Below are 57671 nucleotides of genomic sequence, written 5' to 3'. Positions count from 1 at the left end.
CCAGCATTGCTGCCGAAAACCCCAAAAACAAAGCACTGAAAATACTTCCTTCTATTGGTAATTTGAAATTTGAGACCAGTGTTTCTGTACCGCTTTCCACAAAATAAATAAGACAAAAGCTGCAAAGGACGATCAATGATAATAAATGAAAAAGAAAAATGATCATCGCTACTTTTGAAGATTCACCGATTCCCAATATGACCAAGCCCATAAATACCAATAGCAAAGCAATAGTGACTGGAAGTACGGGGATTACCGTCCAAATACTATGTGCGTATTTTACAGCCTCGCTTCCTGAAATCACAGCCGTTGCCATATAGGACAAAACCGTCAACGATGCGGCAAGTGAGGCCGTGGATTTCTTGGTCGTATTCAACAAAGCATTGTAGGCTCCACCATTTAAGGGCAAAGCCCCCACAACCTCACCATATATTTTTCTAAAGAAGAACAATACCGTGGCCACCATTAAAAGTGAGATCCAAGCGTATTGGCCGGCATAAACAATTGCCAAGGCCGACACGTAAAGGCAAGAGGAACTGATGTCATTACCGCAAATAGCAGTAGCTTCCAGTTGATTGAGCTTTTTTGCCATGGGAGATTAGATTTTAGCTTGGGTATTGTTTAGGCTAATAAATGGGGTTCTTTTTTTATCAAACCATAGAGTAAAGTTGCGGCATTTTCATCAAAATTGTATTACAAAGCATTGAAGAAGAGTTACAGCATTCCCACCTTCGTATTGGTGGCGATTTATGCTAAATATCAACGACTTGTAAGCTCTTTTTTTTTACCTTGTGAAAAACTATTCCAAATGTCAACCCTTATCGCACCTTCAATTTTATCCGGAGATTTTGCCCATCTGGCAAAAGACATTGAAATGCTCAACAACAGCGATGCAGACCGCATTCATGTTGATATTATGGATGGTGTTTTTGTTCCCAATATGTCCTTTGGTTTTCCCGTACTCAAGGCTATAAAAAAGTATGCGTCAAAACCGTTGGATGTCCATTTAATGATCATACAACCAGAGCGGTATATCAGTCGGTTTAAAGAGGCTGGTGCTGATACTTTAATCGTTCACTTAGAAGCCTGCACGCATTTACACAACACGCTTCTCGCTATTAAAAAAGCAGAAATGCAAGCAGGCGTCGCTATCAATCCGCATACCGCAATCAACAATCTCGAAGCCATTATTCTGGAGATTGACCAACTGCTTATTATGTCAGTAAATCCTGGTTTTGGTGGACAAAAGCTCATAGAACCTACCTATCGAAAAATTGAACTCGCACGAAATTTGATTGAGAGAAGTGGCGCCAAAACAATCATCGGAATAGACGGTGGTGTGGACTTAACCAATGCTCCAAAGCTTATTGCCGTGGGTGCTGACTTGCTGGTATCAGGTAGTTCAATTTTTAAATCCGAAAATCCAATCCAGACCATTGCGCAGTTAAAAGCCTTATAAACAGGTCTGCTTTAGTTGGCAAAACACTCTCAAATCTTTCCCCTGAATAGATGCATCAAGTGAGAATAATGTAAGTTATACATCAGATTGTATAAACTTTCCTGAGAATTGATTTCTATCTTTAATACGGTGAAATCTAACTCAATATTATGCATACGAAACTTCTAAAAAACACGATCGAGCAATTATTTGCCAACGGGAAAGGCATCCTTGCCATGGATGAAAGCACGCCCACTATTGACAAACGTTTTTCAGCAAATGGAATTCCACAAACCGTTGAGATGCGACGTAAATACAGAGAACTCATCGCCACGACAGCAGGACTGAACGAAAGTATCGGTGGTGCCATTTTGTATGACGAAACTATCAGACAGCAAACAAAAAATGGGGAGCCAATGGCTTCCGTACTGATGAATGCTGGAATTATACCAGGAATAAAAGTAGATATGGGTGCCAAAGCTTTGGCAGGCTTTCCCAACGAAAAGATAACCGAGGGTTTAGATGGGTTGCGAGAACGATTGGTCGACTATAGAAACATGGGTGCCCGTTTTGCCAAATGGCGTGCCGTCATCACAATTGGGGATGGCATCCCTACAAAAACATGTATTGATGCCAATGCACATGCCTTGGCAAGGTATGCCGCTTTATGCCAAGAAGCAGGTTTGGTTCCTATTGTAGAGCCCGAAGTATTGATGGATGGCAATCACTCTTTACAGCGTTGTTATGAAGTCACGGAACACGCATTGAAAGCTCTTTTTGAGGCGTTGTATTACTTTCGTGTTGACCTCCAAGGTATTATTCTAAAACCGAACATGGTACTTCCTGGAAAAGAATGTAGTGATAAAAACAGTATCGATGAAGTCGCTGCAGCCACCGTGAAATGCTTTCTATCTGCGGTTCCTGCGGCCGTTCCCGCCATTGCATTTTTATCGGGCGGACAATCGCCACAACAAGCATCTCAACATTTGCATGCCATCAATAAAGACTATAAAGACCATCTGCCATGGATCGTTGCGTTTTCTTTTGCAAGAGCCATTCAGCAACCCTGTTTAGAGGCTTGGAAAGGAAAAGATGCCAATGTGGAAATAGCACAAAAGTTACTTTATCATCGGGCAAAACTTAGTGCCGCAGCAAGACGTGGCGAATATAAATCATCTATGGAAGAGTGATGACGATTTTAGATTCAAAGATGATCCAAAAATCAACAGTGAGAAAATCATGAATCTGCAGCCTATGAAAACCAATTGTGGGACTTTAGATAATCATTTAAAACAGCAGACTATGAACACTAAAGAATTTAACTCCCTTTTAGGTAGCATGACGACACTTTCAGAAGTGACGAATTTGCTGAATGAAAGAGGATATACCAAACATCTGAATTTAAAACCAACCCATCTTGTTTGTAAGGGTACGGAGACAAAACTATTTCCGGGCGAATTTATCGTAGATAAGCATTACCGCTTTGAAGGACCTTCTGATCCTGGCGATGAAGCTATTGTATTTGCAATTTCGTCATCAAAACATCATCTAAAAGGCGTTTTGATTAATGGCTATGGAGTTTCCAGTGAGACCATTTCCGACGACATGATTAAGGCTTTGGATGAACGAAATAGTGAAAACAGAGCATAAGCCAATAATTCTAAATCATTATCATCACAACTCCTGATCCGTCAATGAACATATCACAAAAAATCAAGAACCGTCGCGGGTTATTAAAACCCAACGGTTAGAATAAATGCATTAAAAGTCCATGAAAACTAAAAATACCATTCAAAAATGTATTGACACTGTTAGAGTACTATCGGCCGATGCCGTTCAGAAAGCAAATTCGGGACATCCCGGCACCCCTATGGCGCTATCGCCATTAGGTCACGTGCTTTGGTCGGAAATCATGCACTATAATCCCAAAAACCCGGAATGGTCAAATCGCGATCGGTTTATCCTTTCGTGCGGACATGCCTGTATGTTACAATACAGTTATTTGTACTTAACCGGCTATAACGTCACCCTTAAGGACCTTAAAAACTTCAGACAACTGCATAGCATTACTGCTGGCCATCCCGAATATGGCCTGATGCCTGGCATTGAAGTCACCACCGGACCTTTGGGTCAGGGATTCGCCAATGGCGTGGGAATGGCTATTGCAGAAAGATATATGGCAGCACGTTACAATCAGCCCGATTTCAACATATTCGATTATAAAATCTATGCCATCTGCAGCGACGGCGATGTGATGGAAGGCGTTTCGTCAGAAGCTGCTTCCCTTGCCGGACACCTCGGATTGGGCAATATGATCTATTTCTACGACAGCAACCATATTACCATTGAAGGTGACACCGACCTCGCATTTGACGAAGATGTGGCCAAACGCTTCGAAGCTTATGGTTGGCATGTTCAAAAAGTTACGGATATCAACGATTTGGATGCCATTACTAAAGCGACAAAAAACGCCCAAAATGAAATCAATCGTCCCTCACTGATCATTGTGAACAGTATTATCGGTTACGGAAGTCCGAATAAACACGGTACTGCGGCAGCACACGGCTCGCCATTGGGCGAAGAGGAAGTTCGCTTGGTCAAAAAAGTCTTCGGATTTGATCCAGACAAAAACTTCATTGTTCCGGAGGAAGTATTGGACTTTTACCACAAAGCGGCTCAGAAATCCGCAGAAAACGAGAAAGATTGGAACACACTTTATAAAGACTACAAAAAACGACACCCCGATCTTGACAAGGAATATGAAACCATCAGCGCTGGAAAATTACCCGACGGATGGGAATCCAAACTTCCTACATTTGCACCGGGTAAGAAAATGGCAACCCGGAAAGCTTCTGGCAAAACCCTGAATGCCATCGCAGAATCTTTGCCGCAATTGATTGGGGGCTCAGCCGATTTAGCACCTTCTACCGATACGAATCTCGATGCTTACCCATCCTTTTCGGCAAAACACCCTGACGGACGCAACTTCCATTTTGGAATTCGCGAACATGCCATGGGTGCCGTACTCAACGGCATGGCCCTCAGCAATTACCTCATCCCCTACGGGGCGACATTTTTGATTTTCTCCGATTATATGCGACCTCCATTACGACTGGCCGCCATTATGAACATCCGTCCGATTATGGTCTTTACCCACGACAGTATTGGTTTAGGCGAAGATGGTACCACTCATCAACCGGTTGAGCAATTGATCGGACTCCGTACGGTGCCAAACATGACCGTCATCCGTCCTGCAGATGCCAACGAAACCGCACAAGCGTGGCGTGTTGCGATACATCACACCGATGGACCCGTAGCCATTGTTTTAACGCGACAAGGCATTCCTATCCTTGACCAGAACAAATATACTAATGCTAAAGAATTAGAAAAAGGCGCCTATATTCTTTCGGATTCCGATGATGACCCCGATATGATCTTGATCGCCACAGGTTCCGAAGTCCATTTGATCTTAGAAGCACAGGAGCAGTTGAAAAAAAGCAACATTCAAGCGCGTGTGGTGAGCATGCCTTGCTGGCGTTTATTTGATAAACAAAGCGCCGCTTACCGCGAAAAGGTTTTGCCTAAAAACATTCGAAAACGACTGGCAGTAGAAGCCGGATCTCCCGTGGGATGGCTGAAATATACCACCGACGATGGCGAAGTGATCGGTATCGACAGATTCGGCGAATCGGCACCTGGAGATGAAGTCATGAAAGACTATGGTTTTTCTGTAGAAAACGTCGTAAAAAGAGCGAAGGATTTGTTTTCTGATAAGAAATAAAATAAATACTGAAATTGATATATAACCTCAAAAGGACAACAGCCTAATTCGTAAAAGTATATTTCTCCAGGTCACACTCGCTTCATAGCGACCTTGGCGCAAACACCTAGCGTCCTACGCGGTTAAAAAGTGAAAAGTTGAAAAACAAAATACAATGCAAAAAAAATCCCATAAAAAAATAGGAATCTGTGCCGATCACGGCGGTTTTGAACTCAAAGAAAAGATAAAACCCTTTCTCATTGAAAACCAATTCATGCCCGTAGATTTTGGCGCAAACGTATTGGACAACACCGACGATTATCCCGACTTCGTCATTCCATTGGCCAAAGCAGTAGCTGCTGGAGAAGTTTTTCGGGGTATCGCCATTTGCGGAAGCGGCGTCGGTGCCTGTATTGCAGCCAACAAAGTTTCGGGCGTGAGAGCTGCATTGATCACAGAGCATTTTTCGGCGCATCAAGGTGTTGAAGATGATGATATGAACCTGATTTGCCTCGGGGGTCGGATTACAGGATATGCCAGTGCAGAAGAATTTGTTTTGGCATTTTTAAAGGCAAATTTCATCGGCGCAGAAAGACATGTTAGGCGATTGCAGAAAATTCAGAAAATGGAGGAGAGGGATTAGGATTTGAGATTGATGATTGATGATTGTTGATTGTTTGATTGTTGATTAACGAATAATGGTCAACTCTATTCTGGCTTTAAAAACAATAAATAGTATATCCGAAATCAATCCTAAAAAATTGAGATTTCTGATTTAAAATCTGAATAGGCCTTGACCCTCCCGATAGCTATCAGGACTAAAAGGTGGCTTATTCTCAAATTAATTAATCATTTGAGATTTTTTGCTCCCTTTAGGGTGGGGCAAACAAAAAATTGGCTTGTATTTAAAGTTTTTCATTCTTATGACTAAAAACGGATAAACAATATATAATAACAATAATAAATATTTCCACAATATGAACCCTTTAAATAAAATACAACAACACGGTCAGAGCATCTGGCTTGATTTACTTGATCGCGAGATTATGAATTCTGGTAAATTGCAAAATTTAATTGATGACGATGACCTGCGCGGATTGACCTCAAACCCTTCCATTTTCGAAAAAGCGATTAGCGGAAGCGCTGACTATGATGATGACATTGCCAAGCTCTCAAAAAATGAAGATAACAATTCTGCCATTTTTTTCGATATGGCCATTGCCGATATTCAAAGAGCAGCAGATATTTTTAAACCCGTGTTCGATAAAACGGAAGGAAAAGATGGCTTCGTAAGTTTAGAAGTATCTCCATATCTCGCTCTGGATACCGACGGCACCATTGAACAGGCTCGTGAGCTATGGAAAAAGGTGAATCGAAAAAACGTCATGATAAAGATTCCGGGGACAAAACAAGGTCTGCCTGCCATCCGAGAATGTTTGCGGGAAGGAATCAACATTAATGTGACGCTTCTTTTTGGGCTTCCACGCTATCGGGAAATCACCGAAGCTTTTATGGGCGGACTTGAAGACAGGCTCAATGAAGGACATTCCATAAAGGACGTCGCTTCTGTAGCGAGTTTCTTTCTGAGCCGAATTGATGTCATGGTCGATCCGATGCTGAAGGAAAAAAACGCCAATCATCTGGTTGGAGAAATCGCTATTGCTTCTGCAAAAAAAGCCTATCAAATCTATCTCGACATGATTGCGAGCGATCGTTATAAAAAACTTGCCGCAAAAGGCGCACAAACCCAACGCGTGCTTTGGGCAAGTACCAGTGCCAAAGACCCTTCGTTCAGTGACGTCAAATATGTAGAGCCATTAATTGGAAAAGATACCATTAACACCCTACCCATGGAAACCATAGATGCTTTTCGCGATCATGGCAAGGTAGCCGATACTATAACCAATGACATCGATAGCGCAAATAAGGCGATGGATGACTTAAAGAATTTAGGCATTGATATCGATACGATTACCCAAAGGTTAGAAAACGAAGGCATAGAAAAATTCAACAAGGCCTACGAACAATTACTCAAAAGTATTGCCGATCAAAACCGAAAAAAAAGCTAAAGCAATGGTCGATTTTGAGGGCTCGAAAATAAGAGTGGTTTTTATGGATATCGGTGGCGTATTGCTTACCAATGGTTGGGGACATGAATCGCGTCAAAAAGCGGCAAAAGTCTTTGGATTTGATTATGAGGAGATGGACATCTTGCACCATTTCATTTACAATGTGTTTGAGATTGGGAGCATCTCTTTAGATGAATATCTCGATACGGTACTCTTTAACCAATCGCACGATTTCACGAAGGATGATTTCAAACAATTCATGTACGAACAATCCGTAGAACTTCCAGAAATGTTATCTTGGGTGAAATCATGGAAAAAACAAACGTCATTGCCCATTTTCGCACTAAATAACGAGAGTATGGAGCTCAATGATTATCGTATAGAAAAATTCAAGCTTCACGACGTCTTTAATGGCTTTTTTTCATCCTGCTATCTTGGATTTCGAAAACCAGATCCTCGTATTTATCAAACAGCTTTGGAAATCACACGGTTAAATCCAAAGGAATGTCTTTACTTTGATGATCGGCCCATGTTGGTCGATGCGGCTAAAAAACAAGGCATCCATGCTATTCTTCATGAGGATTTTGAAAACACAAAACAGATTCTTGAAAATTTAAAAACATGATAATGAACACAGAACATAAAAACGCATTCGGAATGATTGGACTTGGCACCATGGGTTCCAATCTTTTACAAAACATTGCCGATCACGGTTATAAATGCGCAGGTTACGATATCAGCGCTGATAAAGTAGCAGCACTCAATAAATTAAACCCTGACGCCATTCAAGGTTTTACAGATATGAACGATTTTATCGATAGTCTGTCTTCGCCAAAAGTTGTCATGCTGCTCGTTCCCGCAGGTAAAATTGTCGATGGTGTTATTGAAGAACTCCTCGAGGTTCTTGAAAAAGGAGACATCATCATCGATGGTGGCAATTCACATTTCATAGACACTGATCGCCGGTTTAAGGATTTGGAGAAACAAGGCTATCATTTTATCGGAATGGGCGTATCGGGCGGTGAAGAAGGTGCACGTCGAGGCCCGAGTATGATGCCTGGAGGCGATCAAAATGCTTATGAAATTGTAAAACCCATTCTCACTAAGATTGCTGCGCAGGTCAAAGGCGATCCCACCGTTGCCTATATGGGAGAACGATCAGCAGGGCATTTTGTAAAAATGGTGCACAATGGCATTGAATATGCCATCATGCAGTTGATATCTGAAACCTATGAAGTTTTAAAAAACGGCTTGCATATGAAGCCTGAGGCCATATACAGCATCTTTAAAAAATGGAACGAAGGCCGATTACAATCTTACCTCATAGAAATTACCCGCGATATCCTTGCCTTCAAGAAGAAAGGTTCAGACCATCTGTTACTCGATGATATCAAAGATGAGGCGAAGTCAAAAGGTACGGGTAAATGGACATCACAGGCAGCGATGGACCTCAATCTTCCCATCCCCATAATTGATATTGCCGTGTCGATGCGCGATCTTTCTAAGTACAAGGATTTGCGAACCAAAGCCTCTAAAATATATCCGGATTCTGAAGATTTCCAATATGACAACAAAAATGATGACCACGTCATCAAGCTTGAACAAGCCTTTTATTTTGCCATGGTTTCTGCTTACGCACAGGGAATGCATCTCCTCTACCGTGCCAATGAGGAATATGATTACAAGCTCAATCTCGATTTGATTGCAAAAATATGGCGTGGCGGCTGTATTATCCGATCAGAGTTTTTAGAAGATATTTATACAGCCTATCAAAAGAATTCAAAATTGAAGCATTTGTTTATAGACGATGCCATTCATCAAAATCTCGTTGAAAGCATTCCAGGAATTCGAACCGTCGTTTCGGAGGCCGCCCGCAACGGGATTGCCGTACCAGCATTCGCTGCTGCTTTAGGCTATTTTGATAATTTCAGAAGTGAAGAGATGCCTGCGAATCTCATTCAGGCACAACGTGATTATTTCGGATCGCACACCTATGAACTCATAGGAAAAGAAGGCACTTTTCATACCGAATGGGAAGCGGGTAATTAATAAATCTTAAATTAAAAAACATGGCAAAGACAGCAAATAAGAAGGCAGATTCTACAATTTTCATCATTTTTGGTGGTACGGGAGACCTGACCAAACGGAAAATAATGCCCGCATTATACAATCTTTTTCTTGATGGTTGGTTGCCCGAAAATTTTGCGATCGTAGGTAGTTCGTCAACCAAATTGAGCGACGACTCCTATAAAAGCGAACTCTTATCGGCCGTGAATCAATTTTCACGAAACGGCAAAGCCAATAAAGAAGATTGGGATAAATTTTCAACGCATATTAGTTTTTTGACTGCCGATCTCAACGATCATTCAACCTTCAAACCATTCGGAACCATTATTGAAAAATATAAAAAAGAATGGGAACAGACACCTTCCATAATTTACTACTGTGCAGTGGCACCTCATTTTTTCTGTACTATTGCTGAGAATATTGCCAAAAGCAAACTCGAAAATGATCCTGAAACAACGCGTATTATCATAGAAAAACCCTTTGGAAACAATCTTGAATCGGCGAAAGATCTGAACAAAAGATTGCTCGGTATTTTTGATGAGACTCAGATTTACCGTATCGATCATTATTTGGGCAAGGAAGTCGTCCAAAATATCATGGCCTTTCGTTTTGCAAATTCCATTATGGAACCCCTTTGGAATCGAAATCATGTGGAACACGTTCAAATTTCGGTCACAGAACAGCTCGGCGTGGGCAGTCGCGGTAATTATTTTGACCGTGCCGGTGTGTTGCGGGATATGATCCAAAACCACCTGATGCAATTGCTTTGTATTATAGCCATGGAACCACCTATAAATTTTGATGCCGATGAAGTGCGCGATCGAAAAGTGGATGTGCTTAAGGCAATGCGAAAAATTGAACCAGGAAAAATTGAATCTATCTCAGCCCGCGGACAATACAGTTCGGGATGGATAGAAGGAAAAGAGGTACTGGGTTATCGACAGGAGAAAAATGTAGATCCAAAATCCAATACCGATACCTATGCCGCTCTAAAACTTTATGTCGATAACTGGCGCTGGCAAGGCGTTCCTTTTTATTTGCGAACAGGCAAACGTCTCTTTAAAAAATCATCCATCATTACCATCCAATTTAAGGAAATCCCACATAATATCTTTGTTTCTGAAACCTCTGGGGTACCCAAACAAAACCGTTTGGTCATCAGTATCCAACCCGATATGTCCATTCGTTTCCAGTTGCAAAACAAAAAACCAGGTCTTGAAATGACTTTAAATACGGTGGATATTGCTTTTGATTATTCTGGAAGTAAGACATCTGATTCGCCAGAAGCTTATGAGACTCTCCTACTCGATGCCATTACTGGGGATCAAACCCTGTTTATGCGTGCCGATCAAGTAGAAGCTGCTTGGGAACTCATTATGCCCATCCTCAATTATTGGGAGAAGAACACCGATTCGAGTTTCCCTAACTATTCCGCAGATTCATGGGGGCCCGAAAATGCCGAAGCCCTGATTGCAAAAGATGGCTACCATTGGTTTAACCTTCCAGAGAAAAATAAAAAAGACTAATTATGAATATCAAAATTTACGACAACGATAATGATTTAATAAAGGCCTTAGCACAGGCCGTTTGCGATGCTGCTATCGAAGCTATTTCTGCCCGTGGACAATTTAACTTTGTGTTGTCAGGAGGAAGTTCGCCTCGAAAACTGTATAAGTTATTAGCCTCAGACCCCTTTAAAAAGCAAATCGATTGGGAGAAAACCTATTTTTTCTTTGGTGATGAACGCTTTGTTCCACAAGGGGATTCCCAAAGAAATTCGCTCATGGCAAAAAAGGCTCTGTTTGACCCTTTAAAAATTCCGAAATCCCATATTTTCAAAGTGGATACTACAGGATCCCCTGAACAGGCCGCTAAAAAGTATGCAGAATCCATAGCGGCACATTTTCAAAAACCACCCGTAGAATTCGATTTTCTGCTTTTAGGAATTGGCGATAATGCGCACACCGCATCACTATTTCCACACACGGATGTATTGGACGCAACCGAGGCCACTATTAAATCGGTTTTTGTAAAAGAAGTCAATATGTATCGGATTACGATGACCGCACCGCTTATCAATCAAGCAAAACATATTGCCTTTTTGGTTTTTGGAAAAGATAAATCAGAGGCTGTATTTCAGATTCTGGAAGATAAAAAGGGTTCGGCAAGTCAGTTTCCAGCGCGTTTGATCAATTCAGATGACAATAAAGTCGTTTGGTATTTGGATACGGAAGCAGCTTCACGGTTGTAAACAGACCTAACAGGTTTTGGAAACCTGTTAGGTCTGAGCTATAAAACGAATCAGTACTTATTTAAAACATCAGATTATGTTTCCAAAAATAAATCCCACCAAAACTACCGCTTGGAAAGCATTGGTTGCACACCAAAAAGAAATGAATAAGGTCCAAATGAAAGACCTTTTCAAACAAAATCCAAAACGATTTGAAAAAATGTCCCTCTATTTTGGCGACATTCTTTTTGACTATTCCAAGAACATCATCAGCGAAAAAACGCTTGAAAAGCTATTACAATTAACAGAAGATTGCAAGGTAAAAGAAGCACGGGAAGCCATGTTTGCCGGCGAAAAAATCAACCAAACTGAAGATCGGGCGGTCATGCACACCGCGTTAAGAAGCTTTTCGGACCAACCGATGACGATTGATGGCGAAGACATTATGCCAGAAATTAGAGAGACCCGGGAGAAAATGAAAGCGTTTTGCAAGAAAATCCACAGTGGCGAATGGAAAGGTTATAGCGGTAAAAAAATCAAGAACATTGTCAACATTGGCATTGGAGGAAGTGATCTGGGTCCGGTTATGGTCACAGAGGCACTGAAACCTTATTGGATAGCAGGCATCAAAGCGCATTTCGTTTCAAATGTTGATGGCACTCAAATTGTGGAAACGCTGAAAGATTTGAATCCCGAAGAAACGCTTTTCACCATAGCTTCTAAAACATTTACGACCCAAGAAACCATGACCAACGCGCACACGGCGCGGGATTGGTTTTTGAAATCTGCCAAGGATGAAAAATTAGTGGCCAAGCATTTTGTGGCATTGTCTACAAATGAAAAAGGCGTCAAAGCTTTTGGAATTGCTCCCGAAAACATGTTCGTGTTTTGGGATTGGGTAGGCGGACGTTACAGTCTTTGGAGCAGTATCGGACTTTCGATTGCGCTCACCATCGGTTATGACAATTTTGAAAAATTGCTCAAAGGAGCCGAATCCACCGATCATCATTTTAGAACGGCTGATTTTAAAGAAAATATTCCCGTGATCATGGCACTTATTGGAATATGGTACACCAATTTCTTTGGCTCTGAAACGGAAGCCATTTTGCCTTACGATCAATACATGCACCGTTTTCCAGCCTATTTCCAACAGGGGAATATGGAAAGTAATGGCAAGCATACGGACCGAAACGGAAACGATGTCACCTATAGCACTGGCCCTGTGGTTTGGGGCGAACCAGGAACCAATGGCCAGCACGCCTTTTACCAATTGATTCATCAGGGCACGCATATCATTCCTTGTGATTTTATTGCGCCTGCCATTAGCCACAATCCAATTGGAAAACACCATCCTATATTGGTTTCTAATTTTTTCGCTCAGACCGAAGCGCTAATGAATGGGAAAAATGACGAAACAGTAGCCGCTGAACTGAAAGACGACAACATGGATGAGGCTCAAAAGAAAAAACTGATTCCCTTCAAAGTTTTTAAGGGAAATAAACCTACCAATTCCTTCTTACTCAAAGAGATCACACCGTTTTCTTTAGGTGCGCTCATCACACTTTATGAACATAAAATATTTGTACAGGGCGTCATCTGGAATATTTTCAGCTTTGATCAATGGGGTGTGGAACTTGGGAAACAATTGGCTAAAAAAGTATTGCCAGAATTGAACAATGATAAAAACATCGAATCACATGATGGGTCCACCAATGGATTGATCAATGCCTATAAGCATTGGCGAAAATAGATGAAGTCAATTTTAGTTTTATTATTTCCTTGTTGTCGGTAAATCATCTGGAATAAACATTTTGGCGACGCCTATTCTATTATCGGCCATTCCGTAGTACACATCAATGCGATTGGGTTGGCCAATATCATCTCGACAATCGGTTCCGGTCGGAAATACCACATTGCCAACAGTTCCAATTCTTTCGTCAGGCAGATCGGGAATCAAAATCGGTTCTGGTGATCGGTAGCGTATTTTTTGAGGTTTATTTTCAGAGAGAATCATGGCACCCGCAGAGTAATAAAATGCGGGCTGATCTTTAGTGCAATCTTCATGTTTTTGGACTCCATGATATACAAGTAACCACCCATGTTTTGTCAAAATGGGCGGAGCACCAGCGCCTATTTTTAGATTTTCCCAAGGGTATTCGGGATGCGCCAAACAATGATGCGAGGTGAATCTTGCATTTTCCAATGAAGTATCCTTTCCTTTTTTCAGGTTGAAATAGGAAATCCAAATACTTTCTCGGGGTTGATCACTTTTGTGGATATCATCGTTTTGTACAATTTCCTCTGGTCGCGTATTAGGAAAAAGGGGGCGATTCAACATGGCCAAAGACATGTGCTGATGCGGACTCGGGAGATCAGTTGAAAAAAAGCTCGCATCCTTATTATCAATGCCGTTAAAATCAACATCCTCATAAGGCGTAAAACATACGAGTCCCAAACGTTCCCATGTAAAAAGATCTTTTGATCTGGCCATGGCAATACGCGGTCCTTTTGGTCCATACGCCGTATAGGTCATGATATAATGTTCAACGCATTCTACATAGGCAATTCTTGGGTCTTCACAGCCGCCACCGCCATTCGGACGCTTTTCATAATCCATTTCGGGCTCTAATGCAATACCCAGACGCTCTACACCTACCGGATCTCCATCATCATTAAAATTCACTTTGGCAATCCCAATTCTCGAATAGTTATTCTTGGCCACCAAACGCGGAAAGATATAAAGTTCGCCATCCGGTCCACGGGTTACGGCGGGATTAAGCACACCTTCTACTTCAAGTGCGTTTCCCTTCTCGGGTTCCATTAGCGTACAAATTCGGTGTAATTTAAATGGCATCATAACTATTTACTTTTTTTTTTGGATCTTTTGTGCACATGATAATGGTCTGGATGATGCTTTTGGTTTCTTCAGCATCTCTCACTTGGATGCAATCCACACCGGTTTTTCGTGCTGGATAATCATTGCCTCCCTCAAATAGAGCATCTCCAATAAATAGCATTTCAGGAATTCCAAAACCCAATATTTCCTCGAGTTTATGTATTCCATAAGCCTTATCAATTCCGGGTTTTACAATATCTATGGAAGTCGTTCCTCCCATGCCAATGGAAAATCCTTTTAAAGGTTTTTTAAGAAGATTAACTACCTTTTTACGTTTTTTAAAATCAGGATCCCAGCCTTTCTTTTCTTCGAGCGGGGCTTGTTGACCGAGTGCTGAAAAAGTAATTTGACTGCCGCGATCTTCGATTTGTGCTCCCCAGGTTTTATTTATGTCTAAATCGGAGGCTTCGAGCGCTGTATGTAAGCTGTCCAAGATGTGCTTTCTTTCCTGATCAGTGAAGTTTTCAGCATAGAGTTTTTTCCAATCCTCTTTGTATTGGTAAAACTTGGTGCCGCAAGTAGGTAAAATGGCCAACTTCTTCAGCAAGGTGTTTTTGGGAAGATGGTCCAATACCTGTTTCTCAAATTGCGGCCAGTCGCCGCCAGAGATAATTGCTACGTGGGCAACATGGAGCAAACTCTTAAGAAGTTCGGACATTTCTTGGTCTATTGGCGATTTGCTTTTGGCCAATGTACCGTCCAAATCAAAAATAATTAAGTTTTTCATGACTTATCGTTCTTTTGGGGAATGGCTATTTGTAGTACCGTGATCTCCGAATTGGGATGAAGCTCAAGTTGCCCCACAATAGCTGGCAACAACATCACTTCTCCTTTTGAAATTGAATAGTCTTTATTTTCATAGCGCATTGTTCCTTTGCCGTTGATACAGACCAAAATAACGGGCTCATCTTTAAAACCAACATCAACTTGTGTATCACTCTCAATGCGCCATAATTTAAAGTGTTCATTGTCAAAAAGCAGCTCTGCGTTTTTAACCTCTGTGCTTTTCACAGGAATAATTGGACCAATTTCTACCTGGTTATAATCAATACAAGCCATCGCTTTCTCTACCTGAAGTTCCCGTGGTTTTCCTGTTTTGGGATCTTTTCTATCCCAATCGTAAAGTCGGAATGTCACATCGCTGTTTTCCTGTACTTCAAAAACTACGGCACCACCCAAGGTGTGTACAGTTCCCGAATGAATAAAAACGGCATCATCAATTTTAGGGATGAATCTGTGCAGTTTCTCAGAAACTGAGTTCGTTTCAATAGATTGCAACAGATCTTCTTTGGTGGTTCCTTTTTTCAAACCTGAGTAAATAATGCTATCGTCTGCTGTTTCCAAAACGACCCAAGCTTCCGTTTTTCCGGTATCGCCCTCAGGAATATAGGCCGTTTGGTCATCGGAAGGATGCACCTGCACCGACAAGACTTCATGACAATCCAGAAATTTCAACAAGAGTGGAAAACGCTTGAAATGAGCATTATTTTCGCCCATTAGTTCTACAGGGCATTTTTGCATCAATTCCGTAATGGTTTTTCCTTTTAACGGTCCATCTACAACTTTGCTCGCATGATCTTTTCGATCACTTAATAGGCACGCTTCACCCACAGGTTCATCTTTAGGAAGTGGCTTTGACAGTAAATGGGCCAATCGTCTCCCACCCCATAATCGGTATTGGTAGATTGGTTCAAATTTTAATGGATAGAGTTTATCGTTCATAATATGATATTTTAAAAATTAGTGTACCGAAAGGTTTCAAGTATGTTTCTTCATCATTTATTCGAGAGACCAGCGGATTGGTAGAATCAGGGAACTATTTGAACATTAAAATCCAACGGACTTCGTAGTTAGGTTTTGGATGTCGCTATCGGTAGTATAAAGATGCGACTGAATCATCACTTTTATGCTACATAAATGTTATGAATCATTACATATTTCACAGATTCAATAAGTTCAATAGTCAAGACTATTTGAAGTGTTGCTGGTCATGTCAATTGTGTGGGAACAGTGTTAACACTTAATCCGATAAAGCCATTAAGTTGTATATTAATTTTGTAATTTTATTGTAATAAATACTGATTTTGCTTTAGATTTAACCCTTAAGTCACTTGTTATTAGAGTCTTAATTGAACAGTTTTGAACTTTATTGACTAAAACTAAAATTTTCAATCCCATTGATTGGCTCATTGATTAACAAGGAAACAATTATATAAAAGAAAGACATTCATGTTCTTATACGTCAAATACATGGTGAGTTTACGTTGCAAAATGGTCGTCCAACAAGAACTCGAAAAAATTGGAATGCATTGTTTAAGAGTAGATCTTGGAACCATTGAAATCAAGGAGAACCTTACCAATTCCAAGAGAAATGAACTCGCGAAAAACCTGAAAAGATATGGACTTGAACTTCTTGACGATAAACGAAATATTCTGATTGAAAAAATCAAGGCAATAATTATCGAAATGATCCATTATTCGAAGGATATGCCAAAGGTGAATTACTCTGATTATATCAGTGAAAAATTAGGCTATGATTACACCTATTTGGCCAATACGTTTTCTGAAGTTAAGGGAATCACCATCCAACAGTATATCATCAATCACAAAATTGAACGGGTCAAAGAATTATTGCTCTATGAAGACTTGAATTTGACCGAAATATCTTATCAATTGCATTATAGCAGTGTAGCACATCTCTCCAATCAGTTTAAAAAAGTTACAGGTCTTGCGCCCTCCTATTTTAAATCGCTTAAGAATAAAAAACTCAAAAACTTAGAGGATCTTTAATTGATAGAACAGTAATGTTCATTGTTTTCTTAATTCCATCACACAAAAACATCTTAAAGTCTGTCTTTCACTTAAATACTTATTTCGATATCCTTCCTTATAAATGTGGGAATCTTACAACTCTTCCATAGTCCGATATAACACCTCATCTGTAAAAATTAACGAATTTTAATTGGCTGTTTTCAGGATAGAGAACCATCACTAATTCAAACATTTATCATTCAATTCACCTAAGATGGATACTGCTGATTTTGAGAAATCGAAAATTTTCACTGTTGTAGACTTGGATCACTATGTTCCAAACGGAATAGTTATGAAAACCATTCTAAAAAGACCAACCGGCAATGTGAGTGCCGTATTTATTGACCGTGGAGAACAAATCACCGAAAAGCTATCGCGGTTTGATCACTTTATTCAAATCATAGAAGGTCAAGCCGAAGTTCAGATTGATGACAACTTATTTAGTCTTATTTCGGGTGAGTCTATTATTATTCCGGCACATTCCAAAAACACCATTAAAGCCAATGAACGTTTCAAGATGATATCGACCATTATCAAAAGTGGTTATGAATAACCTGATCCAGAAAATTGAAACGTATGGAACCCAATAAAAATAAGGCGGTAATTGTAGCGCATCCCGATGATGAAACGCTGTGGTGTGGTGGTGAGATATTAATGCATCCAAACGACCATTGGTTTGTGGCAAGTTTATGCAGAAAAAATGATCCAGACAGAGCTCCTAAATTCAAAAAAATACTTGATAATTATGGTGCAGATGGTGTGATGGGCGATTTGGATGATGGTCCCGAACAACTTCCATTAGCATCACAAATAGTAGAAGAGGCAATTTTAGATCTACTGCCACAAAAAAATTATGACCTTATTATTACCCATAGTCCTTTTGGAGAATACACGAAACATTTACGACATGAGGAAGTTGGCAGAGCAGTCATCAACCTGTGGCATGAACAAAAAATAACCACAAATCAACTTTGGCTTTTTGCTTACGAAGACGGAAACAAAGCCTATTATCCACGTGCCATCGAAAGTGCTGATTTTTGCAAAAAACTGCCACTCCTTATATGGTTAAAAAAATACCAGATGATCACGGAGAGCTACGGATTTCATAAATCGGGATTTGAAGCCAAAACCACTCCCGAAAAAGAGGCCTTTTGGCAATTCAAAAACCCAGAAGAGGTGTTAAAATGGTTAGATCTAAATCAAACTAAAGAAAATTCAATAAATCATAACTTATGAAAGTGCTGGTGCTTTACGACTATCCGCCTTCGCCTGGCGGTCTTGCCACACAGGGTGACATGCTTTACAGAGGCTTGCTTGAACTGGGCGTTGATGTTCATGCTGTTCATTTTGAATCGGCACAAGAAAAGGAATGGTATTACCGGTGGTTTGAACCCGATGTCGTCGTTGGCGTTGGCTATTGGGGTCACACGCCGCACCTTGTACTCCATCCGCAGCGTTATGGAATTCTGGCGGTGCCTTGGCTGGTAGCAGATGGATATATTGCCAATTATCAAGAAGTTTTAAACGAATTGCCGCTAATTTTGGTCACCTCCAACTGGGTAAAAGAAATGTACGTTCGCGACGGCATCCATCCTGATAATATTGAAGTTCTTCCCGTCGGAATTGATACTGAGTCTTTTAAACCTTTAGACAAGGATAATCCTAAGATTGTAGCGGTACGCGAAGCATTGGGCATTGCGCCAGATCAAGTCATGATTTTGACTGTGGGCGGCGATGCCGCATCTAAAGGCGCACAAGAAGTCATGCAGGCCCTCGCAATTATAGATACTAAAGCCCCTGATTGGAAATACGTTTGTAAAGTATGGCCACAACCCCGAACCATAGTCCAAAATATGCTCGACCTGAAAATGGCAGAATCACTTGGTCTCGAAAAGAATGTTACTTACGCTACAAATACGGTTTCCAGAAATTTTATGCCCTATCTGATTGGAGCCTGCGATATTTATGCCGCACCATCACGACTGGAAGGCTTTGGAATGCCACAGGTTGAAGCCGGTGCATGCGGTAAACCCGTCATTGGAATCAATGCCATGGGCATGTTGGACACATTGATCCACAAAAAGACAGCCTTTTTAGCGAGCGTGGCTAAACAAATCGTGGTCAATGATGTTGTTTTAGGCGAAGAATCAGGTTTCGAAAACAATCGAACCATACATTTTAACATTCCGAGAACCGTAGATTATCGTGCCAATACACAAGATATTGCCAAGTATTTGCTCAAGTTGATGGAAGATGAAAAACTCCGGATAAAAATGGGCGCCGCCGGACGAGAATGTGCAGTCGAACATTTTGATTACAAGGTTGTGACCAAGAAGTTTCTACAAATTTTACAAGATAGATTAGGAATTAAATGAGTTTTAAATGAATCCCGAAGACAAAAAATTAATCGAATCAGCAAAAAAGGCCGCCACTGACGTGCTTTTGCACAACGCCCATGGCACTGTCGCCGATTTACCGCGCACGGCGGGATGGGGGTATCCGGAACCCTATACCAGAGATCTTCTGATATCCGCTTTAGGGATTGCAACTACAGGAAATAAGCAACTTTTGCAGAGTGTAAAAAATGTACTTCTGACCTTAGCAAACAATCAGTCGGAACATGGACAAATTCCTTCGCTTGTTCACGATAAGCGTAATTTAGGTTCAAGTGATACCACACCTCTTTTTTTAATGGCGGTTGGTATTTTCAGAACCCTACTTGATGATCCTCATTTTTTGGAAGCTGCTGTGGAAAAAGCAGTTGTCTGGATGGCCTACCAGTGCCCCACCAATCATTATTTGATAGCGCAACAACCTACCAGCGATTGGCGCGATGAACAATGGGTACTTGGGTACGGACTTTTTGTAAACACCCTCACCTACAGTGGTCTTAAATTTTTGAAAAAGGAAGGACCGGCCAAAAATCTTGGAGATGCTATTGGGCAATTGACCTATGCTTCAGATACATCGCATAAATGCCCACATGAAGGACTTGCCATTAATGACCAACCGTATTTTGCATTATGGTCTTATAAAGTATATAGCAGTGATCGGTTTGATTTATTGGGAAACAGTCTCGCCATTTTATCCGGTTTAGCTTCGACGGAAAAAGCCCAAGCCATGGTGAAATGGATAGAAAATGAGTGCCAAGCCATGAATCGCAAGAAAAATTTAGTATTGGATCTGACTCCTAATTTTTTTCCTTTTATCCTACCCGAAGATCCCGACTGGCTACAAAGATATGACGAGTTTAATAGACCTGGGGATTATCATAATGGCGGGATATGGCCGTTTATCAGTGGGTTTTATATTGCTGCCTTGGTTGCTGCCAAAGAATTTGATCTGGCCGAAAAGAAACTTTTAGCATTGACCAAGCTCATCAAGAAAGGTAGAAATAAATCGCTGGAATTCGGTTTTAACGAATGGTACAAAGCCCAAACCGGTGAGCCAATGGGCCAGGATTGGCAAACCTGGAGTGCCTCAAATTATCTATATGCGGCAGCCTGTGTGCAAGAACGAAGTACGCCTTTTTTTGATACGATACGGTTAAATTCCCAACGGCAACCAAATCTGTTATAAACGGCTACCAACATTTTAACTTTTTGAAACACGTTCTTAATTTTAACTAACCACCGTAACAATGAATCATAGAAAACAGTTTAAAACCCTTTAAAAATGAAAATTGCTTTTGTAGCGACATATCCACCACGACAATGCGGAATAGGTACATTTACGCACAGCCTTGCGCACGCCATAAAAAACAATGGTGATGACGAAAATGAAATCATCATTATAGCCATGAACGATAACCATGAAACCTATGCGTTTCCTCCTGAGGTAAAACTGACGATCCATCAGGAGCATCAAACCGATTATTTAGCGGCTGCCGATTTTATTAATCGAAGTGGTGCAGATGTATGTATTCTTGAACATGAATTTGGTATTTATGGTGGCCAGAGCGGCGTCTATATTTTACCTCTTTTGCATCGGTTGCATATACCATTATTTTCAACCTTGCATACCATACTTAAAAACCCCTCCTATACAGAAAAGGCCATTTTACAGCAAATCTGCAAAATGTCCGACAAATTGGTCGTTATGAGCCATAAGGCAATTCAATTTCTTAAAGATATTTACGATGTGCCTTCAGAAAAAATCGTCAGAATAGAGCATGGCGTTCCCGATATTAAATTTGACAAAGAAACGTCGCGGGCCGAATTAAAATTGACCAATAAAAAACTGCTGTTGACCTTTGGTTTCGTTGGTCGGAACAAAGGCATTGAAACCGTTATAAAAGCATTGCCTCAAATCATTGAAAAACACCCTGAAGTTTATTATATCGTTTTGGGAAAAACACATCCGAACGTGCTTCGAAGTGCGGGTGAAGAGTACCGTAGCTATCTGCAATTACTCATCAAAACACTAAAACTTGGCGACCATGTCAATCTGCTCAACGAGTTTGTTGAAGAAAAAGAGCTGTTCAAATATCTGGCAGCTTGCGATATTTATATTACTCCTTATATCAACGAAGCTCAAATAACCAGTGGCACCTTGACCTACGCCATGGGTTCTGGCTGTGCTGTGGTATCTACCCCATATTGGCATGCCGCCGAACTACTTAAACAGAATAGAGGACGCTTATTTGATTTTAAAGATGAAAATGGATTGGCAAAGGTTTTGAATGAACTGTTAGAAACTCCCGAAGAGTTAAAAACAATTCAGAAAAAAGCTGTGGCATACGGTCAGGACATTATATGGCCCAAAATTGGTGAACGCTACTTGGAGCTTGCAGAACATTTAGCATCAGAGCCAGCAAAACGACAACCAAAAAAAGAAACTGATATTGATCTCTTACTTCTGCCTCCATTTTCTCTGGTACATATTAAAAGATTAACGGACGACACGGGGATCATTCAACATGCAAAATTCGGAATTCCAAATCTGAAAGAAGGCTACTGCCTTGACGATAATTCACGCGCCCTTCTTATGGTTTGCATGGCGTATAAGCAGAAAAAAAGCGCCTTGGCATTAGAGTTAATGCCTGTGTATATGAGTTATATCCACTATATGCAAAACACCGACGGCACCTTTCGTAATTTCTTGAGTTTCAATCGGAACTTCTTGGATGACGTAGGTTCTGAAGATTCCTTTGGAAGAACCATATGGGTATTGGGTTATCTCATGCGCCACGCTCCAAACGACGCGTATTATCAAACTGCACAATTGGTTTTCTTCAATGCGTCACCCAATTTTGAAAAGCTCAAATCCATCCGAGGCAACGCAAATACAATTATTGGCATTTGTTATTATCTTAAAACAAATCCGTCTGATGATGAGATGAAAATGTGTCTTCTGCGAATGACGGACGCTCTTGTCGTGCATTTTGAACAAAATCAATCGGAAAATTGGAACTGGTTTGAGTCTCTCTTGGCTTATGATAACGGAATTTTGCCTCTTTCATTGCTCCATGCGTCGAAGGTATTAGAAAACAAAAAAATTAAGGATATTGCGTTTGAAGCCATGCGTTTCCTTACCTCGCACACACTCAAAGATGGTTACCTCTCGGTAATTGGGAACAGACAGTGGTTTGTAAAAGACAAAGAACGTTCCATCTATGCCCAACAACCTATTGATGCTATGGCCATGGTGCTCATGTATCACCAGGCCTTTGTCTTAACGGGTGAAAGAGGGTATTTAGAGAAACTTTTCACCTCTTTCATGTGGTTTTTAGGCGAAAATGACTTGCGTATGAGCCTTTATGATTTTGAGACTAAAGGCTGTTGTGATGGTTTTGAAGATTATGGGGTCAACCGTAATCAGGGCGCCGAAAGTTCATTGGCCTATCTTATTTCCCATCTTACGGTCCTTAAAGCCTACGAGGAATCCTATCACGGTCAGGAATTAAAAAGCTCCAACGCCTTATAAATTATCTTAAAATAATCGCTTATTTTTTCAAAGCAGCAAATAGAGCCGCCATTTCCACTACGGCATAGGTCGTAGAATAATCAGAAACCGCATAAGGCAAAATCAAGTTATTATTGTGAATAACTGATCCACAGGAATACACTACATTTGGCACATAGCCTTCTCTTTCGGCTTCCAATGGCATAAGCAACGGTTCTTTGAGCCGGCCAATTTCTTTGGTCGGATCATCCAAATCGAATAAAGATGCCCCAATACAATACCGACGCATTGGTCCTACCCCATGGGTGATAATTAACCAACCTTCTTCGGTCCAAATCGGAGATCCGCAATTTCCAATCTTAGAAAACTCCCAGGGATATCTTGGTTTTTGAAGGAGAATAGGATCCGTCCAAAGTGTATTTCTATCCGAAAACATGACATAATTATTAATGCCGTCCAACCGGGAAAGCATGGCATATTTACCCTTTATCCTTTTAGGGAAAAGTGCCAGATTTTTACCCATAGCTCCTTTTCCATGGAAAGGCATGATCCGGAATTTATAGAAGTCTTCAGTAGAAAGAAACTTAGGCAATATCGTGTGGCCATTATAGGCTGTATAGGTCGCAAAATACGTCACGCTTCCATCATCATCAGTGAAACGAACAAAACGTGCGTCTTCTATCCCACCGCTTTCCGATTCTGAAATTGGATAAATGACACGTTCACTGAGATCGGAATCACGCTCAAATTGTATATCATAGTAAGAATCTACAAGCCATGTGATTTCTTCGAGAGCTATTCTTTTATCAATACTAATATCTAAATCCTTTAAGATATTGTTTACTGAATTTTTTAAAGTGAAATATTCAAAATGGTCAGGCAGATTTCCTACAATGACCTTTGAATATTTATCGGGAATTTCCATCTCCTTCATTTTTTTCACAAACCGTCCTTTGTGGTACAATTTTTTATGGGAGACCTCCGCTGTATCCATCGAATTTCCAATTTTCATCAAGTGCATGTCATTATTCCTGTCAAGAATCGCTCTTCGGAATACAATGGATGAGATATGTCCTTCACCAGTAGCCCTGAATGAAATAATAACCCGCATTTCACCTTCCTCCAAATAGGTTTGATCTATATCGGGGATTATCGATGGATTGAAAAAGGCTGTAGATTCTAAAGAGTATTCCAGAGTAAGATAAGAACCAATAAGCATTTTTCGCTCAGTGGAAATATCATCAAAATTGATTTGCATTTGCTCTATGATGCCTCTTATATTATCGCAATGCCTATTGAATAGCTTGGTAATATTGCGATGTCGGGCGGCAAATTGATTTAATGTTTGTATTAAAGCAGTGTAAACTTCACTTTCATTCAAACTAAATACTCGTGCAAGCATTTCCTTTGTTGCACTTTCACCATTCATAAAATATCGGGCGATAACCCTGCTCGAATCTGGAAGAAATTTTAATTCTTTTCGTATTACAGGAACTCTCATGACCATAAAATTGGATATGTAATTTACGATAAATTCAGGGAAATTATTCTGTTTTTAATGAATATTTGGCGCATAACCAATCCATTATTCGAAATGACCAATGGCGTTTCAAGAGCTCTCGTTAATTATTATACAATCTTAAAATATTCTTGTAAAAAATGAATTTAAACACCAGAATGACCACCAAAACAATTAAATAAACCACAATAATTGAAAATATTAGTCTAAAGTTCTTTATATAAGTTGTATTTTTTACAATCTAACCGTAATTAAATGGTAGTCAATCAAAACCTTATGCTTTTACGGCTGACTAGAAATTGGAAATAAATAACATATGGCAATAAAAATTGGCGTCATTATCATAAATTGTATGATGCAAAGCTAATGGAAAAAATAAAGAAAATCTTATCCATAATTCTTCAACTGGTTGCAGTTATTCTTTCCATAGCGTCCATTCTTTCTCTTTTCAGAAATTCGGAAAATCGATATTTAAAAATGCTTGATTTTCCAAGAATTCAATTATTTATTTTGTCTCTTATCGTCCTAATATTGCTCATAATTATAAAACGAAAATGGAAATTGTTCAATAATCTCTTAATTGTCGGATTGTTAATAGGAATTACTATTCATAGTTATTTTCTAATCAATTATACCACACTTGTTCCTGTCGAAGTTCCAACAGCACAACATTTGAAAAGCAGGGATAACCAATTCAGTCTTTTATTGACCAATGTTAAAATGTCCAATCGAAAAGCACCGCAACTCATCGAATTAATTGCATTAAAAAAGCCTGATCTGGTTTTGGCAATGGAGGTGGATTCCTGGTGGAATGATGAACTTGCAATTCTCACAAAAGATTATCCTTTTTCCCATCAAACCATTAACGAAGTCACTTATGGGATGGTTTTATATAGCAAGTTTCCGTTAAGAAAAATAGAAGTCGATTATTTAACGAATGACAAAGTGCCTTCTTTTGAAAGCATCATTACTTTTGAAGACGGCAAAACCTTTAGTTTTCATGCCATCCATCCTGTTCCTCCGACACGCTTTCAAGACTTACCGGACAATGCTGGCCAGCAAGAAAATGCTCTAAAAAAGTTAGGAAAGAAAATTGTGGACAAAGAATTCCCAACCCTTGTAGCTGGAGATCTGAATGACGTTGTTTGGTCGTATGTTGATGAATTAACAGGAACAAAAAACAGTCTTTATGACCTTAGGGTTGGCAGAGGTTTTTATAATAGTTTTAATGCAAATAATTTTCTTATGAGGTGGCCACTGGACCACGTACTTGTAACTAAAGAATTTCAATTAAAAAAACTGGAACGTCTATCAAAAATAGGTTCTGACCATTTTCCAATTTATGTGGAATTAGTATTAGTTGACCAGCAATAACCTTAGAATAAATACTTGAATTATTCTACCAATTTTCAATCTCTTTATGTACTTCCTCAGGAGTTCTATTGGTACGGTTTGCAATACGTCTGGTCATACCATTAAAGTCATCTGACTTATAATTGACATCCTCATCGGTGATTTTGGGATAGCGTTTTCTATAATCACTTTCAATATCCTTCCAGCGGCTCTCAACCTGACGGTCTGCTTCCTCATTTGGTTGGTGTCGATTTTCTCCATAATCAACTTCCCCTTGAACTTCATTTGTACGTCGATCCATACGGTGATCACTATCCTTAAGACGTTCTGGATTTCCTGAAATCTTTTGATTTTTGTCTTGATCCGATCCTTGCCCATCTTGTTTTTGACCTTGATTTTGTCGCTCTTCATCAAAATCTCGATTCTGCTTTTCTTTATCTCTATCTGTGCTCATACTAAAAGAATTATAAATTATTTACTAAAGTTAGAAATGAATAAACAATAGAATGACTCTTATAAAATAAAACATTAACACTATCCGAGTCGTTTTTTAAACTCAGATTAAAATGACTGAAATTTCCAGAACACTCTGATAAATAGTGTTCAATTTTAGTATTGGTTATTTTATATAAATAAAAAGTAGAAAATGGCCTTGCCGTTTACATCTCATATTTTAAATCAATTAGATTAAAGATTAATTCATATGTGATAGTCTATCCGCTATTAAGCTTAGATCTTTATGATTGTATAATTATAAATGAATATTACATACGATTATGAAAGAAAACAGCAAAAACGAATTGGACTATATTCGGCGTTATGAAGCCGCTGGCTTTACTGATCAGTTTCAAATAGTTGAAGATCAATTGCAAAATTTAACATCAAAGAACAAATATGATCCCCGGGATGTCACTATTTTAAAAGAGCACCGTTATGAAGGTATGAGCAACCCGTCAGACATGTCCCTATTATATGTAATTGAGACAATGGACGGCAGTAAAGGAACACTATTAGCAAGCTACGGAGCAAATGCTGACAACTCGATCCATAGCTTTATGAATCTGATTCCAGAGGACAATGTTAAAGATGATTTTATGTTGCCACCTGACACTAAGGGCTAAAAGATCGAAAATTAATTTCATTATCACAGATTACTTTATGGCAAATTGCCAATTCTATAGAAAAGACATTTCTTTATACATATAATGCGGCCATATAGTTGACGGTTTGCTCTGAAAGTAAAAATTGCTCAGCCACAAACGTTAGTGTTGGTCATCTAATTATAGTCATCTAGTTATAAATGGATAATTAGGTAAGGTTAGAATATAATTTAAAAAGATAATTGCTTCGAAGATAATTATCACCCATCAAACCTTTGTATGAATTCTGAATCTCTATATGGATTAAAGGTTAATGGTTCTGGGGCAATCCAACGCTGGTTGAGTTGTTATATTAGATAAAACTTTAAAACTATGAATGTACAAGCTTATCTCGCCTTCAATGGCAACTGTCAAGAAGCGCTCAGTTTTTATTCTGAACTTTTTGATGCTAAGATTCAAAACCGTCAGACCTACGAAGACAAGAAAATAGATGTCCCCTCCTCCTATCGACAAAAGCTGCAACATGCTGAATTGAAAGGAAAAGGCGTCAACTTTATGGCCTATGATGCCGCACCCGATACACCTATAAATCACGGCAATCAAATTCACATGAGCGTAGATTTCACCGATTTAGAAAAAGCAAAATATGTGTTTGATACTTTGTCTGAAAATGGAAAAACCCATCATAATTTCAGAGAAAGAGCATGGGGCCATTTTGGGAGATGCACAGACAAATTCGGAATTAATTGGATGGTCAACTGTGATCACTAAAGTCAAGATCATAAAATCGTATAACACACTAAAATTTAATCATAAACACCACGCACATGAAACCCACATTACTATTAGGAGCAGCATCGACAATATTTCGGAACAGGAAAGCACAAATTATCTTGGTAGGACTCCAGTTTGGTTATCTGATCTACAAGTTAGTTCAAGATAAAAATGAAAAATCAATGAAAAAATTAAAGAAATAGTCCTCTGAATTCAATTGACATTACTAAATCCTGAGACGATTTTATGGTCTGGAGATTAACTCTCTATTTAGCTACTACTAATTAAATCTCAAAAAAAAAGTCTGAGCGGTTAGCTCAGACTTTTTTAATGACTATAGGGAAATATTCATTTTACTGATATAATCCTTAAAAGCACTTACATATTCCAATTGCGGATATCATTTTTTATATCCTCTGCGCTTCTCTTGGTTCTGCGGGCAATACTCGCGATCATATGGTCAAATTCTCCTGATTTGAAATTTACATCGTCATCCGTAATACTTGGATTCTTTTTGCGATAATCAGCTTGAATATTACTCCATCTGCCTTCAAGACTGTCGTCTGAAGCATTTAATTTACTGTCGGCGTCATAGCCGTGGTGTTTAATATTGTCTTTGTCTAAACTCATAATTTTTATTTTTTAGGTTTATTTGGTTTAAATCCATCCTCGGTGGAATCGTCTTTTTCACTGTGCACTTTGGTACTGCCTCGGGCATGTTTGGTGCTGGACTCTTTGCGGTCTGTTTCTTCTTTCTTCTTGTCGCTCATGATATATTGATTTTAATTTTGATGTTAATAATTTTGGTCTCCTAATAGAATAAGCTGTTCCTTTTAAAGAAGTGGTTGGTCAAGAGCAAAAATCATTCAATTCTAATCTTAAGGCTTTTTTGAGGCCTCCCAACTTCTGATCTCGTTGTTTACCTCTGCTCTACACCTATCGGTTTTGCTCGCAATTAGAGAGGTCATCTTGTCAAACGCACCCGGTACATAACTCAGATCCCTCTTAGTTAAATTTGGATACTTGAGATGATATTCATCTTTTATTCTCTCCCAAATAGATTGTACACTTGATTCTTCCGAGAGCCGAGGCTTCAAAATCTCGTCATACTGATTAACCTTATCTGGAATATCCTTTTCGATTTTCATAATAAAATAGTTTTACAACTAACAATTTATAAAGAATAGGCTGATAGCATTGACTTAAACAAGCGAAATCTTTGTTCAAATAGAAAGACACTAATCAACTTTACCATCTGCATCGGTGATGACATAGTGAATCGGTTTAAATGTGCCGCCGTTACTATCTTCTGCCGAACATGCTGTCAAGGCTACAATGAGATCCATTTTCGCTTTAAAACGTACCAAATCTCCAGGTTGTGAGGTTGGTGGTAATACTTTCAATTTCCCTTGTGCATCAAACTGCACATTCATAAAGACGTTAAATGCCGTTGGAATATCATCGATTTCAATACCGTAAGGTTGAAGATTCTCGTAGAGATTTTCAAGACAACTGGGATGATATTCTGGATTGTCATACATAATTTTAAAGGTTTCCGGACTGCAAGGCGCCAAAAGGAAATCATTCCGACCATTAGTATCTTCCTTTATCTCCATCATTTTCTGCGACCGGTTGCTCCATAAAAAGTTGCCTTTGGTCAAAAGAATGGATTCCTCAAAATCCATGGTTTTTCCTGCGGATAATTTTTCCTTGGTATCTTCGCGATTAAAGACCACCATATCGCTTACTTGTTGTCCTTTAGGATCAATAATGGTTAGGATTTGTCCTTTTTTCAGTTCGAAAGCATCGCCAGATTGTGGATTGATTATGTTTACAGCATTCATAGGTGTTCTGTTTTTGTATGGAAAGGGCATTTCCATTGTTTTTCTACAGCTCTTCCACTGTATTGTTTGGCTTCAGAATCGGTTCCAAAATCTCTCAAAACCGGGTTTATAGAGCCTTGCAATTTCTTGTCGCGACGCCTAATTCTCTTTTTTATGGTTTGATAGGTGCCCATCTCACGTAATCTCTCAAATTGCCAGTGCAAATTCAATACAAGCGTGGAGTATGGCGCACGTCTTGCCAATCTGGAACTGTTGGGGTGCATACCCACAATATAAAATGCTTTTCCTTTAAGACTAAAGCTAAACGTCGGGTCTTCTTCATCCTTGCTTACCTCAGGATCCCACTCTAAATCGTCTGCGTCATGCAATTTCTGCAAGAGATTCCAAAGGGCACGTTCAAAATCAAGTTCTGAATTGAAATGATTCTCCTTAAAACATAGTATTAACGATTCAAAATCATTGGACTCAAAATCATAGTGCTCCAAATAGGATTCTATAGCATTTAAAATCGGAGCGACAACCGCATCTGAAGTCATGTCGTCATATATTTTTAAATGGTAATTGTCCAATTTAAACATCGCATTGGCCATAATGCAAGGGTGCTTATCTCTAAGGATAAAATTGCGATATTCTGATTCTATGTGGGTTTTTTCTATCAAATCTATCTCCATCATAATATGTTAAATTATCGTTGTACGTCCTTTAACAGCCAGTCATCAATAACATCATCATTATTTTTATGTAGGACCACCATATCTCCAGTGGATTCAAAAATGACGGCCTTTACCTCTGAGAGCTTTACCACATTTGCTTCTCTTAATTTCGAACGGAGATCCCCTTCCGTCACCCTGACCGCTTTCATATTGTCTCTCAATATATTTTTACCATCCATGATTAAAGTAGGCTGATTGTCAATAATTTTCCGAAACCACTTATACCTGCGAAAAAATGCGGCAGTCAACTGAAATAGATACACAAAGAGGAGCCCTATAGCCCCTTCCAAAAAACTAACACTGTCTGATAAAATGGTGGTAGCAATCATGGATCCGACAGCAACAGTCATTGCAAAATCGAAACTCGACATTTTGGAAAAACTCCTTTTCCCGAAAATTCTTGTGTACATAATGACTGCCACATAAATTAAAATCGTGGACAGCAGAATCAAGAAAAAGGATTTTAAATTAAGACTAAAAAGCGTATCCAATGCCTCAATCAGTGCGTTTTCAGGACTTGACAAGATGGGAATGGTTAAGATTTTATTCATCATGTGTGGTTTGTTGGTGAAATTTAGTCACCATTCACAATAAAGGCATGAATGACTCCAGGAATCCATCCTATGAGCGTCAGTAAAACGCTGACAAGAAACGTTGTTCCAATACCATGTTTCATAAAGACGGCTAAGGGCGGTAATAAAATATTTAAGATGATTGTAATTAATGACATAAATTTCTGTTTTTAGTTTGTCGCCAAATGGCTTATAATGTAAAACAGTAAAATTAAAGTGAATATGCTAAAGACATTAGTTCGATGCACCAGAATGTGAACTCATAAGTGAGAGACATAAATCTTTACAGTGTTAGAAGGCTTACTATATGTTTATAGCTGGTGATCTTAGAATTATAGTTATGAAAAAGACAATACATTTCTTTTCCAAACCGATCATTCAATTTTCAGATCAGGCAATTCTGCATAGTTGAATGGCTTTGACGCTTTCTCGCTATTGCCCATACTATTTTTACCTCTTAATTTTTGAACGGTATATGCCGATAATTCAGTAGTTGGATACTCTTTAATCAATTCTTCAATTGACTGTTGATCAAGACGATCGTTATAATCAATAAGCCATTTATCCGCCAATTCATCAGGTAATATGACCGGCATCCGAGGCCCCTCCAATTTAGGGTTATTATGAATCTGTCCCATCATTGCATTACCAGTGGTAGTCACAATGGAAAAGGTAGTCAATTTACCACCTGTATCGGGATTATTCCATTCATTATAAAGGCCAGCAAGAATCATCGGTTCTTTATCTTTTCGATGGATGAAAAATGGATAGGTCTCTTTGTTAAAATGGTGATGTTCATAAAATCCATCCACATAAATTAGACAACGCGACTTTTTTGCCGCAGAACGAAAGGAATTCTTTTCAAAAATGGTTTCGCCTCGAGCGTTGAGCGTGGAATTCCATATCTTTTTCATCTGTGCTTCATCTCGCACCCAGTGTGGTATTAAACCCCAGGTAGCAACTTCTGGGAATTCAGGCGACCGATCGGTATAAATTAATAAACTTGGATGATCAAAGCCCATGGCATGAAAAAGCGGTAAATCGGTTAATGGCACGAGTCGCTCCATAATTTCATCTACAGCTTCCTTGTCCCCTTTTCGGTCAGCACGCTTGAGCTGCGCCTCAACGGATGTCTTTATATCGTAACACATTTATTTTAAGTAATTATAAATTAAAGCCCAAAGAAAAAGCGGCACGTATGCCGTCAATTGAATTAAATACTCCAAGATTTGCCGAAATAATATCGACCCCGGAAATAAAAAATCCGCCGCCATAAGAATTATTCCATTTTTTAGAATCTTCACCATCCAACCAGACCCTTCCATAATCGAAACCAGCAAAAAGACCCAGTCGGATGGGAATTAATTTGGTTCGGAATTTACCAAAACTATAACGGATGTCTGTATTTTGAAAAAACGATTGATTCCCGGTAAAACGCTGATTTCTAAAACCTCTCGGTCCATCAATACCTCCAATGGAGGCGGCTTGATAAAACTCGAAATGATCTCCAAAATTAATGTGACTTTTTATCCTACTGGCTAAGACAAGTTTACCAGAGGACACTAATTTATGGGTAATACTCAACTCTGGAATCAAGTAGGTATAGCCAACATTGTTTTGGTCAAAATTCATTTTATAACCCAACTCAATGCTCGATTGAAAACCTAAAGTAGGATAGGCCTTGTTATCATAATTTTCAAATTCGAATTTTGCATTGATAGTCCCGAATTGATTCTCATCAAAAATATAGTTGGGCAATTGAAAACTGTCTGCGACATATCTGTTATCCGTATTTTCAACCTCAACCGACTCATACCCTACTCCAAAACTGAATTGACCACCGCCGTGCGCCCTGTAAACCAATGACGGGGCAATTTGGAATTCACGAACTCTCACCCGGTTATAATCACGACCTAAATTGTCGTCTAGGTTTATAGTTTCATTACCAAAACCAAAAAAGTTTAAGGTATAATTAGGGCTTTGAAAATTGGCATCGATTTTAAAATTCAAATCACCTATAATATTCGCAAACTCGCCCTCGTACTTAATCTCATATCCTTTGGTGGCAAAATAATAAGCCGCGTTGATCTTATGTTGGCTGGTAAACGGATTTCTTTCAAATCCGTATACGGTATAGGTATTGTTAATCCCCACTTTTACTCCGTCGTCCGGATTCAAACCTATGGAAGGAATAATCTGATTGGTATTATTTCTAAGCTTCGTATAATCGTAAACATTGGCAATATAATTGTCACGTAATTTAACGGAGGCATTATCGATTTCTTCTAATGTATTTGGTCGGGTTTTATAATCGTAAATTTTTATGTTTTTTCCGTTTTCGACGATATATTCGTCGTTGTTTTGACCTCCTGTAATTCGGATTTTTATGTTTTTGACTTCACCAGTGATCTTAAAGGTGTCATCATCGGCCAATCCGTAAATCCATATTTCTTTTGTTAGGTCTGGACTATAGGTTCTATTATGAAATTCATCTGTAATTGAATCTCCTTTTTTACGAAACATCGAAACTTCGACATTTCCGTTTTCCAACCCATTTATTTTGATATAATCGTCTTTATTGGTGGCCACAAGTACCGCATATTCATTTATCAGCTTATAATAAGCATCTGAAATGGACTGTAAATTGTTTTTTCTGCCTTTTAAGAGCTGTTTAATGGATTCAATGGTTTCGCCTTGCACTTCTTTCGGCACTGTATTAAATGCTTTATCAATAACCTCATCCGTCAGATCGCGTTGCAATTCGGCCACCTGCTGATCCCAAACCTCCTTATTGGATCGGGTAATAAGGGCCATATCTAAAGGAAAGGGTTCGATATTAAATCCTTTTACATCTTTTAAATCGGACGAGTATTTTCGCAATAATTTAGCAACAGGAATCAAATGGATTGAAGCTCCCAACATAATGCCATCGGACATTTTGGAAAAGGCTTGGTCCCTATCTCTTGGTAATGGCTTATAGATGATTTTGTCATCCTCTTTAAACTCCAACCAACGCCATTGATCCTGATGCCGATCCCAATCGCCAATCAGCATATCGAACAAACGTGCTTTTATATAGGATTTTTCATCAACAACTTTTGATTCGTCAGAATGGATTTCCAATAAGAAATCGGTGGTACTGATAATGTTTCCTGTGAAATTTCCTGAAGCCAAATGCGGATGACCTTTTGAAGCGTGTTCTTCCAAAATGTATAATTCGTCGCCATATTCTTGATTGTAATTACCTAAGGCTTCTTGTTTGGGTATATAGTATAAATAGGGATTCAAATGTGGAATACTTAAAGATTTAGACAAAGACGCCACGATAAAAGGAGCATAAGGATAAGATCCCGTAAACACGTCTGCAATAAGTGCTTCTGAAGCTGTATTTTCAAAATACCCTTCAACATATTGATCTTGAAATGCAAAAGCCTGAATGTACTGAGTTGCATTTTTTCTTGCGGCTCTCATCACATATCTGGTGCCATCCTCAGTTTTTAAATGCAGCGTTTTGGACTGTGTTCCACCACCTTTTCGGAAAGGGGTCAAACCACCCATTAGCGTATCCAAATAAACAACCTTGGCTTTTACGGGAGTACTAAAATATTTTCTATAACGCTCTCCCCATAAAAACTTATAAAAATTACTTTTTGTAGTTTCTTCTTCTGAGTAGATTGCTGCCGAAATTGAATCTTGACTTATTTTAGGATACTTTTCTGAGACCTTCTCATCAGATTCAAATACTTGGGTTTGATAGACAAGTTCCTGATTTTCTGCAGAAATAAATTTCACTTCGGAAGCGCCATCTTTATAAATAGTCAACATGGCAAATCCGTGGTCAGGATATGCAAACTCACCCCCTTCTATCAATCTCGTCGGCGTTGATTTAGAGCCAGAACCACTTATTATTTGAGGAATATTATCCTTAACCAAATATTGTAAACTTTGTTCATGCCCGGAGATAAAAATAACTGAATTATTCTGCTGGGAAGCAGCAACTAAATTTCGTTTTAATTCATTGTAATACACATTGGACAGATCCCTACTTGAAATGCCACTGGTGTTTCTTATTAAGTTCTTAAACGATCCAATTATAGGCAAGGGTTTCATTTGGCTCATAAAACTGTGTTGACCGCCATGAGGTCCACTACTAAACATCGGATGGTGGATAGCAACCAAAACTGTTTGCCCCCTTGCTTTTTTTATTTCACTTCTAAAATCGTCCAAAAAATCTGTGCGCGTTTTTATTTCACATTTATCGTTTATGGATGGGTGTCGATCCCAATTAGTAATATACCATTGCGAATCTATAACCAGTAAAATGGTGTCATCATTGATTTTTACTTTTTTAATAGGGCAGCCGTTTTCAGGTAAAAACGTGTTTTTGCCCAATGCGCCTTCAACTAATTTCTCCTGGTTTTTCAGACCTGAAACCCCACTGTTCCAATCCTTATCTCCTGGAATAAATATAACCCGACCCTTAAATTTTTTTGCCACATCAATCTGAAATGACAAGGCCAATTCAGCATCTTGGTTTTCTGGACCATCGCTGTTTGGAATTCCTTTTGGATACACGTTGTCACCTAAAAAAAGCAGCAGATCTCTTTTATTTGAGTTCTTAATTTCGTTTTCTAAAGCTTGTAGTGCAGCGGGTGCTTTTCCATTTTCGGGTAGGCCAACGCCACCTATCATATAGACTTTTAATGCAGGCTCTGTGTCCTTTGGATTTATAGTTTCCGTTTCCTTTATGGAAGTTTTAAACGTAGCACAATTAAAAAACAGGAGTGTTGTGAGTGTTAGTAACCATATACTTAATTTGTGAGATGTCATGGTAAATTGTTTTTAAATGGTTTTAGTTCTCTTTTAAATTTAGTTTACGATTACTTAATTACACCTATTAAAGGGTAGAAAGGGTATAAATAATGGTAATAATAAGACCTATAAGAAATACAAACACAGAATAAAGCAAAAGCCGTTGTTTTTTAGAAATCACCAAGCCTAAAAAATATAAATCGCTGATCAGCTCATTGTAAATAGTTTGACCACTATCCATTATGCGATCAAATTCTTGTTTAAATTCACTTAATGTTTGTTTAGAAAAATTATCGGCATATAAAGTTCCCTTATACCCACTTTTTTCAAATTTTTTCCCTAAATAACGATGAGGAAGCATACTAAACAAGGCAAAAACCATAGACAACATACTACTGATTACTAAAACCTTGGTACCTACATTTATAGTTATTGATTTACTGCCTTTATCTATAAAATGAATACCAAACAAAAGCGAAGTGATGATTGAGTTTACAGTCAAAATTATCCGTGCTTTATTATCCACCATTTTTAAAAGATTGTAGTGATTTTTAGAGACGGTTCTAAAGAGCGTTTGTACACCTCGGGAATCGTATTTCTCGAGCTTGCTGAGTTTTTTAGTTTCTGTTTCCATAATTATAGTTCAATAAACGTCAGACTTCCTTTTTTATCTTCTTTATTCTGTTGACCGAAAGATTAAATTCCTTTAAAGTTACAGTATTAAAATAAAGTTCATTTATTAAAACGATATCAGTTGCGATAAGAGTTTTCATTTCTTTATCTGATGTATTTGCCAGACAATAAATCAGATCACCAATTCAGCCCAATTCAGAAAGTGATGGCATAAAACTATGGCTAATAGTAAAAATACCATCCATTTCTTTCAAAATATCAAATACTTCCATATAAATTTCACCTATAGTAATGCCATTATAAATATACGGCTTTGTTATTATGACAAAATTTTTATAAACAAAAGAATTCTAAAAAATAGTTTCAGAAAGTAGAAAAATGTTATTTCAGTATTTATCCAATCTCAATCAAAAGTATTGAGACCATTATGATTTTCAAATGGCCATTATTGTCTATTGGATTTATAGCTGATTTACTCCATTATAAAATTAAGCATGTTTGCCGAAAACTTCTATTTTATTGGTCTACCAAAAAAAAATACAACTTAGATGACTTATATTGATAGTTGTCATCCCAATTGAGATAAAATCGAATTATCTTTATGCGAAAGTTATATAACTATTATCCAAAATATGAGTCAATAAATCTGTTGAAAGATATTTTCAAGATAGAGACAACTTAAGCCTTGGGAGCTTATTAAGTCAGCCGTATTGGAGACAACACTTTCCCGTTTCTTATATATTTTTTATAAATGAAAAACAAAGTCCATAATAATGATTTGTTACAGAGTATTTTTGAAGCATCTGCTGAAGGGATTATAGCTGTGAATGAAGCTGGCTATATCTTAACATCAAATCGTGCATGCGAAGCGCTTTTTGGTTATGGTCCGGGAGAATTGATCGATAAAAACATTGAGATGATCATCCCTGAAAAACTGAAGCTCCGATATAAAAATCACATTAAAAATCAGAACTCAGCTCTTAAAATAGAAAAAGCTGTTTTTGGGATCAAAAATGATGGGAGCAAGCTTCATTTAAACTTAGTCGCAACCCCATCAACAATTGACGATAAAAAGGTCACGATCGTTTTTTTTGAGAATGCTGCACAAGAAAAAAATGATTTAAGAACCATAAAAAAAACGAATGCCGAACTCATTGAAAGTAATCGAAAGTTCGATGCCCTGATAAACAATCTGAAAGGTATTGTGTTCCGCTGTAAGAACACCAAGGCTTACGAAATGGATTATATCAGTGAAGGGTGTTTAGAAGTTACCGGCTATTCTTTTGAAGATTTTATGAGTCAAAAAATAGCCTACGGAAATCTCATTTTGGTTGAAGACCGCGATAAGGTATGGGAAGACATTCAAAACGCCGTGAGTCAAGGAAGACCCTACAGTGTTGAATATCGCATTAAACATTTAGATGGAACAATTAAATATGTATGGGAAAAGGGTACGGCCATTGATGATGAGAAAAATGACGGGGTAATATTGGAAGGCTTCATTACCGATATCACCTTGCAAAAAGAAACTGAATTGGAATTACGAAGGAGCGAATCAAAAATAAAAGCCTTATTGAAAGCCAATCCAGATGTCATGTTCATCCAAGACCGTCAAGGGGTGTATCTTGATTGGTATGCTAACAGTCCTGAAAAACTATCCATACAACCAGATAAGTTCATTGGCTTGAATATGGAACAAGTACTGCCGCCCAATGTGTACCAAAAAATAAAATCTTCACAAAAAAAAGCCATCGCCTCCGGAAAAATGCAGATTACAGAAATCAGCACTCAAGATAAGAAAGTGATGGAACATTTTGAGGCTCGCGTGGTGCTTATGAGCGACGATAGGCTTTTGACCATTGTTAGGGACGTCACCGAGAAATGGAGAAACGATGCATTACTTACCATACAGAAAAATGCCCTGGCCTCTGCAGGAAATAGTATCCTGATTGCAGATGCACAACAACCAAACAACCCAATTATTTATTGCAATTCTGCTTTTGAAAAAATGACAGGCTATTCCCGAGAAGAAATATTGGGACAAAAAAGTCGATTTTTACAAGTCGATGACCGAGACCAAAAGGAATTCGATATCATGCAAAATGCAATTGCCAATGGAGAAGCTTGCAAAGTCACTGTACGCAATTACAGAAAAGATGGCACTATGTTCTGGAACGACATTAGCATAACCCCTGTGCATAATGAAGAACATAAACTCACGCACTTTATAAGTGTGCAAAACGACGTTACCAACAAGGTAAAGGCAGAATATCTTAAAGATAAGATCAGGAAAGTATTGGAGTTAATAGTTCAGGACCACTCCATAAAAACCATTGGCAATGAGATTGTGAAAATCCTTGAGACCCATTTTAAAGGCTGTATAGCTTCCATTTTTTTGCTGGATTCGGAGGACAAAACACTCCATAAATTGGTGGCGCCAAATTTACCAAAATCTTTTTGCAACCATATTGACGGTCTTAAGATCGGACCAAGAACTGGTTCTTGCGGGACCGCCGCGTTTTCAAAAAAAGAAACTATTGTCTCCAATATCCAGACGAATGGACTTTGGAAAGATTATAAAGAAATAGCCTCCAAAAACGGGCTAAAGGCCTGCTGGTCATTTCCTGTATTGTCATCCACCAATCAAGTGTTGGGTACAATCTCCATTTATAGCAACACAAATAAATCGCCCTTAGAAGAAGAAAAAAAGATTCTTTTGGACATGACCCATCTCGCAAGTATCGCTTTAGAAAATCGAAAGAATACCGATACCATTGATAAAAACAGGATTCAGCTTGAAAAACACGCTCACGACCTGGAACAAAAAGTTCAGGAGCGCACTCAAGAAGTCATGGAAACTGTGCAAAAACTGGTAGAATCCAATATAAGTCTTGAAGATCAAATACGCATCGCAGATTTGGCACAAGGTGAAGCCATTACAAGTAAAAATATAGCTTCGGAAATTGCAAAAAATTTCCCTAATGGTTTTGTAGCCGTTATGAATGAACATTCAGAAATCCTGTTTGCTGAAGGCGACGCTTTAGATCAATTAGAATTAAATAAGTTTTATCAAGAAGGCATGTCCATTGACGATATTTCAGTTTTTTCCGACGAAAGAAAAGAACGAATCAAAGAAAGTATTAAAAAAACGCTTTCTGGCGAATACCTTTCGTTTGAAGTCAACTATAAAGACCGATACTTTGCGGTAAACACAGCACCATTGACTGACAAAAACAACAAGATAAATAGTGCCCTACACGTTTACAATGATATTTCCAAACAAAAAGAAATTGAGTTTACAATTCAAAACGCCTTAAAATCAGAACGGGAATTAAATGATCTGAAATCGCGTTTTGTGTCTCTGGCCTCCCACGAATTTAGAACGCCATTGAGCGCTATACTCACTTCTGCAATTTTAATAGGCAAACAAAACGGGGATGGTATGGCTGAGAAAAGAGAAAGGTATCTGGCGCGGATAGAAAGGAATGTCAACAACCTGACGGTCATCCTCAACGACTTTCTCTCACTGAGCAAAATGGATGAAGGCAAGGTTATGCCCATAAATGAACGTTTTGATTTGATTTCCTATTCAAATAAAATGGTCGAAGAGACCAATATCAGTTTAAAGAAAGACCAGACCATTAGTGTCATGAGCACCAATGACGAACTGTTTATAAATCTTGATGTGAAATTACTAAGTCACATTCTTAACAACCTATTATCGAATGCGTCAAAATATTCATCCGAGGATTCCAACATAAATTTTAACATCTTAGAAAAACACAAAGGCGTAGTGCTAGAAATTTCCGATCAAGGCATTGGCATTCCATTGGATGAACAAAAATACTTGTTCGGGCGTTTTTTTAGGGCAAAGAATGCGGGCAATATTGAAGGCACCGGACTGGGCTTAAATATTGCAAAACACTACACAGAATTGATGGGTGGTACCATTACATTTAAAAGCGAACTAAATAAGGGCACAACCTTTTCGGTTGAGTTCCCAATACAGATAGAAAAATGATAAAAATATTAATTATAGAAGACAATCACGATGTCCGTGAAAATACCGCCGATATTTTAGAACTGGAAGGTTATGAAGTCACCTCAGCCGAAAACGGGAAAATTGGTGTTGAACGTGCAAAACAACTCTTGCCAGATGTGATTGTATGCGATATTATGATGCCGGAATTGGACGGCTACGGTGTATTGGAGGAATTGAACAAAAATACCCGAACATCGAGCATTCCTTTTATTTTCCTGACGGCCAAAACCGAGAAAATTGACATGCGCAAAGGTATGAATCTGGGGGCAGATGATTACTTGACCAAGCCCTTTACTGAAAAGGAATTATTGGAAGCCATTCAAAGCCGATTAAAACGACACGATTTCTTAAGAAGAGAATTTTCAAGATCTATCGATGGGGTTTCCCAATTTATCGAAGCAGCTTCCACCTATTTGGAATTAGATCACTTATCCAGGGATTATAATCCGACAACGTACAATACGAAAGACCTGATTTTTATGGAGGGTGATTCGGCAAACACATTATACTTCATAGAAAGTGGTGTTGTCAAGACCTTTAAGACCACTGAAAAAGGCAAGGAATTTGTAACAGGCTTGTGCGGCCCTGGCCACTTTATAGGACAATTATCCCTACTCTCTGACAATGGCACCTATATCGAATCGGCTACCGTATTGGAAGATGCTGTGCTTTATGGAATTCCTAAATTGGACTTTACGTCACTCATAAAAGAAAACAACGTTGTTGCCAATAAATTCATGAGCTTACTTTCCAATAATTTGGTTGATGTTCAAGAACTCATGGTCAACGTCGCTTATGCCACCGTAAGGCAGCGTGCGGCAAAAGCACTACTTGACATACATGATCAACGCATTCTAATCAATGATGAAGTTGAGGGCATCAGTATAGCAAGAGAAGATCTTGCAGGTCTTATTGGCACGGCAACTGAAACGGCCATACGCATGCTCACTCAATTTAGTGAGGAAGGACTGATAACCTTTGGTGTTAGAAGAGAAATAATTATAGAAGACAAAAAGACCTTAGAACATATTGTAATGTTCGGATAAGGTCTTTTTCTCGGGATGTTATCCCATTTTTCTTTTTCACTAATTCAATGCACTTTACTTAATTGCGTCCTTGGCGTCTTTTACAAATTCCGAAACGTTCTGGGACGTATCTGTAACTGATCTTTTAATTTTCCTTCTGGTTTTACTGCCCTTGTAAGGCGCAAAAAGAATTCCAAGACTCGCTCCAATTGTTGCTCCTGTTAAAAGTGCGAGCATTACTTTTCCATTACATCTTTCCATGATTTTATCTGTTTTTTTAAGTTATTTTTTCTAATTATAAAGATAAGATGAAAGTAGCTGGCATGAAATGACTTAGGTCATGTTCAATAAATTATCAAGATTCAATGTTTTCTTAAAAAACACAAAACAAGGGAGAGCCGAGTTGAAATTAAGAAATGGATAGGTGTTGCCATCTTAACCCTTGATGACTGCTAAGGGTTGCAATTTAATTTGTACCTCCACTAAAGCTTCTTGATTTGCCATGACCTCATTGATGTCTTTATAGGAACTTGGCGCTTCGTCCAAATCACCTTTGTGTCGTATGGCATGTAGAATTCCTTGATCAGTAAGAAATTTTCTTTCTTCTTTTAAGTCAAGGTTTCTACGGGCAGCTGCTCTACTCATAACGCGTCCCGCACCGTGAGAACACGATTCAAACGAATCTGCATTACCTTTTCCCTTAACGAGAAACGAATGAGTACCTTGTGATCCAGGGATCATGCCCCATTCGCCTTTTCTTGCCCGGGTTGCTCCTTTACGATGTACAATCACCTGCTCTCCAAAATGCTCTTCCAAAGCAGCGAAATTGTGTGGTTTATTGATGAAATGCGAAAACTCTACCCCAGGTATAATTTCCTCAAATGCCAATTTTGTCCGCTCCATCATCAGTTTTCGATTGGCCAAGGCAAATTCGATACAATAATTCATTTCATTCCAATACAAATCAAAATACTCAGAATCTTCAGGAATAGACGCCAAGTCCTTTGGAACTTGATGCTTAGAGGCTTCGTTTTTCTCTTTAGCGATAGTGTTATAGTGGTTAGCCACGGTAAAACCGATGTTTCTGGAACCCGAATGGATCATGATCCAGATATAACCATCTGAGCCTTTTTGTATTTCGATAAAGTGATTACCTCCACCTAAAGTACCAATCTGATAAAGCGCATTTTTATATTCCTGCTCCACAATGGGCAAATCTCCTTTTTTTTCGGGCATCCAAGATTCATCCTGACGGTCTTCATGACGGTTGAAACCTACAGGAACGGTCTTTCTTATGATGGTCATGATTTCTTTTAAATCAGATGTTTCTATGTCGGTCAGATTTGTTCGTAACGAACACATTCCACATCCAATATCTACGCCAACAGCATTGGGAACCACAGCACCTTTGGTGGCCAAGATGGCACCAATGGGCATCCCGTAGCCTAAATGGGTATCGGGCATAATGGCAATATGGCTATAAGCAAAAGGGAGATTGGCAAGGTCGCGCGCTTGGTTTAAGGCGCCTTCTTCTATCTGCTCTTCTTGCAACCATAGTTTTACTGGTATCTTCTCGGTAGTAATGACTGCTTTCATATCTTTTTTGATTTTTAAGAGGAATCGTATATTTAGTTGATTCCTTAACTTATCAATTTATTTCAAGTTTTGCAATGACCAAGATCAGTCTGTTACAGGACTTTAGAAATCAAAATCTTCGGCTACGTTCGACCAGCACAGGCGGGCAAGCCCACGAGGTATAAATAAGGAATTGTCTTTTTGATCGAGCTAAGCCTCGGCGTATCAAAACCGACTGGTGGGATTTAAAATTGCAACTTACACTTCAAGCTTCAACTGAATTGGACAATGGTCGGAGCCATAATAGTCGGATAAAATCTCGACGTCCTTCACTTTATCCATTAAGGAATTACTGACCAGAAAATAATCCAGTCGCCATCCCGTATTGCGTTCCCGAGCTTTAAAACGATAACTCCAATAGGTATAAGCTACGGTTTCTGGATGAAAATGTCGCCACGAATCTACAAACCCAGCGTCAAGAAGAAGATCCATCCCATCAATTTCAACTTGGGTATATCCCGCAGTTTTATTGTAATTGGCTTTGTCGTTTTTAAGGTCGATGGCTTGGTGCGCTACATTTAAGTCGCCACAGAGAATAACAGGTTTTGTTGCTTTCAAATTCGATAGATAATTCCGAAAATCAGTATCCCATTGCTGTCGGTAATCCAACCTGACCAATTCTTGACCCGAATTTGGAACATAGACATTTACCAAATAAAAAGTATCAAACTCAGCACATATAACACGACCTTCTTGATCATGCTCTTCGATCCCCATATCATAAGTAACCGCTATCGGTTTTATCTTAGATAGCACTGCAACTCCCGAATAGCCCTTTCTCTCAGCAGAATTATAATAGTGGTGGTAACTGCTCAATTGTGATAAAGCTTTTTCCACTTCCCCATCTTGCGCTTTTGTTTCTTGAAGACAAAGTATATCTGGATCCATTTTTGAGAAATCCTCAAAGAAATCCTTTTTTGTTATTGCTCTTATGCCATTTATATTCCAAGAAATTAGTTTCATTGTTTATTGTTTTTGTAATTATCAAAAGCCTGTTTAGAGCGATATTATCAAATTATTTAGAGTCTTTATAAGTTTCATACATCGATCCGAAATGCGATTTCAGGAACATATCCAACGAAATTTCTTCCTGCTTAATAAACCCATTATTTTTTAATTTGCCTTCGGAAACAAGATCGACTACGGCTGAAATACTGCAGGCAGTCGTCCAGCTTATGGCACGCCAATCTTTCCCGTTCAAATTAATTCTGCGGTAAGATTCGCTAAATTCCTTTCTTCTCAAATCACCATCTATCTTTCCTTCCACAGCGGCATAAATCAAAACGATATCTTCATCGACTAGAGGCAACGCATTGTTTAAGATGTCCTTTGCCAACTTCCGATCGTTTTTTAACTGCAGATCGTAAAGCAGCAATTTCATGCCATCCCGATGTCCTGGATATCTCATGGTTTTGTAATTCAACGTATCCACTGTGCCATCTAAAGTTTCGCACATGGTTCCCAATCCGCCTGAAGTAGAAAAAGCTTCGTATTGGCGTCCGTTGATATTGATGGATTCCACATCGTCGAGGGAACTCACCATTTTACGCTGACTATTATGAATGACTTCGGCGTCGTTAAGATATTCATTGATCACCCCTTCAGCGCTCCAAGTAAAACTGTAGCCCAATTGCCCCATAGGATGTAAAGGCAGTGCGCCAACCCTCAACTTCACCGATCGAATTTCAGAAAATTGCGAATATAATCCCGCGCCGAGGATTCCAATAAATCCAGGAGCCAAACCACATTGTGGTGCCAAAACGGATTTGCTATCTTTTGACAATTTTCGAATGGCATTCAATGTGGGCACATCTTCAGTTAAATCAAAGTAATGCACACCCATGTCAGCTGCTGTTCGGGCGATATTTATATTGAGAAAGTAAGGTAAACAAGACACAACCGCTTGTTTGTTTTTAAGAAAATCACGAATCGTTTCGTCTTTAGAAACGTCTCCTTGTACAATTTTAAAAGGAAATGCTTCGTCAGGTTTATCCCGATCCATACCTTCTACTTCATATTTCGAACTTAATAAAGTCGCCACAAGACTACCCACTTTTCCTAAGCCGAGAACACCTATTTTATCAATCATATTTATCTTTTTTGTTTTGAGACCAAAAGCCTGTTGTTTTAAAGTATTTTCAATAAGAAACATGGAATTTACTAGTAAAAAACGACAATAGAAAAACTTTAGACTTCCAATTTTTAGAAAATAACACGCGTGAAATTCAATGTCACGCCATAATAAAAATCGCATCAAAGTGTGGAAGGCGTTAATGCTAATTAAATAATTAAAAGTCAAGATGATGAATATCATTTCTTTTTGATGATTCGTTTCATAAATTTGATTTTTAATTAAAACTATAGGTACAATGAAATCAATTTTATACGCCACCGATTATTCAGAAAGCTCCGTCGCTGCCTTAAAATATGCCTATCAGATGAGTTTGGGCCTAAACGCCAAATTATGGGTAGTTCACGTATTTGAAAGTCCCTCGGCTATGCAAGCCAGAGCGAGAATACCTTTCCCAAATCGCGAACAGGATACTTTCAAGAAGCATAATGACAAACTTGAGGCCTTTTGCATTGAACATTTAGGAGGTGACTTAGAAACGTTGAATATTTCGGTTGAAGCGATTCAGGATAAGTCATCGGTAGATGGCATAGTATCCAAAGCCGAAAAGATCCAATCGCTATTGATCGTCACTGGGCTGAATAGTACAAGCAAATTACGACGATTGATTATGGGAAGTACGGCAAGAGGTCTTGTCGAAAAAGCACCTTATCCTGTCTTAACAATTCCTGAAGACGCACATTATAGTCCGATAAAAACCATTGTCTATGCTTCAGATTTTCAACAAGAAGATCTTGATGCTCTTTGTAAATTGGCAACAATCGCCAAGCCGCTTGAAGCGAAAATCAAAATAGTGCATATTTGCCCATTGGAAAAAACCGTATGTGACGTAGAGCAAACACTAAGAAAAGAAAAGATTGATAAACATGTGAAATATGCCAACGTTGAGTTAGATGTTTTATATTCGGATGATATTTTCACGGAACTGAAAAGATATTCCGAAAAAAACAATGCAGATATCATCGGAATGCTTGAGCGCGAAAACACGAGCTTAGCTGCGGATCTATTTTACCGAAATCTTCTGAAAAAAATGAAGTCCTACGGTAAAATTCCTTTAATAAGTTTTAACGCCAAAAATTATGGTAAATTCCATCTTTAGCTTTATAACCACTTAACGATTCAATAAAAAGGCATTCATACTAAACCAAGTAGGAAAAAGAATCATAAGGTCACTTCTGATCTAACCTATCTGGTTTTTTTTAGTTTTTCACACTTACCTCCTAATGGCCAGAATTATCACTCAGATTCTGCTCTCAACCATCACTTCCTAAGTTTTATTTGGCAAATATGTCTTTTCAGGCTTTCCCATTACTTCCAACCATGAGTCATCTCAATTGACATTACAAAACAATATAACTGACCCAAGTCATTGCTAACACTCTAATTATCACGTATATTGAATGCAGATTGGAACATTAATAGCCAAGATGTTTATTTATATGATTAGATGTGTTCCAAAAATTATTAACCTTAAAAATTATTTATTATGAAACGTATTTTTATTTGCCTATCAATTGCAACATTTTCTATCATGGGGATGTCTGCTCAAGAAGATTTTAATCTTAAAAAGATAAACTCAGAGGAAAACCAAAGGAATCTAAGAGTTTATCAACAACAGCAAGAACAAGAATTAAAAACCACCATTCGTGAGCAAACCGAACAGTATATTAGAGATGCAGCGAGAAGAATGGAAGCTGAAAAAATTGAAGTTCAAAGCAAGTTGGAAGCTAGAAGAGCGGAGCTCACACACCGACCAGTTGGAATGGTTCCTTATGCTGGGCCTACAATAGACTTTTAGTTTAATTGAAACTTCGTGATCTCCAATAACGTAAAACTGAGATGAAAAACATATTAAGCTTAGCAATTATTATAAACTGAAAAGGTCTTTGAAAACTTCAAAGGCCTTTTCAGTTATATTTATGATTTGGTGGAAATGTGACAAGATTGCTCTAATATTCAAATATATAACCATCATACATTAAGCAGACACGACCAATTATTTGTCTCACATCACTTTCCCTTTAGTGCCTCAAATCCTGCAATCACATCAAAAAGTTCTTCATCGATGGTGCTTTGTCTCAGGCGATTGTAACCGCGTTTCAAATCCTCCAACATTTCATCAATGTTTTTTTCTGCGCGCTCCATGGCTTCGAGTCTGCTGGCGTTTTCTGCAGCCAAAGATTCTGCACTGGCCTTGTACAAGGAAACAAAGAGATATTCCCTAATCAGCGTACGTAAAGTACTTTCAGTGCCGCCAATCACTTGTGGCACATTTTGCGACGGCCATTCCATAGTTGCTATGTCCTCTTCCCATTTCTTATCTGGCGGAAACAATTGTTGGCTTTCTGGTCGATAATTGGCGCCATCCGTTGGCCTGTTGTGAAAAATATAAAAATTATAAAACTGATCTTTCTGTCGGTAGGCTTCACTTTTAATTAGAATTTCGTTGACCAAAGGGGTGATCGCAGTTACAGAATTAGGAACCGTAAAACGTTTTGTAGGTGAGAATTTTCCATCCAAAAGCAAGGCATAAACTCTTTCGCCAACGACCCAAATTTCCGTCTCTCCGGGAAGTTCTTTGATGATGTCTTGTGCATAGGAACTTATGGTATCGTTGAACCGTCCCACCAATCCCTGGTCGGATCCAAAGATGATGGCCACGGATTTTGAGTTTTTCTTATCGTGATGATCTGCGATCAACGAAATCCTTTCCTTTTTGAAACAGGCATGGATTCCAAGGGAAATGGTGCGGTAATAATCCTGTAAAGATTGTACGGACATCTCGTATTGGGTGATATTGGACGTGGCCATAGCCTTCATCGTTCTAACCACAGATCCCATATCGCCCGCACTTTGCTGTCTTCTTTGGAGATTGATTAAAGTATCACTCATGATTCTCGAGTTCAGGAATGTTGATGATGGCATCTTTTGCCAAGGACACAATAACAGCTTCATCGGCCTCGTTCAAGGATTCTGAGGAAAAGATGCGTCGCAACACCGCATCAGGTAATTGGGATGATTTCTTTTTAATCAGATCTTCTGCCTTTGTGATTTTATCCAAAGGAACCGTGTCAAAAACACCATGGATGAGCGCCATCAATACCAAGAGTTGCTCTGGTACCGAAACAGGCTCCATTTCAGGCTGTTTGAAAATCATCCGAATTCTTTTTCCTCGTTCAATCATTTTTTGGGTATCCGCGTCCAAACGGGTTCCAAAGCGTGAAAATGTTTCCAATTCCTCTGATTGCGCATAGGCAAGTTTCAAATTACCCGCAATTTTCCGATACGCTCTTAACTGTGCCTTGCCTCCTACCCGAGAAACCGATTTTCCGATATCTACCGCTGGAAGTAAACCCAATTCGAACAGTTTTGGCGAGAGATAGATCTGGCCATCTGTAATGGAAATAATGTTTGTGGGGATATAGGCCGAGATATCCTGAGCTTGTGTTTCGATAATGGGTAAAGCCGTCAAGGATCCACCCCCATTAGCTTCATTGAGATGGGTTGACCGTTCCAGAAGTCTGGAATGGATATAAAAAATATCACCGGGAAATGCTTCTCTGCCGGGTGGTCGACGCAGTAAAAGTGACAATTCGCGATACGCACGCGCGTGCTTGGTCAAATCGTCATAGACAATCAAAACGTCGCGTCCCTGTTCCATAAAGTACTCAGCAATACTTGTAGCCGCATACGGCGTTAAATATTGAAGCCCAGGCGAACTGTTACCTTCCGAAAATACGACCACCGTGTAATCCATGGCGCCTTTCTCCTGAAGTTCAGAAATCACTGTGGCAACCGCTGCCGTACGTTGCCCGATAGCACAGTAGACGCATAACACATTTTTATCGTGCTGATTGAGAATGGTATCGATGGCAATAGAGGTTTTCCCCGTTTGTCGATCTCCAAGAATCAATTCACGTTGTCCACGCCCAATGGGAATAATCGCATCGATAACTTTAATGCCAGTTTGCAAAGGCGCATTGACAGCTTCGCGACTCATAATAGGTGGCGCAGGCCGTTCAATAGGATATCGGCGTTGAAACGAAATGGGACCTTTATCATCCATCGGATTCCCGAGCGAATCCACAACCCTACCAATAAGACCGTCGCCCACAGGAATGTCAGCAACCCGATGGGTCCTTAAAACAGGGTCACCTGCTTGGAGTTGATCATTCCTTCCCAAAAGTACCACGCCTATTTCATCTTCATCCAGATTAAAGGCCATACCGTACAAATTGTTGGGAAACTCCAATAGTTCCTCAAAACCTGTTCCCGGCAAACCGGTTACGGTGGCAATCCCCGCAGAAACATTCTTTACGACTCCCATTTCACGAAATTGAATCGTGGGATCATAATTTTGCTTGCTGTCGCTTATCTCCAGAAAGGTATCCTCTAATATTTGGTCTAAATCAGTCGATCGCATTTTCTTTCTCCTTTGTGATGATACTCTCCTTTTTTAAGGCTTCGAGATAGGAATCAATAGTCCATGACAATTGGTAACTTGCCGTTTCAATTTTGATTCCACTTACCAATTCCGGTTCCAATTCATATCGGAAATCATTTTGTTTTTCGGTGATTTTTTCCATCGCTTTTTCGAGTTCCTGTTTTGAACTATCCGATAAATCAAACACACTTTTTATGGTAATGGGACCTTCGTTATCTTTGAGTGCGTCTATAAATTTTGTTTTAGACGCCCCATCCAAATTCCTTATTTTTTCGATAAATACAGTGACCACTTGTTGCTCAAGACTGACATCCGCAAGATCCGAAAGTGTTTTTTTCGCAATGTCAAAAACGGCATCCTTGGTTTTTTTCTTAAGCCGATCTACTATTTCTTGTTCTTGTTGCTTGAGCGACTGCTCGAATTTTGAACGCAGTACAGTAGATTCCTTTCTCACGTCTTCCAATAGACGTTGCTTTTCAGAATCGATCTGTTCGTGGACTGCATTCATTTTTGCGACACGTTCTTTATCAAAAGCTTCATTTTTTTGACGGAATAGATCTTTATCTCTTTTGGCTTCTGCTTTTTTCGTGGCAGCGTCCTCAAGTTGCGAAGCAATCTTCTTTTCCCTTGCATCAATAGCGTCTAATACCGGCTTGTACAAAAACCGTTTTAAAAGCCAGACCAAAATGAGAAAATTGACTATTTGTGCTATTACTGTAAACCAGTTGATTTCCATAAAATAATTACGCTATAAAATGATTCCAAAATGGATTCGCAAAAATGAGGATCATCGAAAGCACAAAACAATAAATAGCTGTCGATTCAATCATTGCCAAACCCACAAATAAGGTTCTGGTAATTGTTGGTGCCGCATCGGGCTGTTGCGCAATAGATTCCAATGCTTTTGAAACCGCTCTTCCCTCACCTAATGCAGGCATCATACTGCCAATTCCTGTTGTAATTCCTGCAGTGATTATTGATGCCACTGCGATGATTGTTACGTTATCCATGTTTTATAAATTTAAGTTTTTCTGTTGTCTGTTGTCTGTTGTCAGTTATCTGTTGTCGGTTGTCTGTTGTCGGTTTGAGCATGCCTGAAGAAAGTTGACTTTTTTTAACAATTTTATAACCGAAAACTGTTAAAATCGCCTCTATTTTCTATCTGAACATCCCTGATTAGAAGTTGACCGTTGTTCAAAAATCTACAATCTTCAACCATTAATCGTTATCACTCATAATCCTCATTTTTTCTCTACCGCCTATTCACTACCCTCTACCTCTCTACCCTCTATCCCCTTCTCATCCTGCGTAGCCGCCGCAATATACACCGTTGCCAAAATTGCAAAAATATAAGCCTGTATCATTCCCGTCAACAAGCCTAATGCGCTCATGATCATCGGAAAGAAGAATGGCACTATAGAAATCAACACGGTAGCAATCAAACCGCCACTCATGATGTTTCCAAACAATCTGACCGCTAATGCCAGAGTTCGTGAAATCTCACTGATAATGTTGAATGGGAGCATAATAAAGTTTGGCTGTAAATAAGAACGTAAGTATCCCTTGAGGCCTCCATCGGCAATTCCAAATACGGGAACCGCAATAAATACGGATATCGCCAGTGCAGCTGTGGTAGAAAGTGAACCCGTTGGTGCCTCATACCAAGGCACTATGGTCAACAGATTTGAAACGGCAATAAATAGGAATAAGGTCCCGATAAAGCCAATATATTTTTCAGGCTTTTTCAATCCCACTTCTTTTATTTGATCGCGAATCATAATGACCAGCATCTCCAAAACATTCTGCCAGCGAGAGGTCTTAATTTCTGATTTTAAATTTCGGGTAATCAGCCATGCACCAAGGGCGAGCAGAAGCATCAATACCCATGTGGTAACAATAGTAAGGTTTAAACTGATAAACCCATATTCCCAAAACACCATTTGATCAGGACTAATTCTCATCGTTTACTTTTTTTATGAAAACTGGATTTGTCTGCTTAATTTTTTTTGTGACGTTTGTAATCACAATCCTCGCTATTAAAAAACCACCAAGGCATGCCAACATTTTCTGCCAACTATCCCCAGCTACAAAATAAAATCCAACCAGAATGATTGCCATTCTTAATATCAAACTGCCCAAAAATATCAGGGTCGCCCTTTTTGAGCCCAAACCTTTATTTACGGTGAGCCAAAGTCCCCCGAAAAATATAGCACCCAATAAAATCCCTGCAAACACCGCAGGAAGTAGGCTTAATATGTCATTCATCTCCATCTTTATTTTTTTTATGAATTTCCTTATTTTCTTTTTGAATCCAATTCCACGCAATCAAACATCCCAACATCAATCCTGCTACCAAAAGACTAAGCGTCCAAGAGAAATCTTCCTTAAAGTTTTTATCGAGCCAAATCCCCAAGGCAGCTCCCAATATCGTAGGTACTGCAATGGACCATCCTATCATTCCAAATAAACCCAACCCAGACCATACGCTCTTTGTTTCGCGTTGTGCCTGCAGTTTTCGCTCTTCCTTGTCGCCGACCACTTTCTCAAAAGAACTGTTCTTATTTAATTTTTCCTCTTTCACAATTATCTTCTCAAGTTTTGGAAATTTCGTAAAAAGCCAGTTTCTAACTTTGCCATTACGTTGCGGGCATTTATTTCCAGTTCATCCAGTTCAATCATTTCCTTTTCTACCATGGCCCTAAGTTTCCCTAAAGGCGCATTTCCAATGGCATGCCGCACGGATATGGACACCTGCGATCCTGCTTTTATCAATATGCCGTCATTCACCGCAATATATTTTTCTCCTTCATCGTCAATTTCGTAGACTAAAATGCCAGTCACCAATGCAGCTGTGCAATCCAGTCTACGGGGTAAAATACCATAAGACCCATCCGTTGTTTCCACCACAATGCGTTTCACGTTTTTTATATCGGCAAAAACGCCAGACGGAAGTAGAATCTTAAGTTGCATTAAATTCGTTTTCATCGGTCTAAACGTTAACTGCAGTTTTCTTTTTTACTTCATCGATGGTTCCAATCATATAAAAATCACTTTCAGGATAGTCATTGAATTCATCGTTTAGAATTCTTTCACAACCATCCAAGGCATCTTTTAAACTCACGTTTTTTCCTTTGTATTGGGTGAATTGCTCCGTTGTAAAAAAGGGTTGCGTCAAGAAACGCTCAAGTCGGCGTGAACGGTTGACTGTTTTTTGATCATTTAACGAGAGTTGCTCCAAACCTAACATAGCGATAATATCTTTAAGTTCTTCATACTCCGCCAAGGTCTGCCTTATTTTTTGTGCAATATTATAATGTCTTTCCCCAATAATGTGTGGCGTTGCCATTTTGGAACCCGATTGCAGAAAATCGATGGCTGGGTACATCCCTTCACTCGCTCTTTTTCGAGACAAGGTTATCGTGGCCGATAAATGGGAAAACGTATGTACAGCAGCAGGATCCGTCAAATCATCTGCGGGAACATAGACTGCCTGAATGGACGTAATGGCCCCTGTTTTTGAATTCGCGATCCGCTCTTCCAATTGGGATAGTTCGGTACTCATGGTTGGTTGATAGCCCAATCGGCTTGGCATTTGTCCCAATAATCCCGATACCTCCATCCCTGCTTGAATAAATCGGAATACATTGTCAATCAATAATAATACATCTTTATGCTCGTCATCCCTAAAATATTCCGCCATGGTCAATGCCGCATGTCCCACGCGAAAACGGGCTCCCGGCAATTCGTTCATTTGTCCGAAAATCATGACCATATCCTCTAAAACGCCTGCCTCTTTCATTTCCTGATACAATTCCAGACCTTCTCGACTCCGTTCACCGATTCCGCAAAACATGCTGACGCCCTGATGATTTTTAACCATATTGTGGATGAGTTCTGTCAATAAAACCGTTTTTCCAACACCTGCACCTCCAAATAAGCCTGCTTTTCCTCCACGCTCCAGAGGCAGTAAAACATCAATAGCCTTAATACCGGTTTCAAAAACTTGCGAAGTAGTGGAGCGCTCTGTCAACGGTGGCGGTTGATTGTGAATGCTGCGCCGTTCCATGTTAGGCGGCAAATCAAAATGATCAAGTGTATTTCCAAAAACATCAAACATGTGGCCCAATGTTTCTGGGCCAACAGGCACTTTCAAAGGCGCATAGGTAGAAATGGCTTTCATTCCCCTTTCCAAACCTTGGGTTGGGGTCAGTGCAATGCATCGGATATGTTGATTGTCAAGTTGCATGTGCACCTCAAGAATCATTTCTAAATCCTTTCCGGTTTTTACAACCATATTAATGGAAGGCAGATTTTTCTCAAATTTTATATCCACTACGCTACCGCGAACGGCAATGACGTGACCTATATTTTTATTTTGAGAAGTGATATCGTTTTGCATTTGGCAATTTAAATTTTATAGAGCGATTAGGATAATGTGTATACTCTTTTTTGGAACAGACTAATAAACTGTTCTAAAGGACTTTTTCTATATTTTTACATTATGTAAAGATATTGCTCTTTAAATCCGAATGAAATGACCTTTATCATGTCCTACGATGTATTCAATTGCTAAATTTGAGTTTTCTGACCTGAAAACTGCAATTTGTTAAATATTGCACTGTTTTTGTTGTTCAAAAAACTTATGAGTGGATAAATTAAATACTGAAACAAGTGTGAGATTGAAGCTGATGTGCCGAATGATTGATCGATAGGTGTCGCTAAACCGATCTGTTCATCAAGAACCCCAGGCTAATAAACACCACTGGTGGGAGTTGATTTTTAAAGTCATCCGACGCGTAAAGAATTGATAAATAGTATCAAAAAAACTACAACTACTGATTTGACCAACACTTTTAAAATTATGAACGAATTTTTAGAAACATACCAATCTGACATCATATACGCGACAACGGTTATTATAATCGTGACGGCGCTTTATTTATTAACCAGAGTTTTACGCAAGTGGTTCATTAAAAAAATCCAAGAAAAACTCCCGGGAGCATCGGTCAGACCCATAAATTTAATTAAACAAATCTTAACGGTATTATGGCTCTTGCTTGGTCTAATTGCATTGAGTTTCATCTTTATTGATGAGGAAACTGAAGCAGTTATGAGAGGCTATTCTAAACTGTTCGGTTATGTAGGTCTCGTAGCTGTGCTGACGATTATTTCCTTGATGATAAGCAATTTGTGGTTCAAGTATAAAATTTCCAAGAAAATTGAAGAGAATGATGATCCCACCAATTTTAAATTTCTGCGTTATGTTGCTTTAATTCTTATTGGACTTATTGGTGCCTTGATTGCTTCATTAGCCTTTCCATCGCTTAAAGGCGTTGCCCAAACTACTATTGGAGGTGCCGGCATTATTGCGCTGATTGTTGGGTTTGCCGCGCAAGAAGGCTTAGCGAACATCACAGGAGGCCTGTTTATTATTGCATTTAAACCATTTAGAATTGGCGATAGGGTGAAGATATCTGATACCATGGTGGGTACGGTCACGGATGTTACCTTGCGACATACCATCATTAGAAATTTTGAAAATAAACGAATCGTCATTCCCAATGCGATCATCAATAAAGAAAAATTGATCAATTATGATTTGGAAGAACACACCCTATGTGAACGCATAGAAATAGGGATTTCTTACGATAGTGATATCGATTTGGCAAAAAAAATCATGCAGGAAGAATGTGAAAACCATCCATTAATTCTTGATACCCGTTCACAATCAGATATTGAAGAAGGCAAACCGATGGTAAGAACAGCATTGACAGAACTGAATGATTTTTCAATGACCATCAGGGCATGGGCATGGGTACGCAACCACCCCGATTCATTTTCGTTAAAGTGTGATGTTCTGGAAAGCACTAAAAAACGCTTTGACAAAGAAGGTATTGAAATTCCGTATCCGTACAGAACGATCGTCATGAAAGATCTTACAGAAAAACACACCGAGAATTTAGAATAGTAGTTTCATTCAAAATGTCTACACTCAAGATTATTTGGTAGAACACAGCACGAATAAATCTGGTATACTCCCTACTTTACTGTGTTACTGCGTTATGAAGATTGTTTTGATTAATGCATTAAGATTATAAGTGTTCTTCTAAAAACCTGAACACATTCTTTTTAAGTTCGGCGTAGATTTCTCTTTGGGTTTCCATTCGGTTTCTAAAGTCCTTATGATCTTTGACCAAGTTTGCATCATGTTTGAGTTTACCGGCATCAGTTTGTGCCATTATAAACACCTCTTGATGTTCAAGAGCTTCAAGTAAATCTTCTATAACACCACCATGGAAAATAAATTGTTTCTGATAGTCCCCTATCTGATCAAGCACCTCCTTATCCCCCCAACGGGTGATAAATTCACTTAACTTGATGTTGAAAGACTCTAGTTCTTCCTTCCAAAAAGCAATCTCACCTTTCCATTGTTGATGTTCAAACTCCCTATTGGAGTTATATAAAACTGGTTTTTCCACTGTATTTTTCTTTAAAATGACGTTTCAAAGTTTCAATTCAATACCGATTCTTTGATAACCCAATATTTTTTTGAGACTGATGGTTTTAAAATTACCATCATCTATTACAAGTTCCAATGTATCAGATTTTACTAAAATTTGAAATGACCTAGGTCACTCGAATTTAAAATCAAGGTTCTTTCGAAATATAATTTCCCTATCTATTCCTTATATGTCATATGTCGAGAGAATTGATCCCTTTTGATAAGTGATGATTTTTGAAAAATAAAAAACACCCTATACCCCATTGTCGTTGAACTGACCCAGGTCATTTGACACTCGTTGTTTTAAAGGTATATTGGTAGTTACATGTACAGAAGTATTCAAGCTTCTGATAATTATTAATCTTAAAACCAAAATAATATGCCTTTGATAACTCAAAAAGAAATAGAGGAACTACACAATGTAAATCAAGAACATTGTATTTCAATTTTTATTCCGACACATCGAGCGGGTGAAAAAGTCTTACAGGAAGAAGATCCTTTATCTCTAAAAAACCAATTAAAAGACGCCAAGGATAAGTTGTCCCAAAAAGGACTTAATGCCGATGGAATCAATAAATTAACTCAGCCTATCCAGGAACTCATTGATAATAGTTCATTTTGGCGAGAACAATCTGATGGGCTTGCTATTTTTTCAGCTGATGGTTTTTTTAAAAGTTATACACTTCCCGTTCATTTCAAAGCGTATAGCCATATATCAAACACGTTCTATTTAAAACCATTGATGCCGATGTTTGTTGGTGATGGTAGTTTTTATTTGCTATCGCTTGACAGGGACAACGTGAAATTATACGAATGTAGAAGACACAGCTTCACTGAAATTGATATTGAGGATTTAATCCCAGAAACCAAACAGGATCGCGTTGGTTTTGATTTTGTTGAAAAAAACCTCCAATTTAGATCAGGAGCTACAGGATCTGGTCAAGCAATGTACCACGGACAGGAAGCAGCTACCGGCCAAAGAAAAAATGAAATCAAAAAGTATTTTAGGGCCATAAACGATGGACTTGCCACTATTTTCAGAGAGGAGACCATGCCCTTGTTAATTGCAGCTCAAAGTCCTCTTTTTGACATCTATAAGGAAGTCAATACTTATGCAAACCTCATGGAAGAAAATCTAACCACCGATTTCAGCGATACCGACATCTTTGAAATCCACGAATTGGCCTGGGAAAGAATGGCCCCTGTATTCGACCAAGAACGTAAGGACGATATTGCTCAGTTCTTAAATGAACAAGGAAAAGGAAAAACGTCAATTGGCATTGGAAAAATTTTACCGGCAGCCATTAATGGACAAATTGAAGCCTTATTCTGTGAAAACAAAGAAGATATTTTTGGAACCTACAAAGAAGAAAATGATGTCATAACGGTTACGGAAG

General features: G+C 38.9%; 56 protein-coding genes (2 of these 56 cut by a window edge). 26 read left to right on the top strand and 30 right to left on the bottom strand.

All coding sequences use genetic code 11. The features are described 5' to 3' along the window. Positions 1–592, bottom strand: the start of a protein-coding gene (locus J4051_RS12155; RefSeq protein WP_208234144.1) for an APC family permease. The gene continues 1139 nt to the left of window position 1, outside the view; the window shows 592 of its 1731 coding nt (coding positions 1–592); the start codon lies at positions 590–592; its stop codon lies off the left edge, out of view. Between the two features lie 216 nt (positions 593–808). Here J4051_RS12155 and rpe point away from each other — a divergent pair, with 216 nt between their 5' ends. The 11 genes from rpe (at position 809) to pgi (ending at position 13314) form a co-directional block, all read left to right on the top strand. Further along, positions 809–1459, top strand: a complete 651-nt coding sequence (gene rpe / locus J4051_RS12150; RefSeq protein ID WP_208234143.1) for a ribulose-phosphate 3-epimerase — start codon at positions 809–811, stop codon at positions 1457–1459. A 149-nt stretch (positions 1460–1608) separates the two neighbouring features. Further along, positions 1609–2628, top strand: a complete 1020-nt coding sequence (locus J4051_RS12145; protein WP_208234142.1) for a class I fructose-bisphosphate aldolase — start codon at positions 1609–1611, stop codon at positions 2626–2628. A 112-nt stretch (positions 2629–2740) separates the two neighbouring features. Beyond that, positions 2741–3088, top strand: coding sequence for a phosphoribosylpyrophosphate synthetase (locus J4051_RS12140; protein ID WP_208234141.1), 348 nt, complete (start codon positions 2741–2743; stop codon positions 3086–3088). 121 nt (positions 3089–3209) lie between these two features. Beyond that, entirely contained in the window at positions 3210–5219 is a 2010-nt protein-coding gene (tkt, locus tag J4051_RS12135; protein WP_208234140.1) for a transketolase, read from the top strand. 154 nt (positions 5220–5373) lie between these two features. Continuing rightward, positions 5374–5841: an RpiB/LacA/LacB family sugar-phosphate isomerase gene (locus tag J4051_RS12130; RefSeq protein WP_208234139.1), complete on the top strand. Its 468-nt coding sequence runs from the start codon at positions 5374–5376 to the stop codon at positions 5839–5841. A gap of 334 nt (positions 5842–6175) precedes the next feature. Further along, positions 6176–7267 (top strand): transaldolase, encoded by a 1092-nt coding sequence (gene tal, locus J4051_RS12125; protein ID WP_208234138.1) that lies wholly within the window; start codon positions 6176–6178, stop codon positions 7265–7267. Between the two features lie 4 nt (positions 7268–7271). Continuing rightward, positions 7272–7892 (top strand): HAD family hydrolase, encoded by a 621-nt coding sequence (locus tag J4051_RS12120; RefSeq protein WP_208234137.1) that lies wholly within the window; start codon positions 7272–7274, stop codon positions 7890–7892. Between the two features lie 2 nt (positions 7893–7894). Next, positions 7895–9316 (top strand): NADP-dependent phosphogluconate dehydrogenase, encoded by a 1422-nt coding sequence (gene gndA / locus J4051_RS12115; protein WP_208234136.1) that lies wholly within the window; start codon positions 7895–7897, stop codon positions 9314–9316. 20 nt (positions 9317–9336) lie between these two features. Then, complete coding sequence (gene zwf, locus J4051_RS12110; protein WP_208234135.1) at positions 9337–10860, top strand: glucose-6-phosphate dehydrogenase; 1524 nt, start codon at positions 9337–9339, stop codon at positions 10858–10860. A 2-nt stretch (positions 10861–10862) separates the two neighbouring features. Continuing rightward, positions 10863–11585: a 6-phosphogluconolactonase gene (pgl, locus tag J4051_RS12105; RefSeq protein WP_208234134.1), complete on the top strand. Its 723-nt coding sequence runs from the start codon at positions 10863–10865 to the stop codon at positions 11583–11585. Between the two features lie 76 nt (positions 11586–11661). After that, a complete protein-coding gene (gene pgi, locus J4051_RS12100) occupies positions 11662–13314 on the top strand; it encodes a glucose-6-phosphate isomerase (RefSeq protein WP_208234133.1) in 1653 nt (550 codons plus the stop codon). A gap of 21 nt (positions 13315–13335) precedes the next feature. Here the strand turns inward: pgi and J4051_RS12095 are convergent, their stop codons facing one another. From J4051_RS12095 to J4051_RS12085, 3 genes are read right to left on the bottom strand one after another with little or no spacing between them, the layout of a single operon-like run. Then, positions 13336–14385, bottom strand: coding sequence for a glycoside hydrolase family 130 protein (locus J4051_RS12095; RefSeq protein WP_208234132.1), 1050 nt, complete (start codon positions 14383–14385; stop codon positions 13336–13338). Positions 14386–14407: 22 nt separating this feature from the next. Next, positions 14408–15187 (bottom strand): HAD-IIB family hydrolase, encoded by a 780-nt coding sequence (locus J4051_RS12090; protein ID WP_208234131.1) that lies wholly within the window; start codon positions 15185–15187, stop codon positions 14408–14410. Next, complete coding sequence (locus J4051_RS12085) at positions 15184–16182, bottom strand: type I phosphomannose isomerase catalytic subunit (RefSeq protein ID WP_208234130.1); 999 nt, start codon at positions 16180–16182, stop codon at positions 15184–15186. The genes J4051_RS12090 and J4051_RS12085 overlap by 4 nt, the downstream gene beginning before the upstream one ends. 507 nt (positions 16183–16689) lie before the next feature. On the opposite strand from J4051_RS12085, the gene J4051_RS12080 reads away from it, so the two are divergent. The 6 genes from J4051_RS12080 (at position 16690) to J4051_RS12055 (ending at position 23196) form a co-directional block, all read left to right on the top strand. Beyond that, entirely contained in the window at positions 16690–17250 is a 561-nt protein-coding gene (locus J4051_RS12080; RefSeq protein WP_208234129.1) for a helix-turn-helix domain-containing protein, read from the top strand. 313 nt (positions 17251–17563) lie between these two features. Further along, entirely contained in the window at positions 17564–17824 is a 261-nt protein-coding gene (locus tag J4051_RS12075) for a cupin domain-containing protein (protein ID WP_236027407.1), read from the top strand. Between the two features lie 23 nt (positions 17825–17847). Then, positions 17848–18507, top strand: coding sequence for a PIG-L deacetylase family protein (locus J4051_RS12070; protein ID WP_208234128.1), 660 nt, complete (start codon positions 17848–17850; stop codon positions 18505–18507). Next, positions 18504–19646 carry a glycosyltransferase family 4 protein gene (locus J4051_RS12065; RefSeq protein WP_208234127.1) on the top strand — a complete coding sequence of 381 codons (1143 nt, stop codon included), beginning with the start codon at positions 18504–18506 and terminating at the stop codon, positions 19644–19646. Before J4051_RS12070 ends, J4051_RS12065 begins: the two co-directional genes overlap by 4 nt. 7 nt (positions 19647–19653) lie before the next feature. Next, positions 19654–20850, top strand: a complete 1197-nt coding sequence (locus J4051_RS12060; RefSeq protein WP_208234126.1) for a glycoside hydrolase 100 family protein — start codon at positions 19654–19656, stop codon at positions 20848–20850. Between the two features lie 96 nt (positions 20851–20946). Further along, on the top strand, positions 20947–23196 hold the full coding sequence (locus J4051_RS12055) for a glycosyltransferase family 4 protein (protein ID WP_208234125.1): 2250 nt from the start codon (positions 20947–20949) through the stop codon (positions 23194–23196). A gap of 19 nt (positions 23197–23215) precedes the next feature. Here the strand turns inward: J4051_RS12055 and J4051_RS12050 are convergent, their stop codons facing one another. Then, complete coding sequence (locus J4051_RS12050; RefSeq protein WP_208234124.1) at positions 23216–24676, bottom strand: glycoside hydrolase family 130 protein; 1461 nt, start codon at positions 24674–24676, stop codon at positions 23216–23218. Positions 24677–25060: 384 nt separating this feature from the next. Between J4051_RS12050 and J4051_RS12045 the strand changes: the two genes are divergently transcribed. Continuing rightward, positions 25061–26068 carry an endonuclease/exonuclease/phosphatase family protein gene (locus tag J4051_RS12045; RefSeq protein ID WP_208234123.1) on the top strand — a complete coding sequence of 336 codons (1008 nt, stop codon included), beginning with the start codon at positions 25061–25063 and terminating at the stop codon, positions 26066–26068. Positions 26069–26093: 25 nt separating this feature from the next. Here J4051_RS12045 and J4051_RS12040 read toward each other — a convergent pair whose 3' ends face one another. Next, the gene (locus J4051_RS12040) at positions 26094–26501 is read right to left on the bottom strand and encodes a hypothetical protein (protein ID WP_208234122.1); all 408 of its coding nucleotides are present in this window, start codon (positions 26499–26501) and stop codon (positions 26094–26096) included. 322 nt (positions 26502–26823) lie between these two features. On the opposite strand from J4051_RS12040, the gene J4051_RS12035 reads away from it, so the two are divergent. Then, entirely contained in the window at positions 26824–27168 is a 345-nt protein-coding gene (locus J4051_RS12035; protein WP_208234121.1) for a hypothetical protein, read from the top strand. Positions 27169–27519: 351 nt separating this feature from the next. Continuing rightward, positions 27520–27918 carry a VOC family protein gene (locus tag J4051_RS12030; protein ID WP_208234120.1) on the top strand — a complete coding sequence of 133 codons (399 nt, stop codon included), beginning with the start codon at positions 27520–27522 and terminating at the stop codon, positions 27916–27918. Positions 27919–28299: 381 nt separating this feature from the next. On the opposite strand, the gene J4051_RS12025 is transcribed toward J4051_RS12030, so the two are convergent. The 10 genes from J4051_RS12025 to J4051_RS11985 all read right to left on the bottom strand — a co-directional run bounded on the left by J4051_RS12025 (position 28300) and on the right by J4051_RS11985 (position 36496). Then, complete coding sequence (locus J4051_RS12025; protein WP_208234119.1) at positions 28300–28551, bottom strand: hypothetical protein; 252 nt, start codon at positions 28549–28551, stop codon at positions 28300–28302. A gap of 5 nt (positions 28552–28556) precedes the next feature. Beyond that, the gene (locus tag J4051_RS19155; protein WP_262897799.1) at positions 28557–28691 is read right to left on the bottom strand and encodes a hypothetical protein; all 135 of its coding nucleotides are present in this window, start codon (positions 28689–28691) and stop codon (positions 28557–28559) included. A 108-nt stretch (positions 28692–28799) separates the two neighbouring features. Continuing rightward, on the bottom strand, positions 28800–29069 hold the full coding sequence (locus J4051_RS12020) for a hypothetical protein (RefSeq protein ID WP_208234118.1): 270 nt from the start codon (positions 29067–29069) through the stop codon (positions 28800–28802). Positions 29070–29159: 90 nt separating this feature from the next. Beyond that, positions 29160–29765 carry a DUF1989 domain-containing protein gene (locus J4051_RS12015; protein WP_208234117.1) on the bottom strand — a complete coding sequence of 202 codons (606 nt, stop codon included), beginning with the start codon at positions 29763–29765 and terminating at the stop codon, positions 29160–29162. Continuing rightward, positions 29762–30439 carry a guanitoxin biosynthesis heme-dependent pre-guanitoxin N-hydroxylase GntA gene (gntA, locus tag J4051_RS12010; protein ID WP_208234116.1) on the bottom strand — a complete coding sequence of 226 codons (678 nt, stop codon included), beginning with the start codon at positions 30437–30439 and terminating at the stop codon, positions 29762–29764. Before gntA ends, J4051_RS12015 begins: the two co-directional genes overlap by 4 nt. Before the next feature lie 11 nt (positions 30440–30450). Beyond that, on the bottom strand, positions 30451–31029 hold the full coding sequence (locus J4051_RS12005; protein WP_208234182.1) for a DUF421 domain-containing protein: 579 nt from the start codon (positions 31027–31029) through the stop codon (positions 30451–30453). A 23-nt stretch (positions 31030–31052) separates the two neighbouring features. Then, the gene (locus J4051_RS12000) at positions 31053–31208 is read right to left on the bottom strand and encodes a YqaE/Pmp3 family membrane protein (RefSeq protein ID WP_208234115.1); all 156 of its coding nucleotides are present in this window, start codon (positions 31206–31208) and stop codon (positions 31053–31055) included. 216 nt (positions 31209–31424) lie between these two features. Further along, a complete protein-coding gene (locus J4051_RS11995; protein ID WP_208234114.1) occupies positions 31425–32201 on the bottom strand; it encodes an SOS response-associated peptidase in 777 nt (258 codons plus the stop codon). 13 nt (positions 32202–32214) lie between these two features. Next, the gene (locus J4051_RS11990; protein ID WP_208234113.1) at positions 32215–35880 is read right to left on the bottom strand and encodes a metallophosphoesterase; all 3666 of its coding nucleotides are present in this window, start codon (positions 35878–35880) and stop codon (positions 32215–32217) included. 67 nt (positions 35881–35947) lie between these two features. Next, a complete protein-coding gene (locus J4051_RS11985; protein WP_208234112.1) occupies positions 35948–36496 on the bottom strand; it encodes a Pycsar system effector family protein in 549 nt (182 codons plus the stop codon). Between the two features lie 750 nt (positions 36497–37246). On the opposite strand from J4051_RS11985, the gene J4051_RS11980 reads away from it, so the two are divergent. Continuing rightward, positions 37247–40516 (top strand): PAS domain S-box protein, encoded by a 3270-nt coding sequence (locus J4051_RS11980; RefSeq protein ID WP_208234111.1) that lies wholly within the window; start codon positions 37247–37249, stop codon positions 40514–40516. After that, entirely contained in the window at positions 40513–41583 is a 1071-nt protein-coding gene (locus tag J4051_RS11975) for a response regulator (RefSeq protein ID WP_208234110.1), read from the top strand. The genes J4051_RS11980 and J4051_RS11975 overlap by 4 nt, the downstream gene beginning before the upstream one ends. Positions 41584–41637: 54 nt before the next feature. Here the strand turns inward: J4051_RS11975 and J4051_RS11970 are convergent, their stop codons facing one another. The 4 genes from J4051_RS11970 to J4051_RS11955 form a co-directional block, all read right to left on the bottom strand. Continuing rightward, on the bottom strand, positions 41638–41823 hold the full coding sequence (locus J4051_RS11970) for a YtxH domain-containing protein (RefSeq protein ID WP_208234109.1): 186 nt from the start codon (positions 41821–41823) through the stop codon (positions 41638–41640). Between the two features lie 174 nt (positions 41824–41997). Beyond that, positions 41998–43158, bottom strand: coding sequence for an RtcB family protein (locus J4051_RS11965; RefSeq protein WP_208234108.1), 1161 nt, complete (start codon positions 43156–43158; stop codon positions 41998–42000). Positions 43159–43395: 237 nt separating this feature from the next. After that, positions 43396–44160 (bottom strand): exodeoxyribonuclease III, encoded by a 765-nt coding sequence (locus J4051_RS11960; protein ID WP_208234107.1) that lies wholly within the window; start codon positions 44158–44160, stop codon positions 43396–43398. A gap of 52 nt (positions 44161–44212) precedes the next feature. Then, positions 44213–45286, bottom strand: coding sequence for a saccharopine dehydrogenase family protein (locus tag J4051_RS11955; RefSeq protein ID WP_236027403.1), 1074 nt, complete (start codon positions 45284–45286; stop codon positions 44213–44215). A gap of 280 nt (positions 45287–45566) precedes the next feature. On the opposite strand from J4051_RS11955, the gene J4051_RS11950 reads away from it, so the two are divergent. Together J4051_RS11950 and J4051_RS11945 are read left to right on the top strand one after the other, a co-directional pair. Then, positions 45567–46427, top strand: a complete 861-nt coding sequence (locus J4051_RS11950) for a universal stress protein (protein ID WP_208234106.1) — start codon at positions 45567–45569, stop codon at positions 46425–46427. Between the two features lie 387 nt (positions 46428–46814). Continuing rightward, positions 46815–47126 (top strand): hypothetical protein, encoded by a 312-nt coding sequence (locus tag J4051_RS11945; RefSeq protein WP_208234105.1) that lies wholly within the window; start codon positions 46815–46817, stop codon positions 47124–47126. Between the two features lie 212 nt (positions 47127–47338). Here the strand turns inward: J4051_RS11945 and J4051_RS11940 are convergent, their stop codons facing one another. The 9 genes from J4051_RS11940 to atpD form a co-directional block, all read right to left on the bottom strand. Next, positions 47339–48220, bottom strand: coding sequence for a F0F1 ATP synthase subunit gamma (locus J4051_RS11940; protein WP_208234104.1), 882 nt, complete (start codon positions 48218–48220; stop codon positions 47339–47341). Next, the gene (locus J4051_RS11935) at positions 48213–49751 is read right to left on the bottom strand and encodes an alternate F1F0 ATPase, F1 subunit alpha (RefSeq protein ID WP_208234103.1); all 1539 of its coding nucleotides are present in this window, start codon (positions 49749–49751) and stop codon (positions 48213–48215) included. The genes J4051_RS11940 and J4051_RS11935 overlap by 8 nt, the downstream gene beginning before the upstream one ends. Next, positions 49738–50508: a F0F1 ATP synthase subunit delta gene (locus J4051_RS11930; protein ID WP_208234102.1), complete on the bottom strand. Its 771-nt coding sequence runs from the start codon at positions 50506–50508 to the stop codon at positions 49738–49740. The genes J4051_RS11935 and J4051_RS11930 overlap by 14 nt, the downstream gene beginning before the upstream one ends. A gap of 7 nt (positions 50509–50515) precedes the next feature. After that, on the bottom strand, positions 50516–50782 hold the full coding sequence (locus J4051_RS11925; protein ID WP_182202110.1) for a F0F1 ATP synthase subunit C: 267 nt from the start codon (positions 50780–50782) through the stop codon (positions 50516–50518). 249 nt (positions 50783–51031) lie between these two features. Next, positions 51032–51733, bottom strand: coding sequence for a F0F1 ATP synthase subunit A (locus tag J4051_RS11920; RefSeq protein WP_208234101.1), 702 nt, complete (start codon positions 51731–51733; stop codon positions 51032–51034). After that, positions 51723–52037 carry an ATP synthase subunit I gene (locus J4051_RS11915; protein WP_208234100.1) on the bottom strand — a complete coding sequence of 105 codons (315 nt, stop codon included), beginning with the start codon at positions 52035–52037 and terminating at the stop codon, positions 51723–51725. Before J4051_RS11915 ends, J4051_RS11920 begins: the two co-directional genes overlap by 11 nt. Further along, positions 52030–52353: an AtpZ/AtpI family protein gene (locus J4051_RS11910; protein WP_317192716.1), complete on the bottom strand. Its 324-nt coding sequence runs from the start codon at positions 52351–52353 to the stop codon at positions 52030–52032. The genes J4051_RS11915 and J4051_RS11910 overlap by 8 nt, the downstream gene beginning before the upstream one ends. A 2-nt stretch (positions 52354–52355) precedes the next feature. Beyond that, positions 52356–52742 (bottom strand): F0F1 ATP synthase subunit epsilon, encoded by a 387-nt coding sequence (locus tag J4051_RS11905; RefSeq protein WP_208234099.1) that lies wholly within the window; start codon positions 52740–52742, stop codon positions 52356–52358. Between the two features lie 19 nt (positions 52743–52761). Beyond that, entirely contained in the window at positions 52762–54171 is a 1410-nt protein-coding gene (gene atpD / locus J4051_RS11900) for a F0F1 ATP synthase subunit beta (protein WP_208234098.1), read from the bottom strand. A 462-nt stretch (positions 54172–54633) separates the two neighbouring features. On the opposite strand from atpD, the gene J4051_RS11895 reads away from it, so the two are divergent. Then, positions 54634–55740, top strand: a complete 1107-nt coding sequence (locus J4051_RS11895; protein WP_208234097.1) for a mechanosensitive ion channel family protein — start codon at positions 54634–54636, stop codon at positions 55738–55740. A gap of 124 nt (positions 55741–55864) precedes the next feature. Here the strand turns inward: J4051_RS11895 and J4051_RS11890 are convergent, their stop codons facing one another. Continuing rightward, positions 55865–56251, bottom strand: coding sequence for a hypothetical protein (locus J4051_RS11890; RefSeq protein ID WP_208234096.1), 387 nt, complete (start codon positions 56249–56251; stop codon positions 55865–55867). A gap of 402 nt (positions 56252–56653) precedes the next feature. On the opposite strand from J4051_RS11890, the gene J4051_RS11885 reads away from it, so the two are divergent. Then, positions 56654–57671: the 5' portion of a baeRF7 domain-containing protein gene (locus tag J4051_RS11885; RefSeq protein ID WP_208234095.1), read on the top strand. Its footprint extends 140 nt past the window's final position; 1018 of the gene's 1158 nt are visible here — the first part of the coding sequence; the start codon lies at positions 56654–56656; the stop codon falls past the right edge of the window.

It is taken from the genome of Gelidibacter pelagius, assembly GCF_017581925.1.
Classification (GTDB): domain Bacteria; phylum Bacteroidota; class Bacteroidia; order Flavobacteriales; family Flavobacteriaceae; genus Gelidibacter; species Gelidibacter pelagius.
Note: the sequence above shows the minus strand (reverse complement) of the source record. Positions and strands in the feature narration are given on the sequence as shown.

What these genes read in the sequence shown, in the direction of transcription:
- atpD (WP_208234098.1), bottom strand. Translation starts at nt 54,171, where the DNA reads ATGCAAAACGATATCACTTCTCAAAATAAAAATATAGGTCACGTCATT.
- J4051_RS12045 (WP_208234123.1), top strand. Translation starts at nt 25,061, where the DNA reads ATGGAAAAAATAAAGAAAATCTTATCCATAATTCTTCAACTGGTTGCA.
- J4051_RS12140 (WP_208234141.1), top strand. Translation starts at nt 2,741, where the DNA reads ATGAACACTAAAGAATTTAACTCCCTTTTAGGTAGCATGACGACACTT.
- rpe (WP_208234143.1), top strand. Translation starts at nt 809, where the DNA reads ATGTCAACCCTTATCGCACCTTCAATTTTATCCGGAGATTTTGCCCAT.
- J4051_RS11965 (WP_208234108.1), bottom strand. Translation starts at nt 43,158, where the DNA reads ATGAAAGCAGTCATTACTACCGAGAAGATACCAGTAAAACTATGGTTG.
- J4051_RS12030 (WP_208234120.1), top strand. Translation starts at nt 27,520, where the DNA reads ATGAATGTACAAGCTTATCTCGCCTTCAATGGCAACTGTCAAGAAGCG.
- J4051_RS11960 (WP_208234107.1), bottom strand. Translation starts at nt 44,160, where the DNA reads ATGAAACTAATTTCTTGGAATATAAATGGCATAAGAGCAATAACAAAA.
- J4051_RS12085 (WP_208234130.1), bottom strand. Translation starts at nt 16,182, where the DNA reads ATGAACGATAAACTCTATCCATTAAAATTTGAACCAATCTACCAATAC.
- J4051_RS12055 (WP_208234125.1), top strand. Translation starts at nt 20,947, where the DNA reads ATGAAAATTGCTTTTGTAGCGACATATCCACCACGACAATGCGGAATA.
- J4051_RS11935 (WP_208234103.1), bottom strand. Translation starts at nt 49,751, where the DNA reads ATGCGATCGACTGATTTAGACCAAATATTAGAGGATACCTTTCTGGAG.
- J4051_RS12050 (WP_208234124.1), bottom strand. Translation starts at nt 24,676, where the DNA reads ATGAGAGTTCCTGTAATACGAAAAGAATTAAAATTTCTTCCAGATTCG.
- J4051_RS11925 (WP_182202110.1), bottom strand. Translation starts at nt 50,782, where the DNA reads ATGGATAACGTAACAATCATCGCAGTGGCATCAATAATCACTGCAGGA.
- J4051_RS12020 (WP_208234118.1), bottom strand. Translation starts at nt 29,069, where the DNA reads ATGAAAATCGAAAAGGATATTCCAGATAAGGTTAATCAGTATGACGAG.
- J4051_RS11950 (WP_208234106.1), top strand. Translation starts at nt 45,567, where the DNA reads ATGAAATCAATTTTATACGCCACCGATTATTCAGAAAGCTCCGTCGCT.
- J4051_RS12130 (WP_208234139.1), top strand. Translation starts at nt 5,374, where the DNA reads ATGCAAAAAAAATCCCATAAAAAAATAGGAATCTGTGCCGATCACGGC.
- J4051_RS12035 (WP_208234121.1), top strand. Translation starts at nt 26,824, where the DNA reads ATGAAAGAAAACAGCAAAAACGAATTGGACTATATTCGGCGTTATGAA.
- J4051_RS12145 (WP_208234142.1), top strand. Translation starts at nt 1,609, where the DNA reads ATGCATACGAAACTTCTAAAAAACACGATCGAGCAATTATTTGCCAAC.
- J4051_RS11930 (WP_208234102.1), bottom strand. Translation starts at nt 50,508, where the DNA reads ATGGAAATCAACTGGTTTACAGTAATAGCACAAATAGTCAATTTTCTC.
- tkt (WP_208234140.1), top strand. Translation starts at nt 3,210, where the DNA reads ATGAAAACTAAAAATACCATTCAAAAATGTATTGACACTGTTAGAGTA.
- J4051_RS12120 (WP_208234137.1), top strand. Translation starts at nt 7,272, where the DNA reads ATGGTCGATTTTGAGGGCTCGAAAATAAGAGTGGTTTTTATGGATATC.
- J4051_RS12025 (WP_208234119.1), bottom strand. Translation starts at nt 28,551, where the DNA reads ATGAGTTTAGACAAAGACAATATTAAACACCACGGCTATGACGCCGAC.
- J4051_RS12015 (WP_208234117.1), bottom strand. Translation starts at nt 29,765, where the DNA reads ATGAATGCTGTAAACATAATCAATCCACAATCTGGCGATGCTTTCGAA.
- J4051_RS12090 (WP_208234131.1), bottom strand. Translation starts at nt 15,187, where the DNA reads ATGAAAAACTTAATTATTTTTGATTTGGACGGTACATTGGCCAAAAGC.
- J4051_RS11955 (WP_236027403.1), bottom strand. Translation starts at nt 45,286, where the DNA reads ATGATTGATAAAATAGGTGTTCTCGGCTTAGGAAAAGTGGGTAGTCTT.
- J4051_RS11985 (WP_208234112.1), bottom strand. Translation starts at nt 36,496, where the DNA reads ATGGAAACAGAAACTAAAAAACTCAGCAAGCTCGAGAAATACGATTCC.
- J4051_RS12040 (WP_208234122.1), bottom strand. Translation starts at nt 26,501, where the DNA reads ATGAGCACAGATAGAGATAAAGAAAAGCAGAATCGAGATTTTGATGAA.
- J4051_RS12080 (WP_208234129.1), top strand. Translation starts at nt 16,690, where the DNA reads ATGTTCTTATACGTCAAATACATGGTGAGTTTACGTTGCAAAATGGTC.
- J4051_RS11970 (WP_208234109.1), bottom strand. Translation starts at nt 41,823, where the DNA reads ATGGAAAGATGTAATGGAAAAGTAATGCTCGCACTTTTAACAGGAGCA.
- J4051_RS11975 (WP_208234110.1), top strand. Translation starts at nt 40,513, where the DNA reads ATGATAAAAATATTAATTATAGAAGACAATCACGATGTCCGTGAAAAT.
- J4051_RS12000 (WP_208234115.1), bottom strand. Translation starts at nt 31,208, where the DNA reads ATGTCATTAATTACAATCATCTTAAATATTTTATTACCGCCCTTAGCC.
- pgl (WP_208234134.1), top strand. Translation starts at nt 10,863, where the DNA reads ATGAATATCAAAATTTACGACAACGATAATGATTTAATAAAGGCCTTA.
- J4051_RS19155 (WP_262897799.1), bottom strand. Translation starts at nt 28,691, where the DNA reads ATGAGCGACAAGAAGAAAGAAGAAACAGACCGCAAAGAGTCCAGCACC.
- pgi (WP_208234133.1), top strand. Translation starts at nt 11,662, where the DNA reads ATGTTTCCAAAAATAAATCCCACCAAAACTACCGCTTGGAAAGCATTG.
- J4051_RS11915 (WP_208234100.1), bottom strand. Translation starts at nt 52,037, where the DNA reads ATGAATGACATATTAAGCCTACTTCCTGCGGTGTTTGCAGGGATTTTA.
- tal (WP_208234138.1), top strand. Translation starts at nt 6,176, where the DNA reads ATGAACCCTTTAAATAAAATACAACAACACGGTCAGAGCATCTGGCTT.
- J4051_RS11990 (WP_208234113.1), bottom strand. Translation starts at nt 35,880, where the DNA reads ATGACATCTCACAAATTAAGTATATGGTTACTAACACTCACAACACTC.
- J4051_RS12070 (WP_208234128.1), top strand. Translation starts at nt 17,848, where the DNA reads ATGGAACCCAATAAAAATAAGGCGGTAATTGTAGCGCATCCCGATGAT.
- J4051_RS12060 (WP_208234126.1), top strand. Translation starts at nt 19,654, where the DNA reads ATGAATCCCGAAGACAAAAAATTAATCGAATCAGCAAAAAAGGCCGCC.
- J4051_RS11980 (WP_208234111.1), top strand. Translation starts at nt 37,247, where the DNA reads ATGAAAAACAAAGTCCATAATAATGATTTGTTACAGAGTATTTTTGAA.
- J4051_RS11995 (WP_208234114.1), bottom strand. Translation starts at nt 32,201, where the DNA reads ATGTGTTACGATATAAAGACATCCGTTGAGGCGCAGCTCAAGCGTGCT.
- gntA (WP_208234116.1), bottom strand. Translation starts at nt 30,439, where the DNA reads ATGATGGAGATAGATTTGATAGAAAAAACCCACATAGAATCAGAATAT.
- J4051_RS11940 (WP_208234104.1), bottom strand. Translation starts at nt 48,220, where the DNA reads ATGAGTGATACTTTAATCAATCTCCAAAGAAGACAGCAAAGTGCGGGC.
- J4051_RS12065 (WP_208234127.1), top strand. Translation starts at nt 18,504, where the DNA reads ATGAAAGTGCTGGTGCTTTACGACTATCCGCCTTCGCCTGGCGGTCTT.
- J4051_RS12095 (WP_208234132.1), bottom strand. Translation starts at nt 14,385, where the DNA reads ATGGAACCCGAGAAGGGAAACGCACTTGAAGTAGAAGGTGTGCTTAAT.
- gndA (WP_208234136.1), top strand. Translation starts at nt 7,895, where the DNA reads ATGAACACAGAACATAAAAACGCATTCGGAATGATTGGACTTGGCACC.
- J4051_RS12075 (WP_236027407.1), top strand. Translation starts at nt 17,564, where the DNA reads ATGAAAACCATTCTAAAAAGACCAACCGGCAATGTGAGTGCCGTATTT.
- zwf (WP_208234135.1), top strand. Translation starts at nt 9,337, where the DNA reads ATGGCAAAGACAGCAAATAAGAAGGCAGATTCTACAATTTTCATCATT.
- J4051_RS11945 (WP_208234105.1), top strand. Translation starts at nt 46,815, where the DNA reads ATGAAACGTATTTTTATTTGCCTATCAATTGCAACATTTTCTATCATG.
- J4051_RS11895 (WP_208234097.1), top strand. Translation starts at nt 54,634, where the DNA reads ATGAACGAATTTTTAGAAACATACCAATCTGACATCATATACGCGACA.
- J4051_RS11920 (WP_208234101.1), bottom strand. Translation starts at nt 51,733, where the DNA reads ATGAGAATTAGTCCTGATCAAATGGTGTTTTGGGAATATGGGTTTATC.
- J4051_RS11905 (WP_208234099.1), bottom strand. Translation starts at nt 52,742, where the DNA reads ATGCAACTTAAGATTCTACTTCCGTCTGGCGTTTTTGCCGATATAAAA.
- J4051_RS12005 (WP_208234182.1), bottom strand. Translation starts at nt 31,029, where the DNA reads ATGAATAAAATCTTAACCATTCCCATCTTGTCAAGTCCTGAAAACGCA.